Source organism: Bradyrhizobium brasilense, from assembly GCF_029714345.1.
Classification (GTDB): domain Bacteria; phylum Pseudomonadota; class Alphaproteobacteria; order Rhizobiales; family Xanthobacteraceae; genus Bradyrhizobium; species Bradyrhizobium australafricanum.
The window spans coordinates 8,520,704-8,576,467 of sequence record NZ_CP121669.1; the positions used below are offsets into that span (position 1 = coordinate 8,520,704).

The 55,764-nt window shown below is 65.2% G+C and carries 56 protein-coding genes (2 of these 56 only partly in view); 22 read left to right on the plus strand and 34 right to left on the minus strand.

Going from position 1 to position 55,764, the window contains the following annotated elements:
- Positions 1-4: the 5' end (the start) of a hypothetical protein gene (locus QA635_RS39495; RefSeq protein WP_283065345.1), read on the minus strand. The gene continues 203 nt to the left of window position 1, outside the view; the window shows 4 of its 207 coding nt (coding positions 1-4); the start codon lies at positions 2-4; its stop codon lies beyond the left edge, outside the window.
- Positions 5-353: 349 nt separating this feature from the next.
- On the opposite strand from QA635_RS39495, the gene QA635_RS39500 reads away from it, so the two are divergent.
- The 3 genes from QA635_RS39500 to QA635_RS39510 are packed head-to-tail and all read left to right on the plus strand — an operon-like array spanning position 354 to position 1,000.
- Positions 354-491, plus strand: coding sequence for a hypothetical protein (locus QA635_RS39500; protein ID WP_253604911.1), 138 nt, complete (start codon positions 354-356; stop codon positions 489-491).
- A gap of 25 nt (positions 492-516) precedes the next feature.
- Complete coding sequence (locus QA635_RS39505) at positions 517-729, plus strand: hypothetical protein (RefSeq protein ID WP_225160892.1); 213 nt, start codon at positions 517-519, stop codon at positions 727-729.
- A 52-nt stretch (positions 730-781) separates the two neighbouring features.
- A complete protein-coding gene (locus tag QA635_RS39510; RefSeq protein ID WP_225160891.1) occupies positions 782-1,000 on the plus strand; it encodes a hypothetical protein in 219 nt (72 codons plus the stop codon).
- Positions 1,001-1,108: 108 nt separating this feature from the next.
- On the opposite strand, the gene QA635_RS39515 is transcribed toward QA635_RS39510, so the two are convergent.
- Positions 1,109-1,978, minus strand: coding sequence for a DUF6537 domain-containing protein (locus QA635_RS39515; RefSeq protein ID WP_283065350.1), 870 nt, complete (start codon positions 1,976-1,978; stop codon positions 1,109-1,111).
- A gap of 29 nt (positions 1,979-2,007) precedes the next feature.
- Positions 2,008-2,676, minus strand: a complete 669-nt coding sequence (locus QA635_RS39520) for a Crp/Fnr family transcriptional regulator (RefSeq protein WP_016847460.1) — start codon at positions 2,674-2,676, stop codon at positions 2,008-2,010.
- A 317-nt stretch (positions 2,677-2,993) separates the two neighbouring features.
- Between QA635_RS39520 and QA635_RS39525 the strand changes: the two genes are divergently transcribed.
- Together QA635_RS39525 and QA635_RS39530 are read left to right on the plus strand one after the other, a co-directional pair.
- Positions 2,994-4,106 carry a cyclic nucleotide-gated ion channel gene (locus tag QA635_RS39525; protein WP_283065353.1) on the plus strand — a complete coding sequence of 371 codons (1,113 nt, stop codon included), beginning with the start codon at positions 2,994-2,996 and terminating at the stop codon, positions 4,104-4,106.
- A 14-nt stretch (positions 4,107-4,120) separates the two neighbouring features.
- Positions 4,121-4,906: an enoyl-CoA hydratase/isomerase family protein gene (locus tag QA635_RS39530; protein WP_076832869.1), complete on the plus strand. Its 786-nt coding sequence runs from the start codon at positions 4,121-4,123 to the stop codon at positions 4,904-4,906.
- Between the two features lie 188 nt (positions 4,907-5,094).
- Here the strand turns inward: QA635_RS39530 and QA635_RS39535 are convergent, their stop codons facing one another.
- Together QA635_RS39535 and QA635_RS39540 are read right to left on the minus strand one after the other, a co-directional pair.
- A complete protein-coding gene (locus QA635_RS39535) occupies positions 5,095-5,529 on the minus strand; it encodes a DUF6157 family protein (protein ID WP_283065356.1) in 435 nt (144 codons plus the stop codon).
- 14 nt (positions 5,530-5,543) lie between these two features.
- A complete protein-coding gene (locus tag QA635_RS39540; RefSeq protein ID WP_283065357.1) occupies positions 5,544-6,191 on the minus strand; it encodes a glutathione S-transferase family protein in 648 nt (215 codons plus the stop codon).
- Positions 6,192-6,273: 82 nt separating this feature from the next.
- On the opposite strand from QA635_RS39540, the gene QA635_RS39545 reads away from it, so the two are divergent.
- Entirely contained in the window at positions 6,274-7,281 is a 1,008-nt protein-coding gene (locus tag QA635_RS39545) for a helix-turn-helix transcriptional regulator (protein WP_283065359.1), read from the plus strand.
- A gap of 205 nt (positions 7,282-7,486) precedes the next feature.
- Here the strand turns inward: QA635_RS39545 and QA635_RS39550 are convergent, their stop codons facing one another.
- The 9 genes from QA635_RS39550 to QA635_RS39590 all read right to left on the minus strand — a co-directional run bounded on the left by QA635_RS39550 (position 7,487) and on the right by QA635_RS39590 (position 17,082).
- On the minus strand, positions 7,487-7,897 hold the full coding sequence (locus tag QA635_RS39550; RefSeq protein ID WP_283065361.1) for a hypothetical protein: 411 nt from the start codon (positions 7,895-7,897) through the stop codon (positions 7,487-7,489).
- A gap of 75 nt (positions 7,898-7,972) precedes the next feature.
- A complete protein-coding gene (locus QA635_RS39555; RefSeq protein WP_283065363.1) occupies positions 7,973-8,683 on the minus strand; it encodes a nitroreductase in 711 nt (236 codons plus the stop codon).
- A gap of 2 nt (positions 8,684-8,685) precedes the next feature.
- Entirely contained in the window at positions 8,686-9,930 is a 1,245-nt protein-coding gene (locus QA635_RS39560; protein WP_283065365.1) for an acyl-CoA dehydrogenase, read from the minus strand.
- 133 nt (positions 9,931-10,063) lie between these two features.
- Entirely contained in the window at positions 10,064-11,314 is a 1,251-nt protein-coding gene (locus QA635_RS39565; protein WP_283065367.1) for an acyl-CoA dehydrogenase, read from the minus strand.
- 117 nt (positions 11,315-11,431) lie between these two features.
- The gene (locus QA635_RS39570) at positions 11,432-12,559 is read right to left on the minus strand and encodes an acyl-CoA dehydrogenase family protein (RefSeq protein ID WP_092085302.1); all 1,128 of its coding nucleotides are present in this window, start codon (positions 12,557-12,559) and stop codon (positions 11,432-11,434) included.
- Positions 12,560-12,691: 132 nt separating this feature from the next.
- Complete coding sequence (locus tag QA635_RS39575; protein WP_283065370.1) at positions 12,692-14,560, minus strand: AMP-binding protein; 1,869 nt, start codon at positions 14,558-14,560, stop codon at positions 12,692-12,694.
- A 41-nt stretch (positions 14,561-14,601) separates the two neighbouring features.
- Positions 14,602-15,408, minus strand: coding sequence for an enoyl-CoA hydratase/isomerase family protein (locus QA635_RS39580; protein ID WP_168858655.1), 807 nt, complete (start codon positions 15,406-15,408; stop codon positions 14,602-14,604).
- 203 nt (positions 15,409-15,611) lie between these two features.
- Entirely contained in the window at positions 15,612-16,370 is a 759-nt protein-coding gene (locus QA635_RS39585; protein ID WP_016847447.1) for an SDR family NAD(P)-dependent oxidoreductase, read from the minus strand.
- 46 nt (positions 16,371-16,416) lie between these two features.
- Positions 16,417-17,082: a TetR family transcriptional regulator gene (locus QA635_RS39590; protein WP_283065373.1), complete on the minus strand. Its 666-nt coding sequence runs from the start codon at positions 17,080-17,082 to the stop codon at positions 16,417-16,419.
- Positions 17,083-17,257: 175 nt separating this feature from the next.
- Between QA635_RS39590 and QA635_RS39595 the strand changes: the two genes are divergently transcribed.
- Both QA635_RS39595 and QA635_RS39600 read left to right on the plus strand, forming a co-directional pair.
- Positions 17,258-18,430 (plus strand): acetyl-CoA C-acetyltransferase, encoded by a 1,173-nt coding sequence (locus tag QA635_RS39595; RefSeq protein ID WP_283065375.1) that lies wholly within the window; start codon positions 17,258-17,260, stop codon positions 18,428-18,430.
- A gap of 180 nt (positions 18,431-18,610) precedes the next feature.
- Positions 18,611-20,155 carry an acyl-CoA synthetase gene (locus QA635_RS39600; RefSeq protein WP_283065377.1) on the plus strand — a complete coding sequence of 515 codons (1,545 nt, stop codon included), beginning with the start codon at positions 18,611-18,613 and terminating at the stop codon, positions 20,153-20,155.
- A gap of 228 nt (positions 20,156-20,383) precedes the next feature.
- On the opposite strand, the gene QA635_RS39605 is transcribed toward QA635_RS39600, so the two are convergent.
- Complete coding sequence (locus tag QA635_RS39605; protein ID WP_283065379.1) at positions 20,384-20,890, minus strand: hypothetical protein; 507 nt, start codon at positions 20,888-20,890, stop codon at positions 20,384-20,386.
- 104 nt (positions 20,891-20,994) lie between these two features.
- On the opposite strand from QA635_RS39605, the gene QA635_RS39610 reads away from it, so the two are divergent.
- From QA635_RS39610 to QA635_RS39625, 4 genes are all read left to right on the plus strand, one after another.
- Positions 20,995-22,149 carry an alpha/beta fold hydrolase gene (locus QA635_RS39610; RefSeq protein WP_283065381.1) on the plus strand — a complete coding sequence of 385 codons (1,155 nt, stop codon included), beginning with the start codon at positions 20,995-20,997 and terminating at the stop codon, positions 22,147-22,149.
- Between the two features lie 178 nt (positions 22,150-22,327).
- The gene (gene mbfA / locus QA635_RS39615) at positions 22,328-23,299 is read left to right on the plus strand and encodes an iron exporter MbfA (RefSeq protein ID WP_283065383.1); all 972 of its coding nucleotides are present in this window, start codon (positions 22,328-22,330) and stop codon (positions 23,297-23,299) included.
- A 256-nt stretch (positions 23,300-23,555) separates the two neighbouring features.
- Positions 23,556-25,028 (plus strand): amidase, encoded by a 1,473-nt coding sequence (locus QA635_RS39620; RefSeq protein WP_283065385.1) that lies wholly within the window; start codon positions 23,556-23,558, stop codon positions 25,026-25,028.
- Positions 25,029-25,230: 202 nt separating this feature from the next.
- A complete protein-coding gene (locus tag QA635_RS39625; RefSeq protein WP_283065387.1) occupies positions 25,231-25,584 on the plus strand; it encodes a nuclear transport factor 2 family protein in 354 nt (117 codons plus the stop codon).
- Between the two features lie 106 nt (positions 25,585-25,690).
- Here QA635_RS39625 and QA635_RS39630 read toward each other — a convergent pair whose 3' ends face one another.
- The gene (locus tag QA635_RS39630; RefSeq protein WP_018269116.1) at positions 25,691-26,779 is read right to left on the minus strand and encodes a Zn-dependent alcohol dehydrogenase; all 1,089 of its coding nucleotides are present in this window, start codon (positions 26,777-26,779) and stop codon (positions 25,691-25,693) included.
- A gap of 53 nt (positions 26,780-26,832) precedes the next feature.
- Positions 26,833-28,617: an acyl-CoA dehydrogenase family protein gene (locus QA635_RS39635; protein ID WP_283065390.1), complete on the minus strand. Its 1,785-nt coding sequence runs from the start codon at positions 28,615-28,617 to the stop codon at positions 26,833-26,835.
- Between the two features lie 71 nt (positions 28,618-28,688).
- Between QA635_RS39635 and QA635_RS39640 the strand changes: the two genes are divergently transcribed.
- Positions 28,689-29,390 (plus strand): SDR family NAD(P)-dependent oxidoreductase, encoded by a 702-nt coding sequence (locus tag QA635_RS39640; protein ID WP_028339127.1) that lies wholly within the window; start codon positions 28,689-28,691, stop codon positions 29,388-29,390.
- Between the two features lie 251 nt (positions 29,391-29,641).
- A complete protein-coding gene (locus QA635_RS39645) occupies positions 29,642-30,472 on the plus strand; it encodes an enoyl-CoA hydratase (protein ID WP_225163312.1) in 831 nt (276 codons plus the stop codon).
- A 191-nt stretch (positions 30,473-30,663) separates the two neighbouring features.
- Here QA635_RS39645 and QA635_RS39650 read toward each other — a convergent pair whose 3' ends face one another.
- The gene (locus tag QA635_RS39650) at positions 30,664-31,551 is read right to left on the minus strand and encodes a LysR family transcriptional regulator (RefSeq protein WP_283065394.1); all 888 of its coding nucleotides are present in this window, start codon (positions 31,549-31,551) and stop codon (positions 30,664-30,666) included.
- Between the two features lie 121 nt (positions 31,552-31,672).
- Here QA635_RS39650 and QA635_RS39655 point away from each other — a divergent pair, with 121 nt between their 5' ends.
- Positions 31,673-32,503 (plus strand): oxidoreductase, encoded by an 831-nt coding sequence (locus QA635_RS39655; protein ID WP_283065396.1) that lies wholly within the window; start codon positions 31,673-31,675, stop codon positions 32,501-32,503.
- A 366-nt stretch (positions 32,504-32,869) separates the two neighbouring features.
- On the opposite strand, the gene QA635_RS39660 is transcribed toward QA635_RS39655, so the two are convergent.
- A complete protein-coding gene (locus tag QA635_RS39660) occupies positions 32,870-33,493 on the minus strand; it encodes a GNAT family N-acetyltransferase (protein WP_168858646.1) in 624 nt (207 codons plus the stop codon).
- Between the two features lie 69 nt (positions 33,494-33,562).
- Positions 33,563-33,766, minus strand: coding sequence for a DUF1127 domain-containing protein (locus QA635_RS39665; RefSeq protein WP_028339130.1), 204 nt, complete (start codon positions 33,764-33,766; stop codon positions 33,563-33,565).
- A gap of 118 nt (positions 33,767-33,884) precedes the next feature.
- Between QA635_RS39665 and QA635_RS39670 the strand changes: the two genes are divergently transcribed.
- From QA635_RS39670 to tcuB, 4 genes are all read left to right on the plus strand, one after another.
- Positions 33,885-34,784: a transcriptional regulator GcvA gene (locus QA635_RS39670; protein WP_028336584.1), complete on the plus strand. Its 900-nt coding sequence runs from the start codon at positions 33,885-33,887 to the stop codon at positions 34,782-34,784.
- 277 nt (positions 34,785-35,061) lie between these two features.
- Positions 35,062-36,372, plus strand: a complete 1,311-nt coding sequence (gene tcuC / locus QA635_RS39675; RefSeq protein ID WP_016846804.1) for an MFS transporter — start codon at positions 35,062-35,064, stop codon at positions 36,370-36,372.
- A gap of 128 nt (positions 36,373-36,500) precedes the next feature.
- Complete coding sequence (gene tcuA, locus QA635_RS39680) at positions 36,501-37,901, plus strand: FAD-dependent tricarballylate dehydrogenase TcuA (RefSeq protein ID WP_425249105.1); 1,401 nt, start codon at positions 36,501-36,503, stop codon at positions 37,899-37,901.
- Positions 37,902-37,917: 16 nt separating this feature from the next.
- On the plus strand, positions 37,918-39,021 hold the full coding sequence (gene tcuB, locus QA635_RS39685) for a tricarballylate utilization 4Fe-4S protein TcuB (protein WP_283072089.1): 1,104 nt from the start codon (positions 37,918-37,920) through the stop codon (positions 39,019-39,021).
- A gap of 39 nt (positions 39,022-39,060) precedes the next feature.
- Here the strand turns inward: tcuB and QA635_RS39690 are convergent, their stop codons facing one another.
- The 4 genes from QA635_RS39690 to QA635_RS39705 are packed head-to-tail and all read right to left on the minus strand — an operon-like array spanning position 39,061 to position 42,337.
- On the minus strand, positions 39,061-39,636 hold the full coding sequence (locus QA635_RS39690; RefSeq protein ID WP_283065402.1) for a class I SAM-dependent methyltransferase: 576 nt from the start codon (positions 39,634-39,636) through the stop codon (positions 39,061-39,063).
- Positions 39,637-39,687: 51 nt separating this feature from the next.
- Entirely contained in the window at positions 39,688-40,101 is a 414-nt protein-coding gene (locus tag QA635_RS39695; RefSeq protein ID WP_016846808.1) for a Rieske (2Fe-2S) protein, read from the minus strand.
- Positions 40,102-40,154: 53 nt separating this feature from the next.
- Positions 40,155-41,264 (minus strand): amidohydrolase family protein, encoded by a 1,110-nt coding sequence (locus tag QA635_RS39700; protein WP_283065407.1) that lies wholly within the window; start codon positions 41,262-41,264, stop codon positions 40,155-40,157.
- Entirely contained in the window at positions 41,261-42,337 is a 1,077-nt protein-coding gene (locus QA635_RS39705; RefSeq protein WP_283065409.1) for an amidohydrolase family protein, read from the minus strand. Before QA635_RS39705 ends, QA635_RS39700 begins: the two co-directional genes overlap by 4 nt.
- A 167-nt stretch (positions 42,338-42,504) precedes the next feature.
- Here QA635_RS39705 and QA635_RS39710 point away from each other — a divergent pair, with 167 nt between their 5' ends.
- Positions 42,505-42,987 (plus strand): CinA family protein, encoded by a 483-nt coding sequence (locus QA635_RS39710; RefSeq protein WP_283065410.1) that lies wholly within the window; start codon positions 42,505-42,507, stop codon positions 42,985-42,987.
- Positions 42,988-43,095: 108 nt separating this feature from the next.
- Here QA635_RS39710 and QA635_RS39715 read toward each other — a convergent pair whose 3' ends face one another.
- The 3 genes from QA635_RS39715 to QA635_RS39725 form a co-directional block, all read right to left on the minus strand.
- Complete coding sequence (locus QA635_RS39715; RefSeq protein WP_076832588.1) at positions 43,096-44,406, minus strand: HlyD family type I secretion periplasmic adaptor subunit; 1,311 nt, start codon at positions 44,404-44,406, stop codon at positions 43,096-43,098.
- Positions 44,403-46,154, minus strand: coding sequence for a type I secretion system permease/ATPase (locus tag QA635_RS39720; RefSeq protein WP_253625132.1), 1,752 nt, complete (start codon positions 46,152-46,154; stop codon positions 44,403-44,405). Before QA635_RS39720 ends, QA635_RS39715 begins: the two co-directional genes overlap by 4 nt.
- 149 nt (positions 46,155-46,303) lie before the next feature.
- The gene (locus QA635_RS39725) at positions 46,304-47,098 is read right to left on the minus strand and encodes an acyl-CoA thioesterase domain-containing protein (protein ID WP_283065412.1); all 795 of its coding nucleotides are present in this window, start codon (positions 47,096-47,098) and stop codon (positions 46,304-46,306) included.
- A 109-nt stretch (positions 47,099-47,207) separates the two neighbouring features.
- Between QA635_RS39725 and QA635_RS39730 the strand changes: the two genes are divergently transcribed.
- Positions 47,208-48,116: a LysR substrate-binding domain-containing protein gene (locus QA635_RS39730; protein WP_283065414.1), complete on the plus strand. Its 909-nt coding sequence runs from the start codon at positions 47,208-47,210 to the stop codon at positions 48,114-48,116.
- Here QA635_RS39730 and QA635_RS39735 read toward each other — a convergent pair.
- The 7 genes from QA635_RS39735 to QA635_RS39765 form a co-directional block, all read right to left on the minus strand.
- Complete coding sequence (locus QA635_RS39735; RefSeq protein WP_283065415.1) at positions 48,113-49,090, minus strand: ABC transporter ATP-binding protein; 978 nt, start codon at positions 49,088-49,090, stop codon at positions 48,113-48,115. The genes QA635_RS39730 and QA635_RS39735 overlap by 4 nt on opposite strands.
- Complete coding sequence (locus QA635_RS39740) at positions 49,087-50,499, minus strand: amidase (protein ID WP_283065417.1); 1,413 nt, start codon at positions 50,497-50,499, stop codon at positions 49,087-49,089. Before QA635_RS39740 ends, QA635_RS39735 begins: the two co-directional genes overlap by 4 nt.
- On the minus strand, positions 50,496-50,693 hold the full coding sequence (locus QA635_RS39745) for a hypothetical protein (protein ID WP_283065418.1): 198 nt from the start codon (positions 50,691-50,693) through the stop codon (positions 50,496-50,498). Before QA635_RS39745 ends, QA635_RS39740 begins: the two co-directional genes overlap by 4 nt.
- Positions 50,690-51,763 carry an ABC transporter ATP-binding protein gene (locus QA635_RS39750; RefSeq protein WP_283065419.1) on the minus strand — a complete coding sequence of 358 codons (1,074 nt, stop codon included), beginning with the start codon at positions 51,761-51,763 and terminating at the stop codon, positions 50,690-50,692. The genes QA635_RS39745 and QA635_RS39750 overlap by 4 nt, the downstream gene beginning before the upstream one ends.
- Before the next feature lie 3 nt (positions 51,764-51,766).
- The gene (locus QA635_RS39755) at positions 51,767-52,654 is read right to left on the minus strand and encodes an ABC transporter permease (protein WP_283065420.1); all 888 of its coding nucleotides are present in this window, start codon (positions 52,652-52,654) and stop codon (positions 51,767-51,769) included.
- A 3-nt stretch (positions 52,655-52,657) separates the two neighbouring features.
- Positions 52,658-53,611: an ABC transporter permease gene (locus QA635_RS39760; protein WP_050382524.1), complete on the minus strand. Its 954-nt coding sequence runs from the start codon at positions 53,609-53,611 to the stop codon at positions 52,658-52,660.
- A gap of 200 nt (positions 53,612-53,811) precedes the next feature.
- Complete coding sequence (locus QA635_RS39765; protein ID WP_425249106.1) at positions 53,812-55,464, minus strand: ABC transporter substrate-binding protein; 1,653 nt, start codon at positions 55,462-55,464, stop codon at positions 53,812-53,814.
- A gap of 209 nt (positions 55,465-55,673) precedes the next feature.
- Here QA635_RS39765 and QA635_RS39770 point away from each other — a divergent pair, with 209 nt between their 5' ends.
- Positions 55,674-55,764: the 5' end (the start) of an ABC transporter substrate-binding protein gene (locus QA635_RS39770; RefSeq protein ID WP_283065422.1), read on the plus strand. 1,517 nt of this gene lie beyond the right edge of the window; only the first 91 of its 1,608 coding nucleotides appear in the window; the start codon lies at positions 55,674-55,676; its stop codon lies off the right edge, out of view.

Sequence of the window (55,764 nt, forward strand, 5' to 3'; positions counted from 1 at the left end):
CCACTGCTTATGTCCTTCTTGTTGCCTTGGCTGCCTTGCTTGAAGACATGCGGGCCCCGGCGATCAAATTCGCCGAGGCCCGTCACCGGAGTGGTCCACCGCCTTTCGGGGAGCAAAGCAGCGAACGCACGAGTGTTACGCAGAGCACCGAAGATCGTTCCTGCGATCTTCGCGATCCCAGGTCGCGATCTTGGATCGCAATTTCCGGCGCGCGTTTTTTTCAATTCGACCGATGTCATGGGTTAACGACGGCCTCCCGGGAACAAGCCTAGTATTGCTGGTTCCAGCTCGGAGACGGCATGATCAAGAAGAAGCGCAACAGATCGCGGCCTCCCGGATCGTTCGAAAACCGCTTGCAGAAATTCGCCGAAGATTCGCGCATTGCGGCGCGCAAGCTGCCGCCGGGACGGGAACGCGAAATGCTGATGAAGAAGGCCAGACAGACCGAGACTGTGATGGAAGTCAGCGAATGGCTGACGTTCCGCAAGTAGCCGCGAGTCGCAAAGGAGAGCTGCGATGATCGAGGAACGGTTTGACTCACGCACGCTCTTCGCCATGAACGCTGCGCTTGATCGCGTTTGCGCAGACGCAGCTCACGGCGAGGAACATGACACCCGCCGCCGCGTTGCCAGATACATCATCAAATGCGCCAAGAGCGGCAGGACGACGCTTTCCGAGCTGACCGAAGCCGGACGGCAGGCGCTGGCGAAGGCTACCGCCGCGGCGTGAAAGCCGGCGCAAGTGCCCTGTTGCCCTCGGCCCTCAGCAGAGGCAGCTACGCATGCGCATTGCAATCAGCATCGGCCTGCTGGCCTTTTTGGCCGCCGTCGGCGCCTACGCCTATGAAGGTCTGACTGTGGACGCTCCGGTGCCGACCTATGGCATCGTGGTGTTCACGATCTGCATTGCGCTTCTGGCCGCGGTCTGCATCGGCCTGATGGGCCTGTTGTTCTATTCCAGCCGCCGCGGCTACGACGAGCCACCGCACATGAAGCGGTAGATGGCTTCGGCAGATTCCCGCGTCATTGCGAGCGAAGCGAAGCAATCCACAGCGCCGCAAGCGGGGAACTGGATTGCTTCGCTTCGCTCGCAATGACGGCGAAGGTTCTTACGATACCGCCGGTGCCCGGGCGCGGATCTCCGCGATCTTGCGCTTCAGCGCTGCCTGCCGCGGATCTGGCATGGTGGCTGCGCGCGCTTCCGCAATGGCGCCGGCAAGGTCGGGGAGCACGAGCACGCCGTCGAAGGTCGGCTTGGCGAGCCCGTCGATGATCACGTGCCAGTCCGCGATGCCCTGGCGGTAGGGATCGCCGTAACCCTGGATCATGGTCGCGGTCTGCACGACCGCCGGGGCGGCGCCCGGCTGCTTGGTCAGGCTGCGGTCGATCATGTGCAGCCAGCGCTCGACCCAGACGCGCTCCCTCGCATAGCGTCCCGAGAACAGCCGCCAGCGCTTCAGGCCCGCCTCGATCCTGAGCCGGCGAACGCTGAAGCGGTTGTTGGCGCTGAAGCGAATCGAGACCCGGCGACGCCGCCAGCCGAACTGATCCAGCACGCCGAGCACCGGATCGGCGACCACGGCCGGCAGGGCGTCGATCAACTCGTCCAGGCGAAACTTCTTGACGTCGTCGGCCGAGCGCGCCGCAAGGCCGCCCGCCGCATTGACTTCGCCAAGCTTGAGCTGCGCGATGCGAATCGCGTCCTCATAGGCCATGCGCTCCGCCATCAGGCGGCCGATCTCGGCAAGCAGGGCGTCGTCGACGCCGCGGCGGCCGACGAAGCGCTTGAGCCGGTCGATATAGAGCTGGGCGTAGCTCGTGCTCTGATAGGCGATCAACAGATCGATGGCCTTGGTGACGGCCGGCCCGAGATGGTCCGGGCAGGCGTCGGGCAGCACCGGCGGCCCCTCGTCCTCATCGCCGATGATATCGGCAAAGAGGTAACGGAGCGAAGCCAGGAGACCGTCGTCATCCGCCACTGCGGCGCCTCCAGAACTCGTCACGGGGCTCATGCAGGTTTGGGCTCCGCGACCTGTGGGGTGGCGTGCTGCGCGAGCTGCTGCTCGAGCGTCGAGATATTCTGGAACAGGCGGGCGCTGGCGAGGCGCAGGAAGTAGAAGCCGAACGCCGGGTTCTGGACGTAGAGCTGCTCGACCTGGTCATAGGTCACCGACAGCACCATGCCGGTCTCGACGCACTCCAGCGTCTGGGTTCGCGTGTTCGACGGCGACAGCATGCCGAACTCGCCGACCAGGGCGCCGACCGGCAGCTCGATGCCGGATTCGACCAGGCGGAAGCGGCCACTGACAATGTAGAACATGCTGTCGGCCTTCTCGTCCTTGTAGAACAGGACTTCGCCCGCGGTGCATTTGCGTTCCGTCGTGAACGGCTTCAGCCATTCCATCGACAGATCGCTGTTGACCGATTTCTTCACGTTACGGACCAGTTGCAGCATCTGGTGCAGCCGATAGGTGTTCACCGGCAGCAGCACGGCATGCAGGATCAGCGTCGCGTAATTGTGGGTCGGGACGGCGGTCGCGATCAGGATGATGTTGGTCAGGATGGCGAAGACGCGCAACGGGATCATGGTCCGCATCGACAGCGTGGCAACCACGAAGATCGATGCGAAGAAACTGCCGGCGGCGCCTGCGTGCTCCGCGAGATGTGAGGTATCCATCGGAAACCAACCAATTTCTCAAGAAGTGAATAAGATCGCCTTATTAGTCGCTTCATTCCGGCCAAGGTCGCATCGGCGACCAGCATCCCTGATATACGGGGAAAAAGCGACGTTTTGTCCGATTTCTCACATTCGCGGGCGCAAAATCGGGCCAACATGGTTAGGCCTTTCGTCCAACTGATGGGTCTTTCACCGCGATCATCCCGCCACGGCCCGCGCGTTGACGGCCTCAACCGGGAGAGGCACGTTGTGATATCGGCTCTGGCGTTCGCAGGGCCTCAATTCCAGCAGTTCATCGACAGGCAAGCTCCGTTCCGATGTCCAAGCGGCTCGTCCTTCCGGCCTTGACGCGCTTCGTTTCCGCCACCGCCGGCCGCAACATGACCACGGCGGCCTATGTCGCGGTCGCGGCCGGTGTCGCCATGATGACGCTGCTGACGGTCGCGCCGGCCCATGACGCGGCGCCGCTCTGGGTCGATGCGCTGCTGTGGGCCTGCCTCGCCTATTTCGTATTCGAATGGCTGGTGCGGCTGCGCCACATGGGCCGGCAGGGCAAATTCTGGTTCTACGCGCTGTCCAGCGCCGGCGTGGTCGACGCGATCGGCGCGCTGGCCGTGCCGGTGGCCTTGCTGTCCGGCGTCGAGCCGAAGACCGCCTGGCTGCTCGGCGTGCTCTGGGTGCTCAAGGTGGTGCCGGGCATTCCCGGCCTGCGCCAGCTCCGGCGCGTGCTGGTGGTGGAATCCGGGCCGCTGCTCAGCGTGCTCGTGATCTTCCTGATGGTGGTGTTCCTGGCCTCCGTCGCGGAATATTTCCTGGAGCGGGACGTCCAGCCGCAGACCTTCGGCAGCGTGCCGGCAGCACTATGGTGGGCGGTGGTGACGCTGACCACGACCGGCTATGGCGACGTGGTGCCGATCACTCCACTCGGCCGCGTGGTGGCCGCCATGGTGATGATCTCGGGCCTCGGCGTGTTCGGGCTGTGGACCGGTATCCTGGCGACCGGCTTTGCCGCCGAAACCCGCCGCGACAATTTCTTGCGAACCTGGGAGACCGTCAGCAAGGTGCCGTTCTTCGCGCACCTCGGCCCGGCCGCGATCGCCGACGTCACTCAAATGCTGCGGACCATGGACCTGCCGCCGCGCACCATGATCATCCGCAAGGACACCAATGGCGACTGCATGTATTTCGTCGCCGCCGGCGAGGTCGAGGTCGACCTGCCCGGGCGCAAGGTGAAGCTTGGCGAAGGCGAGTTCTTCGGCGAGATGGCGTTGCTCGGCAACGCCAAGCGCGGCGCCAGCGTCTCGACCAGCAAGGTGACCAGGCTGTTGGTGCTTGACCTGGTCGATTTCCGCCTGTTGATGGCAAGGCATCCCGATCTCGCCGAGACCATCGACGCCGAGGCCAAGCGGCGCGAACGTGAGAATCAATAATGATGGAGACCAAGATGGCTGACGCGGCCGACACCGCCAGCGGACCCGTGCTCGAAATCGCGGGCGCACGCGCAACGATCCGCCTCAACCGGCCGAAACATCTCAACCGCCTGCAGGCCGAGGACCTCGGCGAGCTGCTGACATTGTTCGACCGGATCGAGGCCGATCCCGCGATCCGCGTGCTGGTGCTGACCGGAACCGGCCGCGCGTTCTCCGCCGGCTACGACCTCAACTCCGTCGCCGAGCGCGCGGTGAGCGCCAGCGAACAACAGAGCGCGGGTTCGGCGTTCGAGGTCGTGGTCAACCGGCTCGAGGATCTCAGCGTGCCGACGATCTGCCGGCTCAATGGCGGGGTCTATGGCGGCTCGACCGACCTCGCGCTCGCCTGCGACTTCCGCATCGGCGTCGATACCGCCGAGATGTTCATGCCGGCGGCGCGGCTCGGGCTGCACTATTACAAGAGCGGCATTCAGCGCTACGTCACGCGGCTCGGCGTCGACAACGCCAGGATGCTGTTCCTGACCGCGCAGAAGATATCGGCGCCGGAGATGCTGCGGATCGGCTACCTCACCGCGATGGTATCGCTCGACCTGCTCGACGAGGAAGTCGACAAGCTCGCGACGATTTTGGCGGGCAACGCGCCCAAGGCGATGGCCGGCATGAAGCGCGCAATCAACGAATTCGCCCGCGGCGCACTGGATGAAGCCGCCGCCGACGCCCGCCACCGCGACAGCATGCGCGGCGACGAGATCAAGGAAGGCATCAAGGCCTTCGCCGAGAAGCGGGCGCCGCGGTTTTAGGTCGGCGTCCCGGCTCCTTTATCCCGTCACCCTGAGGAGCCGCGTAGCGGCGTCTCGAAGGGTCGACGGCCCGGCTGGTGGCCGATTCATCCTTCGAGGCTCGCTCCGCTCGCACCTCCAGCGACAAAGGCGAAGCCTTTGCGCGGGGATGACGGTCCAATAGTCGTCGCGATCCTCGTTGGGACCCGCTACGCCCGCTTGCTCCGCATCGCGCGGACCTGCGCGATGTCAGGATCCGCGGCGAGCGCCTGGTAGCGCTTGCTGTCGACAGCGTAGAGCGCGATGCGGCCCTCGGCGTCGGCATGGACGCCCCAGCCGAAACGCTTGCCGAGCGGCGAGGCGCGCATGCAGGCCTGGCCGCGCGAGAAGAACGTCTCGCGGGCGAGGCTGCGCGCTTTCTTCGCCGCTTTCGCATCGAGCCCGCGGCCGGCCACCGACGTCGCGAACACGACGTCGTCGGAGGTGTACTTGTAGGGCGCGCCCGCGATCATCCGGTATTGCAGCACGGCAACCGTCGGTTGGCCACCGCGCAACTGCGGCTCCTCACCGCGCTGCGCCGGACAGTCCTCCGCGACGCGGATCAAGGTGTTGAAGCAGTTGGTGCTGTGCAGGACTTTCGCCATCGGCCCGATCCGTATCACACTCCGGCGACTGCTGCATGCTGCGCCGCCATCTCGTCATCGGCCTTCGATATCCGCTGGAAGGCCGGGCGTGCGGCGATGCGCTCGGCATAGCGGACGAACACGTCCCTTTTCGGCACGATGCCGAACATCATGGTCCAAGAGAGCGCGATGCCCCAGAGGATGTCAGCCGCCGTGATCTCTTCGCCGAGCAGATAGGGCCCCTTTGCCAGCTGCGATTCCAGTGCGCCCAGCATGGTGTCGTAATCGGCATAGGGCGACTGAGTGATCGGCGCAGGCTCGCGCTTCATGAAATGGTCGATCACGGCCGGCTCGAACGATGAACCGTAATAGGCGATCCAGCGCAGATACGGGCCGCGGCGCGGATCGTTCAGCGCCGGCGTCAGGCCGGCCTGCGGAAACAGATCGGCGAGATAGATGAAGATCGCGACCTGCTCGGTGACCAGCGCGTCACCGTGGCGGATCGCCGGCACCTTGCCGAGCGGATTGATGGCGAGATAGGCGTCCTTGCGCTGCTCGCCGGCCTTCATGTTCAGGACCTGCAGGTCATACGGCACGCCGAGTTCCTCCAGCAGCACGCGGGTGCCGGTGGCGCGGCTCTGCGGCGAATAATACAGCGTGACGCGGTCGGTGGTGGTGGTCATGGCGGGTCTCCTTGCGCCGTCGGGGGCATGGCCTCCTTATGTCCGCCTATACCTGACATCTTGTGTCAGGTATGATCCGGCCATGCGCGCGAGCCGGCTGTTTTCCATCCTCACCACCCTGCAGGCGCGGGGGCAGGTCACCGCGCCTGAGCTTGCGGAGGCCTGCGAGGTTTCGGTGCGCACGATCTACCGCGACATCGACGCGCTCGCCGCCGCCGGCGTTCCCGTCTATGCCGACCGCGGTGCCGAGGGCGGCTATCGGCTGCTCGACGGCTATCGCGTCCGGCTCAACGGCCTGTCGCAGGGCGAGGCTGAGGCGCTGTTCATGGCCGGTCTCCCGGGGCCCGCCGCCGCGCTCGGCCTTGATGCCGCGATGGTCGCGGCGCAGACCAAGCTGATGGCGGCGCTGCCGGAGAACCTGCGGCCCAACGCAAGAGGGATGCAGCAACGCTTCCATCTCGACGCACCCGGCTGGTTCGGCGAGACCGAGGAGCCGGAGCATCTGCGCGCCATCGCCGGCGCCGTGCTGCGCGAGACCATGCTCGAGATCCGCTACCAGAGCTGGAAGGCCGAGAAGCGGCGGCGCGTGGCGCCGCTCGGCCTCGTGCTGAAGGGCGGCAGCTGGTATCTCGCCGGCCTCGTCGACGGCAATGTGCGCACCTACCGCGTCGCTCGCGTGCTGGACTGCGCGACGCTGGAGACGCCGTTCGCGCGACCCGCGGAGTTCGACCTCGCCGCCTATTGGCGCGCCTCGATCGAGCGGCTGGAGGCCGAGCTGCATCCGAACGAGGCCACGGTGCGGCTGTCGCCGCTCGGGCTGAAACTGTTCGATGCGCTTGCGCACCCATACGTGAAGGCGCGGATGCGGCTCACTGATGCCACCGACGCCGACGGCTGGCGGCTCGCCACCATGCCGGTCGGCAAGACGGTGTGGCACGCGGCGACCGAATTGCTGCGGCTCGGCGCCGAGGCCGAAGTGATCGCGCCGGGGGAGTTGCGTGAGAAGATGGCCGAGCTGACCGGCGCGATGGCCGCCCGCTATGCCGAGGCGCCGCCGCGCCGCGCGGTGGCGGGCGCTAAAGCGCGATGAGATTGGGTGAATGGAGCCGCAGGAGCAGTGCGCTCCCTCGCCCCGTTCTTACGGGGAGCGGGTCGGGGTGAGGGGCTGTCTCCGCGCATACGGTGATAGTTGCGCTTGCTGAGACTCCCCCTCACCCGGAACGCATCTAACGATGCGTTCCGACCTCTCCCCGTGCGCAGGGCGAGGTGGAGCAGAGTCTGCGGTTCGCTGCTTGCTAGTAGCGGCTGTCGGAGCTGATGACGAAGCGGTCGAAAAAATTCACCGGCAGAATTTCGAACCGATCCAGCGTCAGCGTAATCCCGGTCACGAAGTCGACGCCCTTGATCGTGCCCTCAAGATCGATCCGGCGGCCGCGACGCAGGCCGCGCGTTTCCGGATGTTGCTCGATGTCGAGATAGGCATAGATCGGATTGTCGAGCCGCGAATGGCGATGCCAGCCGCGCTGCAGGAAGCTGAATTGCAGCACCGAGCCCGCGCCCCAGTCGATCGCGTCGAAGAAACGGGTCTTCCAGGCGACCTGCTGGCCGAAATAATGCGCGGCGATGAACGCGTCGCGCTCGAGCGCAGGCAAACGGTGCAGCTGCCAGCTGATCTCAGCCGGCGTCAGGGAGGCGTTATTCGCCATTTTTGTTCTTGTCGTTTCTTCGTAGCTTTTCTTGTCCTCGGCGGGGGGTGAACCGACCTTCCCGCCTTGAGGAAATTATACATCGACGAATGTGACAGTGTCTTCCACGGTCGCACGCGACGTGCGGTAGCTGTTCACCTTTTGCGCGTGATCGGCATAGCCGAACGAGATACCGCAGACAACCCGGCGATCGTCGGCCAGGTTGAAATGACGGCGGATCAGCCCGGAATGGCGCGCGATCGCCGCCTGCGGGATGGTGCCGAGCCCGAGCGCCTGCGCCGCCAGCATGAAATTCGAGACATAGCCGCCGCAGTCGATCGCACCATAGATGCCGAGCGGCTCATTGGTGTGGATCACGGCAATGTGCGGCGCACCGAAGAAATTGTAGTTCTCCAGCGCCTGTTTTGCGTAGGCTGCCTTGTCGCCGCGCGCGATGCCGAGCGTGTTGTAGAGCTGGAAGCCGCTTTCGCGGCGGCGCTCCAGGTAGACCCCGACATATTCGCGTGGTGGCGTGAAGTCGTAATCCTCGGCGAGGCCGCGCGAGGCCTCGGCATAGATCGCCTTGCGAAACCGCTCCTTGGCCTCGCCGGAGACGATGAGCACCTGCCAGGGCTGGCTGTTGCACCAGGACGCAGTGCGCTGCGCGGTCGACAGAATGTGCTCGATGACCTCGCGCGGCACTTCGCGCGGCTGGAACGCGCGCACCGAGTAGCGCTCGTTGAGCAATTCCTCGAGCGCACCGATGCGGTCCTCGGTCGCGTAACGCGGCTTGGTGGTGGCATCCATGCTCAGCGCCCCTTGGTCGGGATCTTGTTGTAGGGCACGTCCTTGTCGACACGGATGTCGCCGGGCAGGCCCAGCACGCGCTCGGCGATGATGTTGCGCAGGATCTCGTCCGTGCCGCCGGCGATGCGCATCGAGGGCGACGACAGCAGCATCTGCTGGAACTGGCCGTTGGCCTGCTCCTCATCGGCGCCGGTGAGGCTGCCCGCCGCGCCCTCGAGGTCCATCGCATAGGTCGCGATATCCTGCAGCATCAGGCCGGAGACGAGCTTGCCGATGGAGTTTTCCGGCCCCGGTCGCTCGCCCTTCGACAGCGCCGAAATGGCGCGGTAGCTGGTGTATTTCAGCCCGCTCGCCTTCACCGCCCAGCTCGCAAGCTTGGAGCGCACCGCCGGATCGTCGATCGCAAGACCGTCCTCCAGCATCAAATTGGAGCAGAACTCGAACATCTCGGGCACGCCGGTGGCGAGCCGCGCGCCGATCGACATGCGCTCGTTCATCAGCGTGGTCAGCGACACGCTCCAGCCCTCGCCGACCGCCCCCAGCCGCTGGCTGTCCGGGATCACGACGTCGGTGAAATAGACCTCGTTGAACTCCTGCATGCCGTTGGCCTGCTTGATCGGCCTGACCTCGACGCCGGGGCTCTTCATGTCGAGGAAGAACATCGTGAGGCCCTTGTGCTTGGGCACATTCGGATCGGTGCGCGCGATCAACAGGCCGTAGTCGGAGTAATGCGCGCCTGAGGTCCAGATCTTCTGGCCGTTGACGACCCAGTTGTCGCCCTTCTTCTCGGCGCGGGTGCGCAGCCCCGCGACGTCGGAGCCGGCCGACGGCTCGGAGAACAGCTGGCACCAGATCTCCTCGCCCGAAGCGAGCTTGGGCAGATAGCGGCGTTTTGCGTCTTCGCTGCCCCAGGCCATCACGGTCGGCCCGCACATGCCCTCGCCGATCTGGAACGGCTGGGTCAGCTTGCCGTAGACGCCCTCTTCCTGCTGCCAGATCACGCGCTCGATCGGGGTGGCGCCGCGACCGCCATATTCCTTCGGCCAGTGCAGGCAGGCCCAGCCGCCCTCTGCCTTCTTCTTCTGCCAGGCCTTGCCGACCTCGACCATGTCGTGCCTCGCAAGCCTGATGCGGCCGAGCGAGGACTTCGAGAGCTCCTCCTCGAACTCCTTCGGCGCGTTGGCCGCGATCCACTTGCGGGCGATGGCGCGGAACTCGGCTTCCTGCGGCGTGTCATCGAAATTCATGGCGAACCTCTTTTACGATCCTAGTGTCACTGTTTCCCCTCATGGTGAGGAGGCGCTTGCGCCGTCTCGAACCATGCAGCCCGACTGGGGCCTCATCCTTCGAGACGCCGCTGCGCGGCTCCTCAGGATGAGGTCATGAAGCTCTTCCCTTGGTCGGGATCTTGTTGAAGGGGACGTCCTTGTCGACCCTGATGTCGCCGGGCAGGCCCAGCACGCGTTCGGCGATGATGTTGCGCATGATCTCGTCGGTGCCACCCTCGACGCGGGTGCCCGGCGCGCGCAGCAGCATCGCCTGGAATTTGCCGGCGACCTCGGCATCCTCAATCCCGTTCAGCGCGCCGGCCGCGCCCTGCAGATCGAGCGCGTAGGTCGCGACGTCCTGGATCATCGAGCCGGCGACCAGCTTGCCGATCGAATTCTCCGGTCCCGGACGCTCGCCCTTCGACAGCGCCGAGATCGCGCGCATGCTGGTGTATTTCAGCCCGCTCGCCTTCACGGCCCAGTTGGCGAGCTTGGAGCGCACCGCGCGGTTCTCGATCACGGGGCCGTCCTCCAGCATCAGGCTGTTGCAGAAGTCGAACAGCTCGGGAAAGCCGGTGGCGACACCGGCGCCGATCGACATCCGCTCGTTCATCAGCGTGGTCAGCGACACGTTCCAGCCGTCATTGACATTGCCGAGCCGCTGCGAGTCCGGAATGCGCACGTCGGTGAAATAGACCTCGTTGAAGTCGGAGGCGCCGCTCGCCTGCTTGATCGGCCTGACCTCGACGCCAGGGCTCTTCATGTCCAGGAAGAACATGGTGAGGCCCTTGTGCTTGGGCACGGTCGGGTCGGTGCGGGTGAGCAAGATGCCGTAGTCGGAATAATGCGCGCCCGAGGTCCAGATCTTCTGGCCGTTGATCACCCACTCGTCGCCATGCTTCTCGGCGCGGGTGCGCAGGCCAGCGACGTCGGAGCCGCCGGCCGGCTCGGAGAACAGCTGGCACCAGATCTTCTCGCCGGAGGCAAGCGGCGGCAGATATTTGCGCTTCTGCTCCTCGCCGGCGAACGCCATCATGGTCGGGCCGCACATGCCGTGGCCGATGATGAACATCGAGCTAAGGCGGCCGAACGGGCCCTCCTCCTGCTGCCAGATCACGCGCTCGATCGGCGACGAGCCGCGGCCGCCATACTCCTTCGGCCAGTGCAGGCAGGCCCAGCCGGCATCGGCCTTCTTCTTCTGCCAGGCCTTCGCGACCTCGAGAATGTTGGCGCCCGTGAGCGCAACACGGCCGAGCGAGGCCTTGCGCAGCTCGTCCTCATGTTGCTTCGGTGCATTGGCCGCGATCCAGGCTTTCGCCTCGGCGCGGAATGCAGCCTCCTGCGGGGTATCGTCGAAATTCATGGTGGCTTTCTTTCCGTCATTCCGGGGCGATGCGCAGCATCGAACCCGGAATCTCGATTCCCAACCTCTGGATTCCGGGTTCGTGCTACGCGCGCCCCGGAATGACGAATCGTGTCCTTACGCCGCGTTCTTCTTGCGCATGCGGTCGATCAGCGCGTCTTCCCAATAGGACAGGCTGCCGAGGCCAAGCGCCACCGCATTGGCGCGGCGGTAGTACATGTGGCAGTCGAACTCCCAGGTGAAGCCCATGCCGCCATGAACCTGGATGTTGTTTTTGGCGCAGTGCTGGAACGCCTGCGTCGCGCTGATGCGCGCAGCGGCGGCGGCTTCCGGCAATTCGCCGGCATTGGTCGAGAGCGCCCAGGCGCCGTAGTAGCAATTCGAGCGCGCCAAGGTCGCCGACACATACATGTCGGCCAGCATGTGCTTGACCGCCTGGAACGAGCCGATCGGCCGGCCAAAGGCAATACGATCAAGCGCATAGTCGCGGCCCATCTCCAGCGCGCGGTCGGCGCCGCCGACCTGCTCGAACGCCGTCAACACGGCCGCGCGATCGAGCACCTGGGTGATCACGCTCCAGCCCTCGCCGGCCGCGCCGAGCGGCTCGGCCTTCGCATCCTTGAAGGTAAACTCGGCCTGGCCGCGGGTCAGGTCGATGTTGGTCAGCGACTTGATTTCGACGCCGCCGGCCTTGAGATCGACGATGAACAGGGAAATATCGGACTCGCGTCCGCTCGAGCCGGTGCGCGCGGCGACCACGGCGAAATCGGCGATCGCGCCATCCGGCACCGGCTTCTTGACGCCGTTGAGCACGCCGCCATTGGCCGTCACCTTGATCGCCTTCGGCGACGGGTTGCCCTTGCCCTCGAACAGCGCCAGCGTGCCGATGGCTTCGCCGGCGGCGATCTTCGGCAGCCACTTCTGCTTCTGCGCGTCACTGCCTGCGATCAGGATCGCTTCGGCGGCGAGATAGACGGTGGAGGAGAACGGCACCGGCGCCAGCGCGCGGCCCATTTCCTCCGCGATCACGCAGAGCTCGAGATGGCCGGCGCCCGCGCCACCGAACTGTTCTGGGATCGCGACGCCGAGGAAGCCCATCTCGGCGAGGCCCTTCCACAGCGCCTTGTCGTAAGGCGCCTTGCCGTCGAGCACCTCGCGCACGGCCTTCGGCGGGCACTGTTCGCTGAGGAACTTCCGCGCCTCGTCGCGCATCTGCTTCTGTTCGTCGGAGAAATCGAAATTCATGGCGCTTACCTTTTTCTTTCTGTCATTCCGGGGCGATGCGCAGCATCGAACCCGGAATCTCGACGTAAGGAACCTCTGGATTCCGAGTTCACGCTTCGCGTGCCCCGGAATGACGCGTTTGCTTTCGTAGGATCAGTTCAAGATGATCACGTCGTCGCCGGGCTTGCCGGCATACAGCTTCTCGACCAGTGCGGCGCGGCGTTCGAGGCCGGCGCGCTGGTTGATGTAGCCCTTGTCGGTGAGCTCGTTGCCGTCGATCGACGGCGGCTCGACCATCAGCATCGCACGCGCGATACGCATGCTGCTGCCGGTGGTGGACGCGTTGTGCGCCTGCAAGCCCTTCTTGAGGCAGGCAAGCACTTCGGGATGCCGGATCACGTCCTCGTAGCTGGCATCGGCATTGCCGACGAGCTGGCGGCAGGCGTGCAGGTTCGGCCAGCACAGCAGGCCGATGAACTCACGGTCCTGCCCCGCAACCAGCGCGTCATGCACGACCGGCGTCGCGGCTGATATCGCATCGGTGCGCAACGAGCCGACATGCACGAACGTGCCGGTGGTCAGCTTGAAATCTTCGACCACCCGGCCGGCAAAGATGATGCCCTGCAGCGGATCTTCGGGATCGACGAACACACCGGCATCGCCGATGCAGTAGAAGCCTTCCTCGTCGAACATCTTCGCCGCGAGGTCCGGCTGGCCGAAATAGCCTGGCGTGACGTTGACGCCGCGCAGCCGCAATTCATATTTCGAGCCGCACGGCACCATCTTCAGCTCGACGCCGGGGAACGGCAGGCCGATCAGGCCGACACGCTCGGTGTCCCAATAGGTGCCGGTCGAGGTCGGCGCGGTCTCGGTCGAGCCCCAGCCGGTGTAGAACACGATCCGCTCGCCCGTGGTCTTCACCGCCAGCGCCTGCATGCGGTCATAGAGATCGTCGGGCAGCCGCGCGCCGCCATAGGCCATGATCGAGAGGTTCTTGAAGAAGCTCGCGCACAGCGCCTCGTCCTTCTCCATCGCGGCGGCGAGCGCCGCATAGCCGGCCGGCACGTTGGCGTAATAGGTCGGCGACACCTCGCGCAGGTTCCTGATGGTCTCCTCGAGTTGGCCCGGCATCGGCCGGCCGTCGTCGATATAGAGCGTGCCGCCGTCGACCAGTACCGGATTGAACGCGGCGTTGCCGCCCATGGTGTGATTCCACGGCATCCAGTCGAGCACCGTCGGGATCGGTCCCTCCGCTTCACGCGGACGCACCTGCATCATCATCGCCGCGTTGGCGCACATCATCTCCTGGGTGTTGATGACGGCCTTGGGCATGCCGGTCGAGCCCGAGGTGAACAGCAGCTTGCCGACGGTCTTGGGCGTGATCTTCGCGATGGAGGCGCCGACCGCGGCCGTCACCGGCGTTGCCGCGAGGTCGGCAAAGGCCGTGCTCTTGATCCCCTCGCAGGGACGCAGGACGTGGACGACCGTGATGCCGGTGAGATCGATCGCCTTCAGCGCCTTCTCGAAGGTCGGGCCGTCCTGCACCATCACGACGGCCGGCTTGATCAGGTTGAACAGGTATTTGAGCTTGAGGTGATCCTGGCTCATCAGCGAGTAGGCCGGCGACACCGGCGCGGCCGGCAGCCGCGCCTGCATCGCGGCCTGCGTCATCAGCGCGTGCTCGATCGAATTGCCCGAGAGGATCGCGACGGGCCGGCCGTCGCCGACGCCGAGATCGAGCAGGCCTTGCGTCAGCGCATCGACGGTGCGCTTGGCTTCGCCATAGGAGACCTTGCGCCACTGCCGGTCGGGACCACCGCGTTGCGCGAGCCAGATCCGCTCCGGCGCCTGCGCCGCCCATTTGGCGAGATAAGCCGGAATATGCGTCTCGTAGGCCTGGAGCGGAATCCGCGACTTCAGGACGACGGTGCCGTCACCGCGCCGCTCGACCGCGACGTCACGTGCGAGCCAATCCACCTTGCGAAAGGCAGGTTTCGTCAGCATCGCCGCGTCTCCATCCATTTTGCGTCTCCCGGAATTCTTGTCCTTTAGAGGATCTGTTCTCAGCGCCTGATATAGACAGGCTTTCGTTTCTCGAGAAAGGCCCTGATGCCCTCCTGGAAATCTTCCGAGCGGCTGCACAGCACCTGATTGCGATCTTCCATCGCGATCACGGCCTCGATCGAGCCGGCATCGACGCTCATGTTGATGCATTCCTTCGAGAGGCGGAGACCGACCGGCGAGGCCGTCATCATCGCCTCGACATAAGGATTGGCCGCCGCATCAAGATCGGCGACCTCGACCACCTCGGACACCAGGCCGACGGCAAGCGCGCGGTCGGCATGGATGAAGCGCCCGGTGAGGATCAATTCGGACGCAACCGACACACCGACGAGGCGCGGCAGGAAATAGCTGGTGCCGATATCGCAGCCGCCGAGACCAAGCTTGATGAAGGCGCAATTCATCCGCGCGTTCTTCGCCGCGATGCGGATGTCGGCGGCAAGCGCCAGCGCGAAGCCGCCGCCGGCGGCCGCGCCCTGCACCAGCGCGATGATCGGCTGCGGAGCGCGCCGCATCAGCATCACGATGTCGGCGATGCGGCGCTGTGAGTCGAGCGACTCCGTCACGCCGGGCGGCTCGGTCTGTCCACCACGGCGCGCCATCGCGTGCTTGAGATCGAGCCCGGCGCAGAAATTCGCACCGGCGCCCTTCAGCACCACGACGCGGGTGTCGCGATTGCGCTGCAGGCCCTGGAAATAGACGTTGAGCGCGTCGATCAGCGAAGGATCGAGTGCGTTGAGGCTCTCGGGGCGATTGAGCGTGACCCAATCGACCCCGTCGTGATGTTCGATCAGCAGCGGCTGAGACACGCGCATGGTCCTCCCGACCGTTCAGCGAACGCGATGCTCGTTGCTGTGCCCTCTCCCCTTGTGGGAGAGGGCATGTTCGCTATTGCCTTGCATTCGGTTGGGTGAGGGGTCTGTCTCCGCGGAGAGAACCCCTCATCCGTCGCGGACTGCGTCCGCGCCACCTTCTCCCACAAGGGGAGAAGGGAAGTACGGCAGAGCCAGCGTTAGCGCGGCGCCATGCGGATGGCGCCGTCGAGGCGGATGGTCTCGCCGTTGAGCATCGGGTTCTCGACGATGTGGACCGCGAGATTGCCGTATTCCGAGGCATCGCCGAGGCGGGCCGGATGCGGCACCTGGGCGCCGAGGCTCTTACGCGCTTCCTCGTTCAGACCCATCAACAGCGGCGTCAGGAACAGGCCCGGCGCGATGGTGTTGACGCGGATCTTCAGGCTGGCGAGGTCGCGCGCGGCCGGCAGCGTGAGGCCGACGACGCCACCCTTCGAGGCGGAATAGGCGATCTGGCCGATCTGGCCTTCATAGGCCGCGACCGACGCGGTGTTGATCGCGACGCCGCGCTCCTCGCCGATCGGGGCTTCGGTCGCCAGCCGCTCGGCGAACAGGCGCAGCACGTTGAAGGTGCCGATCAAATTGACGTTGATGATGCGGACGAACTTTGCCAGCGGATAGACGCCGTCCTTGCCGACGATGCGCTGCGAACCGCCGATGCCGGCGCAGTTCATCAGCACGCGCGCGATGCCGTGCGCAGCCTCGGCCTTGGCGATCGCAGCCTTGATCGCGTCCTCGTCGGTGACGTCGGCATGCAGCGCGACGCCCTTCACCTCGGCGGCGACTTTCTCAGCGTTTTCCTTGTTCTGGTCGATCACGCCGATCTTGGCGCCCTTGGCGGCCATGGCGCGCGCGGTTGCGGCACCAAGGCCGGAGCCACCGCCGGTGATGAGAACGGCAACGTCTTTCAACTGCATGGATAAAACCTTTCCTTGGGCGTTTCTTCTCTAGACTCGAACTTTGTTATCCGGCGGCAACTACTGCCGTTTCCTTATCGGGATTGAGCACGCCGCCGAAGATCAAGGCTTCCATGTGCTTGATGTAATCGCGGCAGACCTCGTCGGTGACCGGACCGACGCCGACCGCGCGCGACATCGCGTGGCGGCCGAAGAACAGATGATCGCAGGCGCCGATCAGGCTGGTGTAGAACAGCACCGGATCGATCTTGCGGAATTCACCGGCCTTGATCCCTTCTGCGAGCAGCCGGCGGTGAAAATCCAACAGCGGCGCGACGAAGAATTTCGACACCTCGTTTGCGGCGGCAGGCGAACTCTCGTGCAGGAGATAATGGATCAGCCGGTTCATATAGGGGAACTGGTGATAGGCGCGGATGATGCCGCCGATATGCAGCCGCAATTTCGCGGACGGCGTGATCGGCTGGCTGATGAGATATTCGAGTTGCGATATCTCGGTGGCGGCGTCGCGCGCCAGCAGCGCCAGCAACAACCCGTCCTTGTTGCCGAAATGATATTTCACCAGCGCGGCGTTGACGCCCGACTTCTGCGCGATGTCGGACAACGAGACCTCGATCGAGGCGCGCTCGATCATCAGCTCACTGGCCGCAACCAAAAGCTTGTCGGCGGTGGCATTTTTGCCGGCCGGAAGTTTCGTCGGTACGCTGGTATTCAACTGCGCTCTGGTCCCGCTCTGTGTCAGGGGGTCGACGGTAAATCGAGGCCGCACATAAGCCCATGGCGGGGCCGCACTCAAGAGTTAATTGATTGATTGACTAAATGCTGAGCCACCCCTTAAATCCGGCCCAACTTTCAGACCGCCCAATCCGGAAACATCAGGGAGATCAGACATGGCCGAGGCATATATCGTCGCCGCCGCTCGCACCGCGGGCGGCCGCAAGGGAGGGCGTCTCGCCGGCTGGCATCCGGCCGATCTGGCCGCGACCGTGCTCGATGCGCTGGTCGAGCGCACCGGCGCCGACCCCGCGCAGGTCGAGGACGTGATCATGGGCTGCGTGATGCAGACCGGCGAGCAGTCCACCAACATCGCGCGCAACGCGGTGATGGCCTCGAAGCTGCCGGAGAGCGTGCCGGCGACCTCGATCGACCGCCAGTGCGGTTCCTCGCAGCAGGCGCTGCACTTCGCGGCGCAGGCGGTGATGTCTGGCACGATGGACTGCGTGATCGCCGCCGGCGTGGAATCGATGACCCGCGTGCCGATGGGCCTCACCTCCTCGCTGCCCGCCAAGAACGGCTTCGGCCACTACAAGAGCCCGGGCATCGAGGCGAAGTATCCCAACATCGTCTTCAGCCAGTTCACCGGCGCGGAAATGATGGCCGAGAAGTACGGCCTGTCGAAGGATGAGCTCGACGAATACTCCTATAACAGCCATCAGCGCGCGATCGCGGCCACGCAAGCCGGCCACTTCAAGGACGAGATCGTGCCGGTCATGATCACCCGCGCCGACGGCTCGACCGATACCCATCACATCGACGAAGGCATCCGCTTCGACGCCAGCCTCGACGGCATCAAGGGCGTCAAGCTGATCGCCGAGAACGGCAAGCTCACCGCGGCGAGCGCCAGCCAGATCTGCGACGGCGCCTCCGGCGTCATGGTCGTCAACGAGAAGGGCCTGAAGGCGCTCGGCGTCAAGCCGATGGCGCGCATCCATCACCTCACCATGATGGGCGGCGACCCCGTGATCATGCTGGAAGCGCCGCTGCCGGCAACCCAGCGCGCGCTGCAGAAGGCCGGCATGAAGATTGACGATATTGATCTCTTCGAGGTCAACGAGGCCTTCGCCTCGGTGCCGACCGCTTGGCTGAAGACCACCGGCGCCGATCCGGCCCGGCTCAACGTCAACGGCGGCGCGATCGCGCTCGGCCATCCGCTCGGCGGCAGCGGCACCAAGCTGATGACGACGCTGCTGCATGCCCTCAAGCAGCGCAACAAGCGCTACGGCCTGCAGACCATGTGCGAAGGCGGCGGCATGGCGAATGTGACGATTGTCGAGCGGCTGTAAGAAAAGTCCGCATCAGCGGCCACAACAATGATGTCGTCCCGGCGTAGGCCGGGACCCATAACCACAGCCGTTTGTGGTTAGGCGCGGCTGGGGCCACAACTCAGTCCAACAAGAAAAATTGGTGGTTATGGGTCCCCGCGTTCGCGGGGACGACCACTATTGATGCTCCGAGGAAACACAATGACCCATCCGTCGATCCACGCTCGCAGCCATCCGAACAAGATCGCCTACCAGATGGCGGGCAGCGGCAAGGCCATCACCTATCGCGAGCTCGACGAGCTTTCGAACCAAGGCGCGAATCTGTTCCGCTCGCTCGGCCTGAAGGCCGGCGACCACATCGCGCTGCTGATGGAAAACAGGCTCGCCTTCATGGAGATCTGCTGGGCCGCGCAGCGCTCGGGTCTCTATTACACGGCGATCAGCCGCTACCTGACGGAAGAAGAGATCGCCTACATCATCAAGGACTGCGGCGCGAAGGTGTTCATCACCACCCCGCAGTGCGCCGACAAGGTGAAAGGCCTGATCAAGGGCGAGGCGGGCGAGCCGCTGTTCTACATGATGGACGAGCCCGCACCGGGCTTCCGCTCCTACGACAAGGAAGCCGGCGCGCAGCCGACCACGCCGGTTGCCGACGAGGTCGCCGGCTACGACATGCTGTATTCCTCCGGCACCACCGGCCGGCCAAAGGGCATCAAGAAGCAGTTCGAAGGCAACCGGATCGACGTGCCGAACCCGTTCCTGCGGATTCTCACCGCAGACATGTGCGGCATGAATGCGGACAGCATCTATTTGTCGCCGGCGCCGCTCTATCACGCCGCCCCGCTACGCTTCAACATGATGGCCACCGTGCTCGGCGGCACCTCCGTCATCATGGAGCATTTCGACGCCGAGGAATTTTTGAAGCAGGTCGAGAAGCACAAGGTGACGCAGTCGCAGCTGGTGCCGACCATGTTCGTGCGCATGCTGAAGCTGCCCGACGAAGTGCGCACACGCTACAAAGTCTCGTCGCTGAAAGGCGCGATCCACGCCGCGGCGCCCTGCCCGGTCGACGTCAAGGCCAAGATGATCGAATGGTGGGGACCGATCCTGATCGAGTATTACGCCGGCTCCGAAGGCAATGGCGTCACGGTCTCGACCTCGCAGCAATGGCTGACCCACCGCGGCACGGTCGGCCGCGCGGTGGTCGGCAAGGTCAAGATCCTCGACGAGAACGACGAGGAAGCGCCGACCGGCCAGATCGGTCAGGTCTTTTTCGCCGACGCGCCGGCGTTCTCCTATCACAACGATCCGGAGAAGACGAAGAAGGCCTACAACACCAAGGGCTGGTCGACGCTCGGCGATGTCGGCTACCTCGACGAAGAGGGCTTCCTCTATCTGACCGACCGCAAGAGCTACATGATCATCTCCGGCGGCGTGAACATCTATCCGCAGGAGACCGAGGACGTCCTGATCACGCATCCGGCGGTGTCCGACGTCGCGGTGTTCGGCGTGCCGAACGAGGAGATGGGCGAAGAGGTCAAGGCCGTGGTGCAGCCGCACGACATCACCAGGGCCGGCAAGGAGCTCGAGGCCGAGCTGATCGCGTTCTGCCGGCAGCACTTGTCGCCGATCAAATGCCCCAAGAGCATCGACTTCGAGCAAGAGCTGCCGCGTACGCCGACCGGCAAACTGGTGAAGCGCCATCTGCGCGACCGCTATTGGCCGAAGGCTCCGGCGAAGGCGTGAAACTCTTACCCTCCCCTGAAAGGAGAGGGTCGGTTCGCATGCAGCGAAGCGAAATGCGAAACGGGGAGGGGTCAGGTCTCTCCACGAATACCTTTCGAGTGGAGAGACCCGACCCCTCCCCGCCGCTCATTTCATTCGCGTCGACCCTCCCCTTTCAGGGGAGGGTTAAGACACCACCGTATGTCAGAGACACGCTACGCTTCGTCATGTCGCGAATCTTATGCAAACCTACAAATCCTCCGCCGGTGCGCACGCGACCGATGCCACGGCACGCAAATGCAGCTGGCCGTGCTTGCCCGATGCCGTGGTGGTCCATTGCGCATCGATCTGCTGAAAATCTTCCGACAGCTTGCCGCGATGACTGCCGTCGGTTTCGAACGCCCCGTTGCCATCGGGCGAGCGTTCGAAGATCTCGACCTCGAGATCGGACAGCCGGACGAACATCTGCACGCCGATCTTGGTCAGTTGGCGACCGACCTCATATGAACCGCAGCCGCGCGCTTCCGCGTTCTGCTCGTTCAGGGCCTGCACTTTGTCGAAGGTAATGACGACGTTCTGCACCGTGTTGTCGCCGTCCCACAGGAATTCGCCGACATAGGCGCGTGGCAGTTTCTCGGTGAGCTGCCTGATGTCGGCGGCACGCACCGCCGACATCAGCACCAGGCTTGCCGCCACGATCATCACGCCGAGACGCGACATCCAGCCGGGCAGCTCTGCAATCCTCGCGTGGCGCATGCGGTATGCATCCCCTGGGCAAAATTGCTATCGTTCAATAATAGCCGCCAGCATACAGCCAAATGCGCTGGTTCTGCGGCGATGCCCAACAGGTGATCTGCACAATGGAAGCCCTCCCCGACGTCCCGCTCCCCTCAACCATCCGCTCGCGTTATGTCGACGGGATCAACGGCCTGCGCATGCATGTGCTGGAAGCGGGCTTTGAAACATCCGGCCGACCCTGCCTGTTGCTGCTGCACGGCTTTCCCGAGCTGGCGTTCTCCTGGCGCAAGGTGATGCCGAAGCTCGCCGCTGACGGCTACCACGTGATCGCGCCGGACCAGCGCGGCTATGGCCGCACCACCGGCTGGAGCGCGGAGTATGACGGCGATCTCGCGTCGTTCCGCCTGCCCAATCTGGTGCGCGATGCGCTCGGGCTGGTCGCAGCGTTCGGCTACAAGCAGGTCGATGCCGTGATCGGGCATGATTTCGGCTCGTCGGTTGCGGCGTGGTGCGCGCTGATCCGGCCCGACGTGTTCCGCGCGGTGGTGATGATGAGCGCGCCGTTTTCGGGGCCGCCGGCGCTGCCGTTCAACACCGCGAGCGCGCAGGCAAAGCCCGCGACCGAGGACCCCGTGCATCGTGAGCTCGCCGCGCTGCCGCGGCCGCGCAAGCACTACCAATGGTACTATTCGACGCGCCCGGCCAATGACGACATGCATCGCGCGCCGCAGGGCGTGCACGACTTCCTGCGCGCCTATTACCACCACAAGAGCGCGGACTGGAAAGACAACAAGCCATATCCGCTGCAATCCTGGTCGGCGGGCGAATTGGCGAAACTGCCGACCTATTACGTGATGGATTTCGCCAAGGACATGGCCGCCACCGTCGCCGAGGAGATGCCGTCGCGCGAGGCGATCGCCGCCAACACATGGCTGCCGGATAGCGAGCTCGCTTATTACAGCGCCGAGTATCAGCGGACCGGATTCCAGGGCGGGCTGCAATGGTATCGCTGCGGCACCTCGGGCGCGTTCACTCCGGAGTTGCAGATCTGGAGCGGCCGCACGATCGACCAGCCGTCCGCCTTCATCTCGGGCAAGCAGGATTGGGGCACCTATCAGCGGCCCGGCGTGTTCGATGCGATGCAGACGAAAGCCTGCACCAACATGATCGGCTGCCATCTGGTCGACGGCGCCGGCCACTGGGTGCAGCAGGAACAGCCGGATGAGGTGAGCCGGCTGCTGCTCACATTCCTGCGAGACGCCGGCGCACAGCGCTAGGCATCCGTTCGGCGGTCGCGTCGCATCCCGTTGATCTCAGGCGTTTTCTTCGCTCAACCCGCGCGGCTTGCCAGTGCTGCGGCAGCGAATCCGGGCCGATCCGGATTTGACCCGGCGCCAGTGCAACCCTATAGTTTAGAACTATTCTAATTCTAAACTCCGTGAACAAGGCGTTGCCGTGAAGAATTTTGCCGATCTGACCGAGCGCGAGGTGCTGGCGGTCGCGATCGCCTCCGAGGAGGAGGACAGCCGCATCTACATGACGTTCGCGGAGGATCTCGCCGGGCGCTATCCCGACACCGCCAAGATTTTCGAGGAGATGGCCGAGGAGGAGCGTGGCCATCGCCACCGGCTGCTCGAAACCTACGAGCAGCGCTTCGGGGCGCATCTGCCGCCGATCCGGCGCGAGGACGTCAAAGGCTTCCTGCGCCGCCGCCCGATCTGGCTCACCAAGAACCTGCCGCTCGACACCATTCGCAAGGAAGTCGAGACCATGGAATTGGAGGCCGAGCGCTTCTATGCCAAAGCCGCCGAGAAGGCCGAGGATGTCGGCGTGCGCCGCCTGCTCGGCGATCTCGCCGAGGAGGAGAAGGGCCACGAGAAGCTCGCGGTGAAGCTAACCGGCGAGATCCTCAAGCCCGACGTGCGCGCGGAGGAAGACCGCACCCGGCGGCGGATGTTCGTGCTGCAATATGTGCAGCCGGGCCTTGCCGGATTGATGGACGGCTCGGTCTCGACCCTGGCGCCGCTGTTCGCCGCCGCCTTTGCCACGCATCACAACTGGCAAACCTTCCTGGTCGGGCTTGCCGCCTCGATCGGCGCCGGCATCAGCATGGGCTTTGCCGAAGCGCTGTCCGACGACGGCTCGCTGACCGGCCGCGGCTCGCCCTGGCTGCGCGGCCTGACCTGCGGCTTGATGACGACGCTCGGCGGGCTCGGCCACACCATTCCCTATCTGGTGCCCGACGCCTGGCCGAACGCATTCTGGATCGCGACCGCGATTGCCGGCATCGTGGTGTTCTTCGAATTGTGGGTGATCGCCTTCATCCGCGCGCGCTACATGGACACGCCGTTCCTGCAGGCGGTATTCCAGATCGTGCTCGGCGGCGCGATCGTGCTCGCGGTCGGCATCCTGATCGGCGCGGCGTAGCAACGGTTGAATTCTCCCTCTCCCCGTTCTTACGGGGAGAGGGTTGGGGTGAGGGGCCATATCCACACGTGACGCAAGTGGACGTACCTGTACCCCCTCACCCGCCGCGCAAGCGCGCGGCGACCTCTCCCCGCAAGCGGGGCGAGGTAAAGCAGAGCAATTCCGATCAAACACGGCGACGACGTCACGGCTACAGCGCTTGCGGGCGGCAACCAAACTGCCCATCATCGCGCCAACAACAAACCAGGAGCACGCCGTGGCCAAATCGCAATACAGCTTCAAGACCGCCGTCGAATTGTCGGAGGCGCTGCGTAACAAAAAGGTCTCGGCGGTTGAACTCGCACAGGACGCGATCGGCCGCATCGAGCGCCACGACGGCAAGGTCAACGCGGTCTGTGTGCGCGATTTCGAGCGTGGCCTCGCCGCCGCCCGCGCCGCTGATGCCGCGATCGCGCGCGGCGAGCACAGGCCGCTGCTCGGCATCCCCATGACGGTGAAGGAATCCTACAACGTCGCCGGATTGCCGACGACCTGGGGCTTCCTGCCGCAAAAGGACTTCGTCCCGACCGAGGACGCGCTATCAATTCAGCGGGTGAAGGATGCCGGCGGCGTGATCCTCGGCAAGACCAACGTGCCGGTCGGGCTTGCCGACTGGCAGAGCTACAACGAGATCTACGGCACCACCAACAACCCCTACGACCTCGGCCGCACGCCGGGCGGCTCGTCCGGCGGATCGTCGGCGGCGCTCGCCGCGGGCTATGGCGCGCTGTCGCTCGGCTCCGACATCGGCGGCTCGCTGCGCGTGCCGGCGTTTCATTGCGGCGTCTATGCGCACAAGCCGACCTTCGCGCTGCTGCCGTCGCGCGGCCACACCGCGCCGCCGGCACCGCCCATCATCTATGAGCGCGACCTTGCGGTGACCGGCCCTATGGCGCGCGGCGCGGCCGACCTGTCGCTGCTGCTCGACGTGATGGCCGCTCCCGATCCGCTCGATGCCGGCAAGGCCTATCGCCTCGACCTGCCGGCGGCGCGCCACGCCAGCCTGAAGGATTTCCGCATCCTCGTGATCGACACCGATCCGGTGCTGCCGACCGACAAGGCGGTGCGCGGCAGCATCGACAAGCTCGCGAGCCACCTCGACAAGGCCGGCGTGAAGATATCGCGTTCGAGCCCGCTGCTGCCGGATTTCGCGACGTCCTCGCGGCTCTATATGCGGATGCTGCTGTCGTTCCTCGCCGCGACCTTCCCGCCGGAGGTCTATGCCGGCGCCTGCGCGGCGGCGGCCGCGCTGCCCGCCGGCGACAACAGCCTGCAGGCCGAACGGCTGCGCGGCATCGCGCTCAGCCACCGCGACTGGGTACAGGCGACAGTCGTCCGCTCGCGGCTGCGCGCGCAATGGCGCGAGCTGTTCAAATCGTTCGACGCGGTGATCTGCCCGATCATGCCGACGCCGGCCTATCCGCACGATCATGAGCCCGACCAGGAGCAGCGGCGGATATTGATCGACGGCGAGCCCTACATCTATACCGACCAGCTCGCCTGGCCCGGCATCGCGACCCTGCCCGGCCTGCCTTCGACCGCGATCCCGACCGGCTTTGCGCCCGACGGATTGCCGGTCGGCGTGCAGATCGTCGGCCCCTGGCTCGAGGACCGCACGCCGCTCAAGCTCGCCGAGCTGATCGAGCGCGAATTCGGTGGCTTCGTGCCGCCGAAGATGTTCGATGATTGATCAGCGGTCATTGCAGAGCGACGAAGGGCACCTAACTCTATCGCCGTCACCCTGAGGAGCGCGCCGTTGCGCGCGTCTCGAAGGGTCGACGGCCCGACTGCGGGCCGTGCATCCTTCGAGGCTCGCAAGAGCTCGCACCTCAGGATGACGGTATACAGCGCTCGCGCAGCAATGACGAACAACAGCAACCGGGAGGAAGACAATGAACAACGATCTCGAGGAGCTCACGAAGCTCAACAAGGACTACGTTGACTCCGTCCAGAACTGCGACGTCAAGCGCTTCGACGAAATTCTGGCGCAGGACTTCTACTGCACCAATCCCGACAAGAGCCTGGTCGACCGCGCGGCCTTCCTGAAGCAGACGGCGATCCCGGTGAAGATCAAGGGCCTGAAGGCCGAGGACGTCAGGATCCGCATCCTCGGCGATTTCGCCATCATCCATGCCCAGACCAGCTACACCAACGCGGACGGTGAGTCGGCGCACGGCCGCTACACCGATTGCTGGGCGCGGCAGAACGGAAAATGGCTCGCGGTATCCGCGCATGTCGCGCGTTAGTTCGAACCGTCATTGCCGGGCTTGACCCGGCAATCCATCGCCTTCGAAAGATTCATTAGAGGATGGATGCCCGGGTCAAGCCCGGGGCATGACGCGTAGCGCGGAATCAGCTGTCGAACATGATCACGCTGCGCAGCGTCTTGCCGGCTTTCATGTTGGCAAAGCCCTCGTTGATCTCGGAAAGCTTCAGCTTGGCTGAGATCCAGTCTTCCAGATGCAGCTTGCCGCGCATGTAGAAGTCGACGAGGCGCGGCATGTCGACGCGGAAGTGGTTGGAGCCCATCGACGAGCCCTGGATGCGGCGCTCGCGCAGGAAGTCAAAGCCGTGCAGCTCGATCTTCTGGCCGAACGGGATCATGCCGACGATGGTCGCGGTGCCGCCCGCCGCCAGCATGGCGAAGGCCTGCTCGGCGGTGTCCTTGCGGCCGAGCACCTCGAAGGAGTGCTGCACGCCGCCGCCGGTGAGCTCGCGCACCTGCTGGACCACGTCGCCGCGGGCCGGATCGACGATATCGGTGGCCCCGAGCTTGGTCGCAAGCTGCAGCTTCGCCGGATTGGTATCGATCGCGATGATGCGGCCGGCGCCGGCGATCTGCGCGCCGTTGATCGCCGCCATGCCGACGCCGCCGCAGCCGATCACAGCCACCGTCTCGCCAGCGGTCACCTTCGCGGTGTTCACCACCGCGCCATAACCGGTGATGACGCCGCAACCGATCAGCGCGGCGAGATCGAGCGGCATCTCCTTCTTGATCTTCACGATGGCGTTCTCGTGCACCAGCATCTGCTCGGCGAACGACGACAGATTGAGAAACTGATTCAGCTTCTCCTTCCTGCCCCACGACAGGCGGTTGGAGGCGCCGGGCAGCATCTTCACCGTGGTGTCGGTGCACAGCACGGTGCGGCCGGTGGTGCAATTGTCGCAGGTGCCGCAGAACACCGACAGACAGGTGACGACATGATCGCCGGGCTTCACGTAATTGACGTCGGAGCCGACCTTCTCAACCACGCCGGCCGATTCATGCCCAAGCACCGCCGGCAGCGGGTGCGGATAGAGGCCTTCCATGAAGTGCAGGTCGGAATGGCAGAGGCCCGCGACCGCGGTGCGGATCAGGACCTCGCGCGGCCCCGGATTGGGCACGCTGACATCCTCGATCACCAGCGGCTGATTGACTTCATGCAGGACGGCGGCCTTCATCGGGGTCTCCCTTGACGTTTTTGATTGTTTGAAAAGTTCGCTCGCGCAGCAGCCTACGCTGCGTCAAGCAATTCGCCAACCTCAGCCATGCCGACCGCGCGATCGCCGAGCAGATGCTCGGTCATCCTGCGCTGAACGGTATTTTCCGTTAGCCGGAACGGATCGCCCGGCAGCACGCGGTGATCGATCACCATCCGCGACAGCAACAGCCGACGCGCATCGCCGCGCATCTCGTGGATGCGTCCGCCCTCCCACGCCAGCGCGACCGCGCTTGCGACATGATAGAGCAGGCTGGTGGCGCGCCGCGCATCGCCCTCATTGTCGACGCGGCTCGCCACCTCGCGCGCAAACGCGACCGCACGGTCGCTGAGGTCCCGCAGCCGGTTGCGCCAGGCTTGCGGCACATTCGGACTGTCATCAAGCCGCGCATGCAGATCGGCGGCGAGCGCATTGTCGGCGCCATGGCGGCCGACCGCACGCTTCAACGCATCGATTGCGACGATGTTGCCGGTGCCCTCCCAGATCGAGCCGAGATGCGCGTCGCGCAGCAGCCGCGGCGTGACGAATTCCTCGATGTAGCCGATGCCGCCGCGCATCTCCATCGCGTCACCACAGACCTTGCGGGCGTCGCGGGTGGCGCGGAATTTCAGCGTCGGCGTCAGGATGCGGAGCAGCGCCGCGGCGTCCTGGCTGCCGGCCTCGGCGCGGTCGAGCGCGTCGGCGGTCAGAAAGCTCATCGACAGCGCCTGCTCGGTCGGCAGCATGATCTTCATCAGCTGCCGCCGCGCCAGCGGCAGGTCAATGATGCGCTGGCCGAACACCACGCGGCCCTTCGCCACGGTGATCGCGTCGTGCCAGGCGCGGCGCATCAGCGCGCTCGACTTCACGCCGTTGGAGAGCCGCGACGAGTTCACCATCTCCGCCATCTGCACGAAGCCGCGGTCGAGCTTGCCGACGGCGTAGGCGATCGCGCCGTCGAACTTGATCTCGCCCGAGGCCATCGAGCGGGTACCGAGCTTGTCCTTCAACCGCACGATCCGGTAATGGTTCTGCGAGCCGTCGTCGAGGAAGCGCGGCATCAGGAACAGGCCGACGCCGCGGGTGCCCGGCCCGGCGCCCTCGGGGCGCGCCAGCAGCATCACCACCTTGGCATCGGCATTCGAGCAGAACCACTTCTCGCCGTAGAGCCGCCAGTGGTCCCCCTCCTGCACGGCGCGCGTGGTCAGCGTGCCGACATCGGAGCCGCCCTCCTTCTCGGTCATGAACTGGCCGCCCTGCGTCAGCTTGCTCATGTCGGTCTGGGTCAGGCCGTCGAGATATTTCGCCTTCAACGCCTCGCTGCCGAAATTCGCCAGCAGCTTTGCACAACCGTCGGTGACGTTGATCGGGCAGCCCATGCCGAATTCGGTCTGGTTGAACAGGAAGGTGAACGCGTGCTTGGCCACGACAGGGTATTTGTCGGGCCAACCCATGATGCCCTTGCGGAGCGACAGCGCGTGAATGCCGAACTCGCCGAACGCGGCCTTCTCGATCTCGCGATAGGCCGGATGATACTCGATGTGCTGCACGTCGCGGCCGAACTTGTCGCGCTGATGCAACACCGGCGTATGCCGATCGGCAAGCCGCGCACATTCGTCGAGATAGCCTCCGGCCAATCCACCGAGGCGGTCGAGATGCGGCTCGATATGGCGGAACAATGCATCGGGCAAATGCATCTTCAGAAGATCGGTCAGCGCCGGATCGGCCCGGTAGAAATTCATTCCCGTCGTGTCGGGCGCCAGCAGGCCCGGCTGGCTGGTGGCGGCTGACGTTTTCGGATCCTGCTTGTGCGGCTGCATTGAATTCCCGGCTTCGGTGCTCATTTGTTTGGGCACAACTATCCTCCTCCGGCCGAGCAAAGGAAAGCCCAATGGATATTCCAAAGTACAAGATCGCGCTGATCGTCGGTGCCGGCGCGGGCCTCAGCGCCTCCTTGACGCGGCTATTTTCGCGAGAGGGAATTCGCGTGGCACTGGGCGCCCGCAGCATCGAGAAACTCGGCGCGCTCTGCACCGAAACCGGCGCACGCGCCTATGCCTGCGATACCACCAAGGCCGAGGATGTCGAACGGCTTTTTGGTCTAGTCGAGCGCGAGATCGGAACACCTGATCTCGTGGTCTACAACGCCAGCGGCCGCTCGCGCGGGCCGTTCGTTGAACTCGTGCCCTCAGAGGTCGAGCAGGCAATCGCGGTCTCGGCGTTCGGCGGATTCCTGGTAGCGCAGGAGGCGGCGAAGCGCATGCTGCCCAGCAAGAAAGGCGCGATCCTGTTCACCGGCGCCTCTGCCAGCGTGAAGGGCTATGCGCAGTCGGCGCCGTTCGCGATGGGCAAGTTCGCGTTGCGCGGCCTCGCGCAGAGCATGGCACGCGAATTGTCGCCGCAGGGCATCCACGTCGCGCATTTCGTGATCGACGGCGGCATCCGCAGCGCCGCCCGCACCGAGCCCGCCGACCGGCCGGACTCGATGCTCGATCCCGACGCGATTGCACTGAGCTACTGGAACGTGCTGCAGCAGCCGCGCAGCGCCTGGACCTGGGAGCTGGAATTGCGGCCCTGGGTTGAGAAGTTTTGAGATGACGGAGATCATGTAAGCAGCGTAGGCTGGACGAAACGCCAACGTGATCAAGATCGCGAGCAAGCTGTGAGGCGGTGCGCACGAGGCTTGGCGCCTTTTGCTCATCGCGTGAAGTAACTTTCACCGTCATTCCGGGATGGTGCGCTAGCACCAGACCCGGAATCTCGAGATTCCGGGCTCGATGCTTCGCATCGCCCCGGAATGACGAAACAAACAGACATAAACGAACAGACATGGGGAGCGACGACATGACCGCTGAAATCAAGATCGAGACCGGCACCGACGAACTGCTCTGCGTGATCCGCGATCGCGTCGCCGTCATCACGCTGAACCGCCCGGACGCCCGCAACTCGCTGTCGGACACGCTGACGCCGGCGTTGCGCACGATGATCAGGACCTGCGGCGAGAATCCCGAGGTCGGCGTGCTGCTCGTCACCGGCGCCGGCAAGGCGTTCTGCGCCGGCGGCAACGTCAAGGGCATGGGCGCGCATCGCGACAAAAAGAAGCTCGAAATGTCCTATGAGGACAAGGTCGCGGATTTGCAGGAGCGCCAGCGCCTGCTCACCGGCGCGCTCGCCTCGGTACGCAAGCCGACCATTGCCGCCCTTCCCGGTCCCGCGGTCGGCGCCGGCCTTGCGATCGCGATGGCCTGCGACATCCGGATCGCGGCGCAATCCGCCTTCATCTCGACCGGTTACCTGCGCGTGGCGCTGAGCGGCGATTACGGCATGGCCTGGCTGTTGACGCGGCTTGTCGGCACCTCGCGCGCCCGCGAGCTGATGTTCACTTCGGAGAAGGTCGACGCCGCGAGATGCGAGCAGATCGGCCTCGTCAACCGCGTGGTGCCGGACGAGTCGCTGCAGGACGAGGCCTTTGCGCTGGCGAAGTCGATCGCCGAAGGCCCGACGCTTGCGCTGCGCTACATGAAGGACAATCTCGACGAGGCGCTGCAGTTCGACTTCGCCACCGCGCGCGACCACGAGGCCGAGCGGCTGATCCGCCTCACCACGACGGCCGATCACAAGGAAGCGGTGCAGGCCTTCATCGAGAAGCGCAAGCCGGTGTTTCGGGGGAGTTGATCCCAGTTAAGTGTCCCGTCGTTGCCGGGCTTGACGCGGCAATCCATCGCAAAGGAACGCCTTTTTGTTTGATGGATGCGCGGGTCAAGCCCGCGCATGACGATCTCGTAGCCCGGATGCAGCGCAGCGTAATCCGCGATCGGTCTCACCGCGGACGCAGTCTCCCCGGATTGCGCTTCGCTTCATCCGGGCTACGGGCTGCCGCGCGCAAAATCGACGAACGCCCGCAACGCGGCCGGCAACTGGCGGCGGCTGGGGTAATAGAGGAAGAACCCGGGATAGGCCGGGCACCAGTCGGCCAGCACGCGCACCAGTTTTCTTTTGGCGATCAGCGCCTCGACCTGCGCCTCGAACACATAGGCCAGCCCTGCCCCCTCGAGCGCCGCATCGACCATCAGATCCTGATCGTTCAGCGTGAGCGGCCCCGCGACATCGATATCGACCTCGATGCCGCCGCGCTCGAACTCCCAGCGATAGATCGCCCCGCTGGTGAAGCGGTAGCGAATGCAGGGCAGGCCTTTCAGGTCGTGCGGCGTCACCGGTGGCTTGTGGGTCTTGAAATAGGCCGGCGAGCCGACCACGGCAAAGCGATGCCGCGGCCCGATCGGCACGGCGATCATGTCGGTAGCAATGGTCTCGCCGAACCGCACGCCGGCATCGAAACCCGCAGCGACCATATCGATCAGCGCGTCGTTGATCATGATCTCGACGTTGATATCAGGAAACGCCTTCAGGAAGCACGTGACGATCGGCAGCAGCACCAGTTGCGCCGACTGGCGCGCCGCGGTGAAGCGCAGGGTGCCCACCGGCCGTCCGCGAAAATTGTTGAGATCCTCCAGCGCATCGTCGATGTCGCGAAACGCCGGACTGATCCGTGCGAACAGAAGCTCCCCGGCCTCGGTCAACGCCACGCTGCGCGTGGTGCGGTTGATCAGGCGCAGATCAAGCCGCTCCTCGATGTTGCGCAGCGCATGCGACAGCGCCGAGGCGGACACGCCAAGCTCGGTCGCCGCCGCGCGAAAACTCTTGTGGCGTGCGATGGCGAGGAAGGTGGCGAGGTCGGACGGATCGATCCGCATTGATGAATTTTTCTCAGTAGCTTGAGGAATTCATAGCGGATTACCTCATCTATGGCGAGGCGATATCCCTTTTGCCCATCAGCCCGGCACCGCGCCGGGCCTTACAGGAAAGGGCAAGATCATGCGTGTCTGGTTCATCACAGGAGCTTCGAGGGGATTCGGTGCCCTGATCGCGGAAGCCGCACTCATGGCCGGCGATGCGGTGGTGGCCACCGCTCGCGATCCCGCGACCGTCACCGCTCGCCTCGGCCAGCATGAGCGGCTGCTGGCCACAAGGCTCGACGTCACCAGCGAGGCTGAGGCCCACGCCGCGGCCGGCGAGGCGGTCAAAAAGTTCGGCCGCATCGATATCCTGATCAACAATGCGGGCTACGGCCTGCTCGGCGCGATCGAGGAGGCCAGCGCCGCGGAGACCCAGCGGCTGTTCGGCACCAATGTGTTCGGCCTGCTCGGCGTCAGCCGCGCGGTGCTGCCGCATATGCGCCGGCAACGCTCGGGCCACGTCATCAACATCTCCTCGGTCGGCGGCTACACCGGCTATCCCGGCTGGGGTGTCTACGGCGCGACCAAGTTCGCGGTGGAAGGCATCAGCGAGGCGCTGGCCGCCGAGGTCGCGCCGCTCGGCATCAAGGTGACGGTGGTCGAGCCCGGCTTCTTCCGAACCGACTTCCTCGACGAGAGTTCGCTGTCGCGCACCGCGCAGCAGATCGAGGATTATCATGCGAGCGTCGGCAAGACCCGCACCGCCGCCGCCGATTTCAACCACGGCCAGCGCGGCGATCCGCGCAAGCTCGCCGGCGCGATCCTCAAGCTCGTCAACGCCGACAGCCCGCCGCTACGGCTGCCGCTCGGCAGCGACACCGTGGAGCGGATCGAGACCAAGAATGCGTTCGTCGCGAGGGAGCTCGCGGAATGGCGGACGGTGGCGACGTCGACGGATTTTACGGAGTGATTGTGACGCTTGCTCCTCTTCACCTCTCCCCTTGTGGGAGAGGTCGGAATTCAAGCATCAGCTTGAATTCCGGGTGAGGGGTTCAGGTCTATCCATGAGAGCGAATCTGCCGAGAGGCAGCACCCCTCACCCGCAGCGCATTCCGCTACGCTGCATGCGCTACGGCCTCTCCCACAAGGGGAGAGGCGGCAGCGGCGCAAGCAGAAAGTGAAGCTCGTAGCCCGGATGAAGCGAAGCGAAATCCGGGACAAGTCTCGCGCGGTAGAGCGACCCCGGATTGCGCTACGCTTCATCCGGGCTACGGGGGGCGGAGCATCAGAAAGAAAAGGGCCCGGTTCTGTAGGGGCCAGAACCGGGCCTAGTCAGTCAAACCGCAAGCGAGGACATCGCGGCCAAGCGGGAAGTGGCGGCAAGCCGCCAGCTGGCACAGGGAATGTCTTGCGGTTCGACGTGGATCTCTTTCACGAAGCGCACCAGCTTCCAGTCGCCGGGGCTCTGGGTGAAGGCGTAGCCCGACTTGCGGGCGAGGCCGATCATCGTCGCATTGGAACGCAGCGTGTCGCCGAAGATGCGTTCGGCTCCGAAGGACGCCGCACGGCATTCGAGATTCTTCAGCAACGCCTTGCCAATGCCGTGGCCCTGCCACCGGTCATCGATCGACAGGCCGAACTCGACGCTCGACGTATCGGCATGGAAGGCGTAGCGGGCTTCGCCGACGATGGTCTCAAAGCCATCGACCAGCATCGTCGCGACCACCGTGAACCGGTCAGCCTCGCCGACATGGATGAAACGCTCGAGCTCCGTCTTCGGCAGCTCGCTCAACGCGCCCAGGAAGCGGTTGTAACGGGACCCCGCGGAGAGCGAGCGGATGTAGCTCTGCAGCTCCTCGCGGTCGCGCGGCTCGACGAAGCGCACCTTGACCTCGCTGCCGTTCTTGGCGCGTAGCACGTCAGAGTATTGCTTGAGATCGTCGAGATGCAGCGCAACCATGACACGCTCCTCGGGTGAAGAAATTAGCCGGCGCCCCCGATCGAGGCGACGCCAGCAGTGGCGTCCTTCTCAGGCCCGCCAGAACGGCTTCTCGGTCTCGAACACGATGTCGCTGCGGGACATGCCGATGTCGTGCAGGTCGCGCTCGGTCCACTGCGACAGCTCGCGACGGCGCTCGTAGCGCTCCCACCAGACATGCAGCGTCTCGCCGACCTGGTTCAGCAATCCGGGGGTATGATGATTTGTCATCGATTCATGGGTGAAAATGGACATCTGCGGCTCCTGTCGGTAACCTGTTGGCGGAAATATCGGGGCTATTCGGCCCGCTCACAAACGACACTTTGTACCGTTTCGCATGAATTAAAGTCATGTATTTGGAGACGCCCCAGAGATGACCAGCCGCCTGCCTTCGCTGAATGGCCTGAGGGCGTTCGAGGCCGCCGCGCGGCATATGAGCTTCACGCTGGCGGCGTCCGAACTGAACGTGACGCAGACCGCGATCAGCCATCAGATCCGGCGGCTGGAGGAGGAGCTCGGCGTCCGCCTGTTCGTCCGCCAAAACCGCTCGCTGAGCCTGACGCCGGAGGCTGCCGAATACCTTCCCGGCGTCCGGGCCGCCTTCAACGACCTCAGGCTCGCCACCGATCGCCTGCTGCGCAGGGACGACGATCACGTGCTGACGGTCTCGACGCTGGCATCGCTTGCCGCCAAATGGCTACTGCCGCGGCTGTCGGCCTTCCAGGAGGCGCATTCCGGCATCGACGTTCGCATCACCACCTCGACCAGCCTGGTCGACTTCCAGCGCGACAAGGTCGATGCGGCGATCCGCTATGGCCGCGGCCAATGGGCGGGCCTGCGTGCCGATTGGTTGATGGCGGATGAGTTGTTTCCGGTGTGCAGCCCGTCGCTGCTGCAGGGAACCAGGCCGCTGAAATGCCCTGAAGACCTCAGGGATCACACGCTCCTGCACACCAGCAACGCCAACAGCGACGACTGGCGCCTGTGGCTGACCGCGGCGGGGCTGCCGACCGATATTTCCAAGCAGCCCGGCGTCACCTTCGACCTGCTGTTCGTGACGATCCAGGCCGCGATCGACGGCATCGGCATCGCGATGGGCCGCACCTCCTATGTACAGGACGACATCGCCAAGGGTCGCCTCGTGGTTCCCTTCAAGATTGCGCTGCCGGCCGACGCCGGCTTCTACCTGGTTTCGCCGCAGGGACGCGCCGATACGCCAAAGCTCTCCGCGTTCCGGAGCTGGCTCGGCACAACGGCGCACGCCGCGCCTTGATGCAGCGCACGCGCCGGCCGGAGCTTCGGTTCTGATTGGACCTGAGCCCAAGCGCCAGATCGTTGTTTTGACAAGGTTTCTTCGCGCGAAGCGGCATCCCCTTCGCTCGAGACGCTCCCTGCGGTTTCCACCTACGGCTTTTTTCCCATAGCCCCCCGCGTGATTTCGGGTTGGTCGCGCCGGACAGGCGTGCCAAATTGCCGCACATGGCAGTTAACTGCTTTGGCCGGCGAGACAATTTGCGCCGGCCGTTTCGTCACGGGGAGGAAAGGGCGTTATGTCGCAGTCGAGTTCATCGCAAGTCCCGCAGATCAAATCGCGTCTTGGCGCCATCCTGCGCGCGACCAGCGGCAATTTCCTCGAGCAGTTCGACTTCTTCCTGTTCGGCTTCTACGCCCAGGCGATTGCGAAGGCCTTCTTCCCCTCCGAGAACGAGACCGCGGCGCTGCTCAACGCGTTCGGCGTGTTCTGGCTCGGCGCCCTGATGCGCCCGGTCGGCGCCGTCGTGCTCGGCGCCTATATCGACCGCATCGGCCGCCGCAAGGGCCTGATCGTGACGCTGTCGATCATGGCTATCGGCACCGTGGTGATCGCGCTCTGCCCGAGCTATGCGACCATCGGCATTGCGGCGCCGATCATCGTGCTGATCGCGCGCCTGCTCCAGGGCTTCTCCGCCGGCGTAGAGCTCGGCGGCGTCTCGGTCTATCTCGCGGAGATCGCCACGCCCGGCAATCGCGGCTTCTACACCTCGTTCCAGTCGGCGAGCCAGCAGGTCGCGATCTTCGTCGCCTCGATCCTCGGCTTCGTCCTCAGCGAGAGCATGCCGGCCGCGACCGTCGCCTCCTGGGGCTGGCGCATCCCGTTCTTCGTCGGCTGCCTGATCATCCCGGTGATCTTCTTCCTGCGCCGGACGCTGGAGGAGACCCCGGCGTTCCTCGCGATGAAGAAGCATCCGACCGCAAGCGAGGTGTTCGCCTCGGCGATCGCGAACTGGCGCATCGTCGTGCTCGGCATGATGATCGCGGTGCTGACCACCACCACCTTCTACTTCGTCACCGTCTATACGCCGACCTTCGGCAAGACCGTGCTGAAGCTCTCGACCCAGGATGCGCTGCTGGTGACGCTGCTGGTTGCGGTGACCAATTTCATCTGGAATCCGGTCGGCGGCGCGGTGTCCGACCGGATCGGCCGCAAGCCGGTGCTGCTGGCGATCGCCGGCCTGTCCCTCATCACGGCCTATCCGGCGCTGCACTGGCTGGTGACCAATCCCTCGTTCGGCAAGATGCTGGCGGTCGAGATGATGTTCTCGTTCTATTTCGGCGTCTACAGCGGCACCATGCTGGGCTGCTTGGTCGAGATCGTGCCGGCGCACGTCCGCACCACCTGCTTCTCGCTGGCCTTTGCGCTGGCGGCCGGGCTGTTCGGCACCTTCACGCCGTTCGCCTCGACCTGGCTGATCCAGCAAACTGGCGACAAGGCTTCGCCCGGCTACTGGCTGATGTGCGCCGCAGCTCTCGGCATCGTCGCCGCGCTGATCGTCTATCGTGGCGGCCAGACCATCGAGCAGCGCGAGACGGTTGCGGCCTGATATTCCACTTCGCGGCCGGGCGGGCTCGCTGGGCATGACTTCTCCGGAAAATCGCGACACGCTTTTCCGGATCATGCTCATGCGCCCGGCCGTGTTGCTTTCCATGCCAACAACGATAACAAGAGCGCATGGTTGATCTGACGCGCAGGTTCGACGTGCTGGTGATCGGCGGCGGCAACGCCGCGCTGTGCGCTGCGATCAGCGCACGGCGCGCCGGCGCTTCCGTCCTGGTGCTGGAAGGCGCCCCGAAATTCTATCGCGGCGGCAACACCCGCCACACCCGCAACATGCGCTGCGCTCATGACGCGGCGACCGAGATCCTCACCGGTCCCTACACCGAGGAGGAGTTCTGGAAGGATTTGCTGCTGGTGACCGGCGGCCAGACCGACGAGGAACTGGCCCGCTTCATGATCCACGAGTCCAAGGACATCCTGAACTGGATCGTCGAGCAGGGCGTGCGCTGGCAGCCGTCGCTCGGCGGCACGCTGAGCCTTGGCCGCACCAACTCGTTCTTCCTCGGCGGCGGCCGCGCGATGCTGAACGCGCTCTATCGCACCGCCGAGGAACTCGGCGTCGACATCCTCTATGATGCCGAGGTCATCGACCTCGCGATCGAGGACGGCATGTTCCTTTCGGCGCAGCTGAAGCAGCCGGTCGGCGGCAAGACCGAAGTCCGCGCCTCGACCCTGGTCGCGGCCGCCGGCGGCTTCGAGGCCAACATCGAATGGCTGAAGGAATCCTGGGGCGACGCGGCCGACAATTTCCTGATCCGCGGCACGCCCTATAATCGCGGTGCGATCCTCAAAATGCTGCTCGCGAAGGGCGTGCAGGAGATCGGCGATCCGACGCAATGCCATGCGGTGGCGATCGACGCCCGCGCGCCGAAATTCGACGGCGGCATCATCACGCGTCACGACTCGGTGGTGTTCGGCATCGTCGTCAACAAGCATGCCGAGCGCTTCTACGACGAGGGCGAGGACATCTGGCCGAAGCGCTATGCGATCTGGGGCCGCCTGGTCGCCGCGCAGCCGGACCAGATCGCCTACATCATCTTCGACTCGACCGTGGTGACGAGCTTCATGCCGACGCTGTTTCCGCCGATCGCGGGCGCGACGATTGCCGAGCTCGCCGGCAAGCTCGAGCTCGACGCAGCCGCGCTGGAAAAGACCATCACCGAGTTCAACGCCGCAGTGCAGCCCGGCACCTTCGACCACACCATCCTCGACGACTGCGCTACCCAAGGCATCGCGCCGCCGAAGACGCATTGGGCGCGCCGGATCGAGACGCCGCCCTATCTCGCCTATCCGGTGCGGCCCGGCATCACCTTCACCTATCTCGGCACCCGCGTGAACAGAGAGGCGCGGATACTGATGAAGGACGGCAAGCCGTCCGCCAACATGTTCGCGGCCGGCGAGATCATGGCCGGCAACGTGCTCGGCAAGGGCTATGCCGCCGGCATCGGCATGACCATCGGCAGCGTGTTCGGTCGCGTCGCCGGCCGGGAAGCAGCCAAGAATGCGCGGAACTGAAGGCGAGACTGACGCGATGCACGGGACGAGGATCTTGCAGGAAGCCGACCGTCTGATGACGGTGTGCAATTCCTGCCGCTATTGCGAGGGCCTGTGCGCGGTGTTTCCCGCGATGGAGATGCGTCGCGCCTTCTCCGACGGCGATCTCAACTACCTCGCCAACCTTTGCCATAGCTGTGGCGCCTGCTACACCGACTGCCAGTTCTCGCCGCCGCACGAATTCAACGTCAATGTGCCGAAGACGCTGGCGGTCGCGCGCGCCGAATCCTATGCCGCCTATGCCTGGCCGCGCGCCTTTGCCGGCGCATTCGCGCGCAACGGCCTCGTCATCAGCCTGATCGCAGCGCTCAGCGTCGCCGCCTTCATCTTCGGCTTCGCCGCAGTCAATGATCGCGGCGTGCTCACCGGCATCCACACCGGTCCCGGCGCGTTCTACAAACTGATGCCGCACAATGCGATGGCGCTGCTGTTCGGCGCCGCCCTGCTCTACGCGATCCTGGCGCTGGTGATGGGCGTGCGCGCGTTCTGGCGCGACATCGGCGAGCCGGTCGGCATGACGACGGATGCGAAGGCGCTGTTGCAGGCGATCCGCGACGCCGGCGAGCTGCGCTATCTCGACGGCGGCGGTGTCGGCTGCTTCAACGAGGACTACCAGCCGACCGACCGCCGCAAGCTGTATCACCACTTCACCTTCTACGGCTTCATCCTGTGCTTCGCCGCGACCTGCGTCGGCACGCTGTATCATTACCTCTTGGCGCGCGAGGCGCCCTATGCGTGGTGGGACCTGCCCGTCGTGCTCGGCACGCTCGGCGGCATCGGGCTCGTGGTCGGTCCGCTCGGACTCCTGTCGGAGAAATGGAAGCGCGACCGCGTGCTGGTCGACGAGCAGCGCATGGGCATGGACACCGCATTCATCCTGATGCTGTTCCTGACCAGCATCACCGGCCTCGCCTTGCTGCTGTGGCGCGAGACCGCCGCGATGGGCCCGCTGCTGGCGCTGCATCTCGGCGTGGTGTTCGCGCTGTTCATCACCATGCCCTACGGCAAATTCGTGCACGGCATCTACCGCTTCGTCGCGTTGGTGCGTTATGCGCGCGAACGGCAGATGATGGCGGAATGAATGGTGGTGGGCAGCGCAGCGTAAGCCCGGCTTACGAAATCATTCTGCATCGGGCTTCGTCGCCAGGGCACAGAACCACTCATCCGTCTCAACAAGGTGACCCCTCGTGAAGCCGGCTGCTGCCAGCTTTTCAGCGACCCCTTCCTTGGGCTGTCCGGAGTAACGCGTAAAGCCGAGTGCGATCCCGCCGCCCGGCTTCATCACGCGCCGGACCTCCCGTAGCCCGGCAATGGCGTCCGGCCAGACTTGCATCGAGTTGATCGCCAGCACCTTGTCGAAGCTATCCGCATCGAATGGCATACGCTCCACGGGGCCAAGCCGAAGCTCGACACGACCATCCTCGATCGCGGCCGCGTTCCGGGCTCGAGCTTGCCCGACCATCTCCTGCGACGGATCGATGCCCGCGACGCGTCCCGCCGGCACCAATGTCGACAGGCGTTGAAGGACGACGCCCGGACCAAACCCGACTTCGAGCACGCTGTCGTCAGGTCCGACCTCGAGACGATCTGCGACCCACGCGCCGCAATCTGCATTGGTGCGCGCCATGATCATGCCGCCGAGCTTCCCCAGGAGGCCCCGAGGACGGCCAAACGCACGCAAGAGGATGCTTTGCATGACGCTCACCGATTACCATCTCCGGTGAACAGGATTTCGGGACGGTCGCGGCTACAAATCCACCACCACGTAGTCACTCTCCACCGCGACCTTGATGGTCTCGGCGACATACGGTCCCTTCACCACATTGGTGCCCGGCTCGACGCTGACCGGATAGGCGCGCACGCGGAAGCGGCGCGGGTCGCAATAGGACTGGCCGGTGCGGATGTCGAACTCCCAGCCGTGCCAGGGGCAGCGCAGGATCTCACCGAGCTTGGTGTATTCGATCTCGCCGGGATCGGACGATGAGGCGAGCCCGATCAGCGGCCCCTCGCACAGCGCCGCGCCCTGATGCGGGCAGCGGTTCAGCAGGCCGAAGAATTCGCCCTTAACGTTGAAGACGGCGATCGGCCGCCCATCGATCTCGAGGAATTTTCGCGAACCCGGCGGCAGCTCGTCCACTGGGGCTATCACGTGCCGCGCCATCAATCGTTCTCACGCATGATCTGATTCGAAAAACCGGTTCCAACTTTTTCGGATCATGCGATACCGTACAGCTGCCTGGCGTTGTCGAGATAAAACGCCTGGCGATTGGCATCGCTGACGCCGGCCGGCAGCACGCGCGACGGCTCGTCGTAATCCCAATGCGGGTAATCGGTCGCGAACAGCAGCCTGTCCCAGCCGATCCACTCGATGGTCTGGAACAGATGGTCGCGGCTCTCCGGATCCTCCATCGGCTGCGTCGTCCACCAGATGTGGTCGCGGATATATTCCGACGGCTTGCGCTTCAGATGCGGCACCTCGGCATGCAGCCGCGAAAACACCCTGTCGAGCCGCCAGGCCAGCGACGGCGCCCAACCGAAGCCAGCCTCGACCATCACCATCTTCAGTTTCGGGAAGCGCTCGAACACGCCCTCGAGCACGAGGCTCGCCAGCGCGGTCTGCTGGCACTGCGAATGCCCGACCATCTCCTCGATATAGTAGCTCGGCCACCCCGACGCGGTAATCGGGTTGCCGCCGAAGCCGAAGGCGTGCACACCGATCGGAAGGCCGGCTTCCTGTGCCGCCTCATAGATCGGCCAGTAACGGCGCTGGCCGAGCGGCTCGACATTGCGGCTGAGCAGCAGAACCTGGACGAAATTTGTGTCGCCCGCGCGCTTGCGGATTTCGGCGGCGGCCGACATGCCATCCTCATTGGCGACGACGACCGAGCCTTTCAGGCGGGAATCCTTGCTGGTCCATTTTTCGATCTGCCAGTCGTTGATTGCCGAACAGATCGCGCCGGCGAGATCCTGGTTGCGGATGCCCTGTCCGGTGTTGAGCGGGTTGAGCACGCCGAGCGCGACATTGTTGGGATCGAGGTGCTGCTTCTGCATGAAGGACAGCGACGAGCCCTGCGGGCCGCCTTCCGGCGGATAGGCATCGCGGCGCGACGCATTCGGCTGCGCCTTCGGATAGGGCGGGCCTCCTATCATGCCCTGATAGGCATGGACGCCGAAGGTCTCGAGATGCGCATGCCAGCGCTTTTCGAGATAAGGATACAATTCATCCTTGGTGGCGCGGGCCGGATGGATGTCGCAGTCGGCGATCGCGGTCTTGATGCTGGTCGGCGATGCGGTTTCGGGACGCTCGCGGAGCTGGATGTTCATGGCGTCATCTCCTTCACCTTGAGCCGGCCATAGGTCGCATGCGGATTATCGATCATGATCTTGCGTACCAGATCCTGCGACAACCCGTGCGGCAGCACCTCGTCACCGTCGAACTGCCAATGCGGATAATCTGACGAGAATAGGATCAATTCGTCCGACTGCATATGGTCGAACAGGCGGTTCAGCGTGTCTCCGTCCGGCGGCGCATCGACCGGCTGCAGCGAGAAGCGGATGTTGCTGCGCACAATCTCCAGCGGCGCGCGGTCGACCCACGGGGTCTCCATGCGCACGCCGCGCCAGAACTTTTGCAGCCGCCACAGGAATGGCGGCAGCCAGGTGAAGCCGGACTCCAGCATCACCATTTTCAGGTTCGGATGGCGCGCGAACACGCCCTCCACGATCAGGCTGGTGAGCTGGGTCTGGAACGCCTGCGCCTGCGCGACATAATCCTCGATGTGATAGGAGCCCCAGCCGACCGAGGTCGGCGGATTGTGATAGGCGCTGCCGGCATGGATGCCGACCGGCAGGCCGAGCCGTTCCGCCGCGGCGTAGATCGGCCAGTAGTGCCGCTTGCCAAGCGGCATGTCGCCCATCACCAGCATCAACACCTGCACGAAGCGCTTGTCCTGCGCACAGCGCTCGATCTCGGCGACCGCCTTTTCGATGCTCTGCACCGGGATCACGATCGAGCCGCGCAGGCGATCGTCCTTGTCGAGCCATTCCTTGACCAGCCAGTCGTTCAGCGCGCGGCAGAACGCATCGGCCATGTCCTCGGAGAACACCATCTGCACGCCATAGAGCGGATTGCAGATGCCGTAGGCCGTGCCGAACCTGTCGAGCGCCTGGCGCTGCATGTCCGCAAGGCTCGAGCCCGGCTTGCCTTGCGCCGGACGCCAGTCCGGCCGCGACGAGATCGGCGAATTGGTCGGATAGGATTGCGAGATCAGGTCGGTCATGCCGCGCGTCGTCACCTGGTCGCGCCAGTAGTCGTTCATGTACGGCAGCAGGCTGGTGAGGTGAGGTACGGCGGGATGCAGATCGCAATCCACGCCGCCCGCGATCGGCGACGTCATGATGTTTCCTCCGCGCACGCCCTCACGACAAGCTTGTCGGGCGGCGCTTGGTTCTTGTCTTGCATTCAATCAGGCCATGCCGCGGCCTGCAACTCGGCAAGGGCCTGCGTGCTGTGCTAGGAAGGCAGGACGCCCCACGGGATTTTCATGGCAAGCAAAGAAGGCCGATGAACGCGCTCACATCCATCGCCGAACAGGTCGCCGCAAAACTGATCGCGAACAAGCAGACGATTGCGGTAGCGGAATCCTCGACCGGCGGACTGATCTCCGCTTCGCTGCTCGCGGTTCCCGGCGCGTCGGCCTACTTCCTCGGCGGCGGCGTGATCTACACCCGCGACGCGCGGCGTGCGCTGATGGACATTCCCGACGACGCCATGCGCGGCATCCGCTCGGCATCGGAACCCTACGCGCAATTGCTGGCGCGGCAGATCCGCGAGCGCCTCGCGACCGATTGGGGATTGTCGGAGACCGGTGCTGCCGGCCCGACCGGCAACCGCTACGGCGATGCCGCCGGCCACAGCTGCATGGCGGTCGCAGGCCCCCGCCAGCAGGTGATCACGCTGGAGACCGCGAGCGGCGACCGGCAGGCGAACATGCAGGCATTTGCGAAGGCGGCGCTGGAGCTGCTGTTGAAGAATCTGGAACGGTGACTTCGTAGCCCGGATGAAGCGAAGCGCAATCCGGGACGACTTCATCCGCTGAGCGACTGTTCCCGGATTTCGCTGCGCTTCATCCGGGCTACAAGAGCAGCGCGCGGCTCACTTCTCGCGGAACGAGCGCATGAACTGGTCGCTCATCGGCTTCATCAGGTAGGACAGCATGGTGCGGTCGCCGGTCTGGACGAAGGCTTCCACCGGCATGCCCGGGATGATCTTCACCTCGCTGCCGAGGCGCGCCACTTCTTCCGGCGGCATCGAGACGCGGATGGTGTAATAGCTCTGCCCGGTGCGCTGGTCGGTGGTGACGTCGGCGGAGACGCGGGTGACGACGCCGTTCAGCTCCGGCGTGGTGCGCTGGTTGAAGGCGGAGAGCCGCAGAACGGTTTTCTGTCCGACCTGCAGCTTGTCGATGTCCTGCGGATTGACCTTGGCTTCGACCGACAGATCGTCGGCCTTCGGCACGATCATCATGATGGCGTCGCCCGCGGTGATGACGCCGCCGACGGTGTGCACGGTCGACTGCAGCACCACGCCGTCCTGCGGCGCGCGGATATCGATGCGGCGAAGCTGGTCCTCGGCGGTCACCTTACGCTCGACGAACTCGCCGATCTTGTCGTTGGTCTCGCGCAGGTCCTTCGAGACCTCTGCCAGCATATCCTTGTCGACCTGGATGATCTGCAGCTCGGTCTCGGTGATCTTGCCCTTGGCCTGCGCGCGCGAGGCGATGTACTGCGCGCGCTCGCCGGAGAGCCGCGCCGCGTCGCGCTCGAGCGTGGTCAGGCGCGTCAGTTGCACCAGATGCTGCTCATAGAGCTGGCGGACGCCGACCAACTCCTGCTGCACCAGCGCGATCTCCTTGTCCTTGGCGCTCTCCTGCGCCTGCAGGCCGGAGATCTCCTCGTTGAGCTGGGTAACGCGCTCGCGCAGCTGCGCCTTCTGGCCGGTGCGGCCGTTGACGCGGACCTCGAACAGCTTGGTTTCGCTGGCCATGATGTCGCGAACGTCCGGATCCTTGGCCTGCTCGAGGAGCTGCGGCGGGAAGGTGATCTTGTCGCGGCCCTGCTGCTCGGCCTCGAGCCGGGCCGCGCGCGCATAAAGACCGTTCAGCGTCTTGACCACGATCGCAAGGCTGGCCTTCACGACGGTCTCGTCGAGGCGCACGACGATGTCGCCCGCCTTGACCACGTCGCCGTCGCGCACCCGCACCTCGCCGACCACGCCGCCGGTCGGATGCTGCACCTTCTTGACGTTGGATTCGACCACCACCGAGCCCGGCGCGATCAGCGCACCCGAGATCGGCACCGTTGCGGCCCAGCCGCCGACGCCCCCGCCGAGAACCAGAACCACGGCGAGACCGACGATCAGATGCTTGCGGATCGAGCGATGGGCGTTGCGCGGTTGATCGGTCATGACTTGGCGGCTCCCGCATCCGCGACGATCTTGATCGGCGTCGGCACCGGCGGCGCGGCACGCTGCAGCACCTGCGCGAGCACGGCCTCCTTCGGCCCGAAGGTCTGCATGCGGCCGTCCTTCAGCACCAGCAGATGGTCGACGCCCTCGATGCCGATCGGCCGGTGCGCAACCACAATGACGACCGCGCCGCGCTCGCGGGCGCCGCGCACCGCGCGGGTCAGCGCCTCGTCGCCTTCGCTGTCGAGATTGGAGTTCGGCTCATCCAGCACGATCAGGAACGGATTGCCGTACAGCGCCCGCGCCAGCGCCACGCGCTGCGCCTGGCCGGCGGAGAGCGCGGTACCTTGCTCGCCGACCTGGGTGTCGTAGCCCTCGCGCATCTTGATGATCATCTCGTGCACGCCGGCCTCCTTGGCCGCCGCGATGATGCCGTCGGACTTGGCGTCGGGATCGAACCGGCAGATGTTCTGCGCGACCGTGCCGGCGAACAGTTCGACGTCCTGCGGCAAATAGCCGACGTGGCGCCCCAGTTGGTCGGACGACCATTGGTCGAGCGCGGCGCCGTCGAGCCGTACCTTGCCGCGCGCCGGCATCCAGACGCCGACCAGCGCCCGGATCAGCGACGACTTGCCGGAGCCGCTCGGGCCGATCACGCCGACGCCGCTGCCGGCTTCGACGGCGAAGGTGATGTCCTGCACGATGGCGCGCTGGTCGCCCGGCGCGACCATGGTCACGGCCTCGACCGAAAGCTTCTTCTCCGGCGCCTGCAACAGCGTCTGCTCGGGCCGCGCCGGAATTTGCTGCAGCAGGCGGTTGAGCCGCTGCCAGCTCTGCCGCGCGGCGACGAAGCCCTTCCAATGCGCGATCGCAAGATCGACCGGCGCCAGTGCCCGCGCGCTCAGGATCGAGCCGGCGATGATGATGCCGCCGGTGGCCTCCTGATGGATCACGAGATAGGCGCCGACCGCGAGCACGGCGGACTGCAGCATCATGCGCAGCACCTTGGCGACCGCGCCGAGCCCGCCGGTGACGTCGCTCGCACGCTGGTTGCCGGACAGATATTCCTCGTTGGCCTCGTTCCAGCGCCTGTTCATGCGGCCGGCCATGCCCATCGCCACCAGCACCTCGGCGTTGCGGCGGCTGGAGGCGGCAAGATCGTTGCGCCGCGCCGCGAGCGTCATCGCTTCCTTGGCCGGCGTGCGCGACAAGTATTCGGTGATCAGCGTCAGCGTCACCAGAATGACGGCGCCGATCAGCGCCGTGACGCCAAGCAGCCAATGGAAGGCAAAGCAGATCACCATGTAGAACGGCAGCCAGGGCAGATCGAAGAACGCGCCGGGACCCATGCTGCCGAGGAAGGAGCGCACATTGTCGAGGTCGCGCAGCGGCTGCAGGCCTTCGCTGCGATTGCCGGCCATCAGCGGCAGCCGCACGACCGTGTCGAACACCCGCGCATTGAGCGCTTCGTCGAGCGAGGTGCCGACGCGGCCGAGGATCCGTCCGCGCAGCAGGTCGAGCACGCCCTGAGCCATGTAGAGGACCGCGGCGATGACCACGAGGCCGACCAGGGTCGGAACGCTGCGGCTCGGCAGCACCCGGTCGTAGACTTGCAGCATGAACATCGAACCTGTCAGGTAGAGCAGGTTGATCATGCAACTGATAAGGCCGACGCCGATAAAGGCGCTGCGGCAAGCGCGCAGCGCCTCAGCCAGTTCGGAACGCCGGACAGCGGGCGCGGCTGCCATAAAAACTGATCTCTGCAAAACAAAAGAGTTACGTGATCACCACGTTGTATAGACGTTTGCGACCACCGTCCATTTAAGTCGCGTGAACCAAAGCATGGTTCGCGGCCTCATTTTGTGATCGCACCGACAGTTGACGGAATAAATTAGGGTTAACCGGCGGCGGAACCCTGGCCCTGCGCGGGCGCGCTTCCCGGAAGCGGCACGAGAATGACCGACATCGAGACCCGGCCGATCTCGCCATCCACATCGAGCAACACCCCGCTGCCGACGCCGAGCCCGGCCTCCGGGCGCCAGCGCGCATCGGCGCGAACGCCGATCCAGGCGCCTCGCGGTGGCCTGAACAGCTGCACCGCGAGGTTCGGATTGGGGTCGGCCACCACGTTCTGGACCGGGCGCGCGATGCCGTGGGTCCAATCAGCCGGGCCGAGCACCCGCGCCAGCGGGCCGGCGTCCGCAATGACGGCGTGATGCAAGCGAAACCAGGCGGTATCGCCGCCGGCACGGGCTTCCATCGCATCCATGAACCAGCTGCAGCCATGGACGGCGTGTAGGTTGCGCAACGGAAATGCCGTGGGATCCACCGGATCGGCTGCGCTCCCGTAAAACCCCGGGACCTCGACGGCACGCTCGCGCGACAGCGTCACGCGCACCGTCGCGCAGGGTTGCTCCTCGCCGGCCGGCCAGAGCGTGTTGTCGACGACGCTGACCCGGCCGCCTTCGGTCACCACGGTAACGTGCGTGCGCAGTTCCGCCATTGGCGTCGGCCGCAGGAACCAGGCCGCTGCCGAGATCGCGGTGCCCCAGTTGCGCAGGCCGGCCATGGCCTCGACCTCGCCGGTCAGCAGGCTTGCGACCGCCCCGCCCTGGAGACCTGTGAACGGCCCGGCCGCCAGCGCCGCGGGCTTCCAGTGATGGGGCGTGGCGAGCGGTTCGAAGATGGCCAAGGCGAATGATCCCTGAGATGAGCAGGATTGAGCGTTTGGCCAATCTGATCCAAGAATAGCGGCCATGACAAAAGGCCATTCATCACTTCAGGTGAGCAAGATTCACCCATTGGATGCCCCCGATCCGCGGGTGATACCGCCGCTGCCGGCGCTGCTCGCCTTCGAGCGCGCGGCCACCCAACTCAGCTTCCGGCGCGCCGCGCGAGACCTGTCGCTGAGCCCGTCGGCGATCAGCCACCAGATCCGCGGACTGGAAGAGCAGTTCGGCACCAAGCTGTTCGTCCGCGGCGCGCGCCAGGTGCGGTTGACCGACGACGGCGAGCGCTACCTTGCAAAAGTGTCGGCCGCGCTGGCGACACTGCAGGAGGCGAGCCGTGACATGCTGCGGCGACGCGGTGAGGCCGGCAGCGAGCTCTGGATCAGCTCATTGCCGTTCTTCACCAGTGCCGTGCTGCTGCCGGCGCTGCCGGAGTTCAAGCTGCGCCATCCGCAACTGACGCTACGGATCGAAGCCACCCACCAACATGCCGACTTCAACGGGTCGCGCGTCGATGTCGCGATCCGCTACGGGCGGGAACATGCCACCGGGTTGAAGGTCGAGCCGCTGGTACAGGTCAAAGGAATGCCGGTCTGCACGCCGGCACTGGTCAAGGCTGGTCTTCGGACCCCAGCGGACCTGTCGCGCGAGGTACTGATCCATGTCACGACGCAGCCGCGGGCGTGGCCGGCCTGGCTGAGGGAGGCCGGGCTGCCGAATCTCGCTCCGCGCGGACATCTGTGGCTCGACAGCGTGCCGGCGATGCTGGAGGCCGCCGAACACGGGCTCGGCGTCGCGATTGCGATCGCACCGCTGATCAAGGCGCGGCCGGGCTTCGGCAAGCGGCTGGTGGCGCCGTTTGCGTTCGAGGCGGCGCACAGTGAGACGATTTACCTGGTCTCCCGCACCGAGCAGGCGCGGGACCGCCGCATCGCTGCGGTGCGGCGCTGGATCACGGACGCGGTGGCGCGCGCGAGCTAAACCGTGGCGGACGCCGGCTCGGCCAGGATGCACCGTGCCAGGCGGCCGGGAGCGACCTGCACACTCGGTGGCAGGCTCTCGCTGCAGCGCGGCTCAGCGAACTTGCAGCGCGGTGCAAAGGAGCAACTGGCCGGCGCATGATCGAGCGAGGGCGGGGTGCCCGGAATGGTTTCCAGCCGCTGGCCGCGCATCGCGCCGTGAATGGTCGAGGCCAGCAGGCCCTTGGCATAGGGATGCACCGGCGAGCGCACGATGTCGCGCAAGGCGCCCTGCTCCACGATCTGGCCGGCATACATCACCGCGACCCGATCGCAGATCTCGATCGCGACACCAATGTCGTGGGTGACGAAGATGACCGACATGCCGAACTCGCGCTGCAGCTCGCGCAGCAGCAGCAGGATCTGAATCTGGACGGTGGCATCGAGCGCCGTGGTCGGCTCGTCGGCGAGCAGGATCTTCGGCTTGCAAGCCAGCGCCAGCGCGATCATCGCACGCTGGCGCATCCCGCCCGACATTTCGTGCGGATAGGAGTCCAGCCGCCGCTTCGCGGAGGGGATCCGCACCACCTCGAGCATTTCGAGCGCGCGGGCCGTGGCCTCGCGCTCGCTCTTGCCCTCGTGGCGCATCACCGTCTCCGCGATCTGGCGGCCGATGGTGTAGACCGGATCGAGCGCCAGCGCCGGCTCCTGGAAGATCATCGAGACGGTCTGGCCGCGGAACGCGGACAGCGCCTCATCGTCCATCGCCAGCACCTGCTGGCCCAGCACCTTGACGCTGCCGGAGATCTGCGTGCGTTTCTTCGGCAACAGCCGCATCAACGCGCGCAGCGTCACGCTCTTGCCCGAGCCGGACTCGCCGAGCAGCCCCAACACCTCGCCCTCGCCGAGCGACAGGCTGAGATCGTTCACGGCATGGACCGTGCGATCGCCGGTGAAGCGGATGTTGAGGTTGTTGATCTCGACGAGGTTGGTCATGCGAGCTTGGGCACCCTGGCGTGAAAATCGGTGGCGCGCTGGAACGCGGCGCCGATCCGGAGCAGAACCGCTTCCTCGAAGGAGCGACCAATCAGTTGCATGCCGACCGGTAGACCCGTCTTGGTGAAGCCGGAGGGAATCGAGAGCGACGGCAGACCGAGATAGTTGACCGGGCGGGTGAAGCGCGTCAGCCGCTGCAGCACCGCGTCGGCGCCCGGACCATTGCCGACATCACTCTCGGCAATCGTGGGCGCCGGCACCGGCGACGACGGCGCGATCACCGCATCGATCCCGTTGACCGCCGCGTTGTGCGCGGCGAGCGCGGGTCCGCGCCAGCGCATCGCCTCGAGATAGGTGACCGCCGGAATGGTCAGGCCGTTCTGCAGCCGCATCAAGACCTGCGCGCCGTAATCCTGCGGCCGCTCGATCATCCAGCGCTTGTGGAAGGCGGCAGCCTCGACCGCGAGCACCAGCTGCGATGCCGAGGAGAGCTGGCGCTGATCGGGCAGTTCGACCTTGACGATCTCGGCGCCCTCTTTCTTCAAGGTGGCGATAGTCTCGTCGAGGATACGCGCCACCTCAGGGTCGAGGTCGTCGACATAGAACGCCGTCGGGACGCCGATCTTCAGACCCTTCAGCGACTGCTTGGTCGCGGCCAAGTAGTCGGGCACCGGCTGCGTCGACGCTGTCAGGTCCTCCGGGTCCGCCCCGGCCATCAGGCCGAGCAGCAGCGCGCAGTCCTCCGCGGTCTGCGCCAGTGGGCCGACGGTATCGAGCGACTGCGACAGCGGCATCGCACCGGCGCGGCTGACGCGGCCGACCGTCGTCTTCAGGCCGGTGACGCCACAGAAATGCGCCGGCATGCGCACCGAGCCGCCGGTGTCGGAGCCGAGCGCGGCGAAGGTGAGCCGCGCGGCGACCGCCGAGCCCGAGCCCGACGACGAGCCGCCGGTGATGTGCTCGGTGTTCCAGGGATTGCGCACCGCGCCGTAATGCACGTTGTGGCCGGTCGGCCCATAGGCGAACTCGACCATTTGCAACGAGCCGAGGCGGACCTGTCCGGCATCCTTCAGCCGCTGCAGGGCGGTCGCGGTCGTCTTCGGCGCGAAGTCGCGGCGAATCAGCGAGCCGCAGGTCACGACCTTACCGGCGTCATAATACATGTCCTTGTGCGCCAGCGGCACGCCGTGCAGCGCGCCGCGACTATTGCCCCTGGCGAGCGCGGTATCTGCCTCGGTGGCGGCGGCCAGCGCCTGCTCGGATTCGACCGCCATATAGGCGTTGAGGCGCGGCTGCCATTCCGCAACGCGATGCAGCACGGCGCGCGTCACCTCATGCGAGGAAACTTTCTTGTCGGCAATCGCCTTGGCGACCGCGGTCAGTGTCATCAGGGCCGGTTCGCTGCTCATTTCGACACCTTTGCGATCTGCGCCAGCAGGAAGCTCGCGGGTTCAAGATCGAAGGGCAGCGTGCCGGAGATCGGTGCGAAGCCGTCGAATGCCGGCCCGATCGAATTGGCGATCCGGGTGGCGACTTCGTCGTCGGCGGGCACGTCGGCGACGTGCGCGATCACCTTGACATCTTTGGCCGTGGGTCTGGTCATGCCGTGTTTTCTCCTTTTGTTTTTGCCGGCGCGCGGCTGTGCCCCGAGCCAGGAATGGCCATGTAGCACGCCGCTTGATGGCCCATTGTATCGAGATCGCTGAGTTTTGGCGTGTCGTTTGCGCAGAGCGGCTCCGCAAATGGACAACGGGTGTGAAACCGGCAGCCCGATGGCGGATCGATCGGATTGGGCGGATCTCCCGAGATCGGCGGCACCTCGGTGCGCTTGTCGGGATCGGACGACGGCATCGCCGCCAGCAGCGCGCGGGTATAGGGATGCGCCGGCGCGTCCCAGACCGCATCGACCGGGCCGAGTTCGACAACCTCGCCGAGATACATCACCAGCACGCGGTCGGAGATGTAGCGGACGACGTTGAGATCGTGGCTGATGAACAGGTAGGTCAGGCCGAATTCCCGCTTCAGGTCGGCGAGCAGATTGAGCACCTGGGCCTCGACCGATTTATCGAGCGCGGACACCGCTTCATCGAGGATCACAAGCCGCGGCGACAGCGCCAGCGCACGCGCGATATTGACGCGCTGACGCTGGCCGCCGGACACCTCGTGAGGATAGCGGTTGGCGAAAATCTCCGGCCGCAAGCCGACCTTGCCGAGCAATTCGCGCGCCAGCGTCCGCGCCGTGTCGTCGGCCATGCCGTGGACCTTTGGCCCGAAGGCGATCGATTCCTCGATGGTGAGGCGCGGGTTGAGCGAGGCGTAGCTGTCCTGGAACACCATCTGCACGCCGCGCCGCAGATCGCGCAGCGAGAGCGACGGACCGACCTGCCGGCCGTCATAGATGATGTCGCCGGCATCGCGTGCCATCAGGTGCATCAACAACCGGGCCGTGGTCGATTTTCCGCAGCCGGATTCGCCCACAATCCCGACGGTCTCGCCCTTCATGACCGCGAAGGTGACGTCGTCGACGGCGCGCACGGTCTTGCGCGGGCTGAACAGCCCGCCGCGCACCGGAAAATGCTTGGTCAGTCCCTTGACCTGCAGCAGCGGCTGCGCGGCGCCGCCGAGGTCGGCGACCGGCTCCAGCATATCGACGGAGAGATTGGCGTCGCTCATGCTCTAATTCCTGATGTCCATGGCGCTGCGCATGCCGTCGCTCAGCAGATTGAAGCAGATCGAGACCGCGAAGATCATCGCGCCCGGCAGCGCCGCGACCCACGGATTGACGTAAATCGCAGTACGCAGCGTGTTCAGCATCAAGCCCCATTCCGGCTCCGGTGGCTTGGTGCCGAGCCCGAGGAACGACAGACCGGCCGCGAGGATCATCGACACCGAGATCAGGCCGGTGGCGTAGACGAAGATCGGGCCGAGCACATTGCCGAGCATGTGGACGCGCATGATGGTGAAGGGCCCGGCGCCGGACGCGCGCGCCGCCTCGACGAAATCCATGTTGCGCACGCCAGTGGTGACGCTTTCGGCGACGCGGGTGATCTGCGGCACGAACACAATGGTCAGCGACACGATCGAATTGGTGATGCCGGCGCCGAGCGCGCCCGAGATCGCGATCGCCAGCAGCACCGACGGGAAGGCGTAGAACACGTCGACGGTGCGCATGATCGCGGTGTTGAGCTTGCCGCCGACATAGCCGGCGACGAGGCCGAGCGAGGTGCCGATCACGAAGGCGAAGATCACCGGCAGGATGCCGATGACCAGCGACAGCCGCCCGCCATAGATCAGCCGCGCCAGCATGTCGCGGCCGAGCTCGTCGGTGCCGAGCGGATAGCCCGGCGTGCCGATATGGCGGAGGCGGCGGATCATCGAACCCTGATAGGGATCCGCAAGATGCAGCCACGGCGCCAGCAGCGCGGAGGCAAAGATCAGCACCAAAATGATGGCGCAGGCCATGCTGACCTTGTCGCGCCTGATGCGGCGGCCAACCGTCGCCCAATAGCCGCGCGCTTTGGTGGTCGGGGCAGCCTGCAACGCAGTATCGCTCATCGCGCTCATGCTCTAACTCCGCTTGATGCGCGGATCGATCGCGGCCTGCGCGATGTCGACCAGGAGGTTGAGCAGCACGAAGAACAGCGCCAGCACCAGGATGGTGCCCTGCAGCAGCGGCAGATCGCGCTGGAAGATCGCCGAGTTCAACAGCAGGCCCGAACCAGGCCAGGAGAACACGGTCTCGATCAGGATCGAGCCGCCCAGCATGTAGCCAAGCTGCAGGCCCATCACCGCGAGCGCGGTCGGCGCCGCATTCTTGATGACGTGACGAAACACCTCGGTCTCGCGCAAGCCTTTTGCGCGCAGCGCCTCGACGAAATCCTGGCTCAGGATGTCGCCGGTCAGCGCGCGCACCGTGCGGGTGACGATGCCCATCGGGATCACCGAGGTGGTGATCGCCGGCAGCACCAGATAGCGCAGATGCTCCCAGTCCCACGCCCAGGCGCCGGAGCCGCCGGGTCCTGCACCGACCGCGGGCAGCCAGTTGAGCTGCACCGAGAAGATGATGACCAGCACCATGCCGAGCCAGTAATGCGGCAGCGACACGCCGGCTATTGCCACCGAGGTCGCGACCTTGTCGACCCAGGTGTCGCGGAAATAGCCGGCGATCAGGCCGAACAGCAGGCCGAGCGTAAAGCCGATCATCGCGGCCGCGATCGCCAGCATCACGGTGTTGCCGACGGCGCGCATCACCTCGGTCAGGACGGGCCGCCCGGTCGCGATCGAATTGCCGAGATCGCCATGGATCGCGCGCCACAGCCACAGGCCGAATTGCACCGGCAACGGGCGATCGAAGCCGTAGGCCGTGCGCAATTGCGCGGCGAGCTCCTGCGAGGCATCGGCCGGCAGCACCGCGACCAGAGGGTCGCCGGGCGTGATGTGCACCAAGAGGAAGCACACCAGCGCCACGCTGAGCACGATCGGAATGACGTAGACGATCCGTCTGGACGTATAGGCGAACACGTTGCGTTCTTTCTTCCTTCTCCCCTTGTGGAAGAAGGTGGCGCGCCGAGCGCGCCGGATGAGGGGTTTCTATCCGCGGACAAGGTCATTTCGGATCGGAGAGGAGTGCCCGCGGAGACAACCCCTCACCCGGCTTCGCTTTCAGCGAATCCACCCTCTCCCACAAGGGGAGAGGGTGCACCTATTGCGCGGCTAGCGCCTCACGGCGCGACCATGACCGGCGAGAAGTCGACGAACCAGCTCTTCGGCTGCACAAAGCCCTTGATCTTCGGGCTCATCGCGCGCGGTGCGACGTCGTGGGCGACATAGAGGAAGGCCGCGTCGTCGACTGAGGCCGCATGCAGCTCGGCCAGCGCGGCGTCGCGCGCCGCCGGCTCGAAAGTCTGGCGGGCCTTCTTCACCAGTTCGTCGAACTTCGGGTTGTTGTTGAAACCCCAATTGTTCGACACCGGCGGCGCCATGCCCGACTGCAGGAAGCGCACCAGAGCGAAGAACGGATCCATCGCCGCATAGGTGACGTTGATGGCGTTCGAGCCGTTGGCGGTCGGATCCTTGGTGCCGCGCCGCCAATTGGTGAACAGCGTGTTCCACTCGATGACGTCGAGCTGCACATCGAAGTAGCATTCGGCCAACGCCTGTTGCAGATACTCGTTCATCGGCAGCGGCAGCATCTGGCCCGAGCCCGATGCCGAGGTCTGGATCTTGACCGTCAGCTTCTTGTTCGGACCGAAGCCCGCCTCCTGCATCAGCTTCTGCGCGGCCGGCTTGTCGTACTTGATCTGGAAGGTCGGGTTGCCGCGCCAGGGATGGCCGGGCTCGAACGTGCCGGTCGCCGGCACCATCAGGCCGGCAAGCAGGCCGTCACGCAGCCCTTCGCGATCGATGCAGAGATTGGCCGCCTTGCGGACGCGGATGTCATTCCACGGCGAGCCCTCGACGCGCGAGAACTGCCACGGCCAGACATGCGGCTCCTCGTTGGAATAGAGGTTGAAACCACGCTGCTTGATCTCGGGCAGCGCGTCCGGCGCCGGCGCCTCGATCCAGTTGACCTGCCCCGACAGCAGCGCCGCCGTCCGGGCATTGGCTTCCGGCATCGGCAACAGCACCATCTTATCAGCCTTGGGCACCCGCGACTTGTCCCAGTAGTTTTCGTTCTTCACCAACTCGAGCCGCTCACGCGGGGTGAAGCTCGACATCTTCCAGGGTCCGGTGCCCGACGCGTCCTTGGCGAACGCGGCCCACGCGGCCTGCGACTTCGCCTTGGCGTCGGCGCCTTCGGCCTTGTCGTAGAATTTCTGCCACTTGGCCGGGCTCGCCATGAACAAATTGGTGAGGTTGATCGGCAGGAAGCTGTCCGGCTCCTTGGTGGTCAGCTCCACCGTCATGTCGTCGATCTTGCGCGCCGAAACCAGCGTCGGCATGCGCGAGGCGGTGACGCCGACCTGGCTCGCATCGTATTGCGGCGCGTCCTGCTTCAAGACCTTGTCGACGTTCCAGACCACGGCGTCGGCATTGAACGGCGAGCCGTCATGAAAGGTGACGCCGGAGCGCAGCTTGAAAATCCACTTGGTCTTGTCGGCATCGTCGACCTTCCACTCGGTCGCAAGGCCGGGGATCATCGCGCTTGCCTTGTCCGACGACGACAGGTCCCACATCGTCAGCGCGTCATACATCGTCAGACCCGTGAAGCGATTGCCCTCAAAACCCTGGTCGGGCTGGCCGAGCGTGCGCGGAATATCGGCAGCGGTCATGCCAATGCGCAGCACAGTCTCGGCGCCGGCGATCGCCGGCACGCCTGTGGCTATCGCAAGCGCCAGCATGATCGCCGTCGCATTGGTTTTCCTGTTACGCATCTGAGCAGCCCCTTCGAGTCTGGTGACGTTTTGGTGATTATTTCTTGGGCAAGCGTATGCAATGCCTGTGCCAAGGGGAATAGTTCATCAGCAAATAACCGCCGGGCGCGTCATTTCTTCCCACCTCGGGCCCGAACGGAGCGAAGATGCCTATTCTGGCATCATGCTTGCAGGATTTGGCTCCAACGTCTTTCCAACGGAGCCTTCATATGCGTGCGCGCAATTCGATCCTGATGGCGGCAATGGCGCTTGCCTTGACCGCGGGCTGGCCGGCCATGTCGGCGCAAGCCGAGTCCATTG

Excerpts from the sequence above, each read along its gene's own strand:
- QA635_RS39505 (WP_225160892.1), top strand. The coding sequence starts at position 517 with ATGATCGAGGAACGGTTTGACTCACGCACGCTCTTCGCCATGAACGCT.
- QA635_RS39510 (WP_225160891.1), top strand. The coding sequence starts at position 782 with ATGCGCATTGCAATCAGCATCGGCCTGCTGGCCTTTTTGGCCGCCGTC.
- QA635_RS39520 (WP_016847460.1), bottom strand. The coding sequence starts at position 2,676 with ATGGATACCTCACATCTCGCGGAGCACGCAGGCGCCGCCGGCAGTTTC.
- QA635_RS39525 (WP_283065353.1), top strand. The coding sequence starts at position 2,994 with ATGTCCAAGCGGCTCGTCCTTCCGGCCTTGACGCGCTTCGTTTCCGCC.
- QA635_RS39530 (WP_076832869.1), top strand. The coding sequence starts at position 4,121 with ATGGCTGACGCGGCCGACACCGCCAGCGGACCCGTGCTCGAAATCGCG.
- QA635_RS39535 (WP_283065356.1), bottom strand. The coding sequence starts at position 5,529 with ATGGCGAAAGTCCTGCACAGCACCAACTGCTTCAACACCTTGATCCGC.
- QA635_RS39540 (WP_283065357.1), bottom strand. The coding sequence starts at position 6,191 with ATGACCACCACCACCGACCGCGTCACGCTGTATTATTCGCCGCAGAGC.
- QA635_RS39545 (WP_283065359.1), top strand. The coding sequence starts at position 6,274 with ATGCGCGCGAGCCGGCTGTTTTCCATCCTCACCACCCTGCAGGCGCGG.
- QA635_RS39550 (WP_283065361.1), bottom strand. The coding sequence starts at position 7,897 with ATGGCGAATAACGCCTCCCTGACGCCGGCTGAGATCAGCTGGCAGCTG.
- QA635_RS39555 (WP_283065363.1), bottom strand. The coding sequence starts at position 8,683 with ATGGATGCCACCACCAAGCCGCGTTACGCGACCGAGGACCGCATCGGT.
- QA635_RS39560 (WP_283065365.1), bottom strand. The coding sequence starts at position 9,930 with ATGAATTTCGATGACACGCCGCAGGAAGCCGAGTTCCGCGCCATCGCC.
- QA635_RS39565 (WP_283065367.1), bottom strand. The coding sequence starts at position 11,314 with ATGAATTTCGACGATACCCCGCAGGAGGCTGCATTCCGCGCCGAGGCG.
- QA635_RS39570 (WP_092085302.1), bottom strand. The coding sequence starts at position 12,559 with ATGAATTTCGATTTCTCCGACGAACAGAAGCAGATGCGCGACGAGGCG.
- QA635_RS39575 (WP_283065370.1), bottom strand. The coding sequence starts at position 14,560 with ATGGATGGAGACGCGGCGATGCTGACGAAACCTGCCTTTCGCAAGGTG.
- QA635_RS39585 (WP_016847447.1), bottom strand. The coding sequence starts at position 16,370 with ATGCAGTTGAAAGACGTTGCCGTTCTCATCACCGGCGGTGGCTCCGGC.
- QA635_RS39595 (WP_283065375.1), top strand. The coding sequence starts at position 17,258 with ATGGCCGAGGCATATATCGTCGCCGCCGCTCGCACCGCGGGCGGCCGC.
- QA635_RS39600 (WP_283065377.1), top strand. The coding sequence starts at position 18,611 with ATGACCCATCCGTCGATCCACGCTCGCAGCCATCCGAACAAGATCGCC.
- QA635_RS39605 (WP_283065379.1), bottom strand. The coding sequence starts at position 20,890 with ATGCGCCACGCGAGGATTGCAGAGCTGCCCGGCTGGATGTCGCGTCTC.
- QA635_RS39610 (WP_283065381.1), top strand. The coding sequence starts at position 20,995 with ATGGAAGCCCTCCCCGACGTCCCGCTCCCCTCAACCATCCGCTCGCGT.
- QA635_RS39625 (WP_283065387.1), top strand. The coding sequence starts at position 25,231 with ATGAACAACGATCTCGAGGAGCTCACGAAGCTCAACAAGGACTACGTT.
- QA635_RS39630 (WP_018269116.1), bottom strand. The coding sequence starts at position 26,779 with ATGAAGGCCGCCGTCCTGCATGAAGTCAATCAGCCGCTGGTGATCGAG.
- QA635_RS39635 (WP_283065390.1), bottom strand. The coding sequence starts at position 28,617 with ATGCAGCCGCACAAGCAGGATCCGAAAACGTCAGCCGCCACCAGCCAG.
- QA635_RS39640 (WP_028339127.1), top strand. The coding sequence starts at position 28,689 with ATGGATATTCCAAAGTACAAGATCGCGCTGATCGTCGGTGCCGGCGCG.
- QA635_RS39645 (WP_225163312.1), top strand. The coding sequence starts at position 29,642 with ATGACCGCTGAAATCAAGATCGAGACCGGCACCGACGAACTGCTCTGC.
- QA635_RS39650 (WP_283065394.1), bottom strand. The coding sequence starts at position 31,551 with ATGCGGATCGATCCGTCCGACCTCGCCACCTTCCTCGCCATCGCACGC.
- QA635_RS39655 (WP_283065396.1), top strand. The coding sequence starts at position 31,673 with ATGCGTGTCTGGTTCATCACAGGAGCTTCGAGGGGATTCGGTGCCCTG.
- QA635_RS39660 (WP_168858646.1), bottom strand. The coding sequence starts at position 33,493 with ATGGTTGCGCTGCATCTCGACGATCTCAAGCAATACTCTGACGTGCTA.
- QA635_RS39665 (WP_028339130.1), bottom strand. The coding sequence starts at position 33,766 with ATGTCCATTTTCACCCATGAATCGATGACAAATCATCATACCCCCGGA.
- QA635_RS39670 (WP_028336584.1), top strand. The coding sequence starts at position 33,885 with ATGACCAGCCGCCTGCCTTCGCTGAATGGCCTGAGGGCGTTCGAGGCC.
- tcuC (WP_016846804.1), top strand. The coding sequence starts at position 35,062 with ATGTCGCAGTCGAGTTCATCGCAAGTCCCGCAGATCAAATCGCGTCTT.
- tcuA (WP_425249105.1), top strand. The coding sequence starts at position 36,501 with ATGGTTGATCTGACGCGCAGGTTCGACGTGCTGGTGATCGGCGGCGGC.
- tcuB (WP_283072089.1), top strand. The coding sequence starts at position 37,918 with ATGCACGGGACGAGGATCTTGCAGGAAGCCGACCGTCTGATGACGGTG.
- QA635_RS39690 (WP_283065402.1), bottom strand. The coding sequence starts at position 39,636 with ATGCAAAGCATCCTCTTGCGTGCGTTTGGCCGTCCTCGGGGCCTCCTG.
- QA635_RS39695 (WP_016846808.1), bottom strand. The coding sequence starts at position 40,101 with ATGGCGCGGCACGTGATAGCCCCAGTGGACGAGCTGCCGCCGGGTTCG.
- QA635_RS39700 (WP_283065407.1), bottom strand. The coding sequence starts at position 41,264 with ATGAACATCCAGCTCCGCGAGCGTCCCGAAACCGCATCGCCGACCAGC.
- QA635_RS39705 (WP_283065409.1), bottom strand. The coding sequence starts at position 42,337 with ATGACGTCGCCGATCGCGGGCGGCGTGGATTGCGATCTGCATCCCGCC.
- QA635_RS39710 (WP_283065410.1), top strand. The coding sequence starts at position 42,505 with ATGAACGCGCTCACATCCATCGCCGAACAGGTCGCCGCAAAACTGATC.
- QA635_RS39715 (WP_076832588.1), bottom strand. The coding sequence starts at position 44,406 with ATGACCGATCAACCGCGCAACGCCCATCGCTCGATCCGCAAGCATCTG.
- QA635_RS39720 (WP_253625132.1), bottom strand. The coding sequence starts at position 46,154 with ATGGCAGCCGCGCCCGCTGTCCGGCGTTCCGAACTGGCTGAGGCGCTG.
- QA635_RS39735 (WP_283065415.1), bottom strand. The coding sequence starts at position 49,090 with ATGACCAACCTCGTCGAGATCAACAACCTCAACATCCGCTTCACCGGC.
- QA635_RS39740 (WP_283065417.1), bottom strand. The coding sequence starts at position 50,499 with ATGAGCAGCGAACCGGCCCTGATGACACTGACCGCGGTCGCCAAGGCG.
- QA635_RS39745 (WP_283065418.1), bottom strand. The coding sequence starts at position 50,693 with ATGACCAGACCCACGGCCAAAGATGTCAAGGTGATCGCGCACGTCGCC.
- QA635_RS39750 (WP_283065419.1), bottom strand. The coding sequence starts at position 51,763 with ATGAGCGACGCCAATCTCTCCGTCGATATGCTGGAGCCGGTCGCCGAC.
- QA635_RS39755 (WP_283065420.1), bottom strand. The coding sequence starts at position 52,654 with ATGAGCGCGATGAGCGATACTGCGTTGCAGGCTGCCCCGACCACCAAA.
- QA635_RS39765 (WP_425249106.1), bottom strand. The coding sequence starts at position 55,464 with ATGCGTAACAGGAAAACCAATGCGACGGCGATCATGCTGGCGCTTGCG.